The organism is Streptomyces sp. RK62 (assembly GCF_018070255.1).
Taxonomy (GTDB): Bacteria; Actinomycetota; Actinomycetes; order Streptomycetales; family Streptomycetaceae; genus Streptomyces; species Streptomyces nigra.
Genome location: NZ_JAGPYD010000010.1, coordinates 226,534 through 280,632 on the forward strand (window position 1 = coordinate 226,534; position 54,099 = coordinate 280,632).

Below are 54,099 nucleotides of genomic sequence, written 5' to 3' on the forward strand. Positions count from 1 at the left end.
GATGAAGACCAGGTCGCCCCAGTGCTCGCCCATGTTCAGCCGGCGGTCCCAGGACTCGCGGGAGCCGACGCGGCCGGTGATCAGGGCCTCGGCAGCCGGGTTGCCGGCGAAGGCGGCGACCACGAGATCGCCGTCGGGGCGCACCAGGTTGACGCAGGCGAGTTCGTAGCCGAGGCCGTTGACGACGCCGTCGGCGACGGTCTGGAGGGTGTCGGCCAGACTGCGAGCCGTGTTCATGTCAGCCATGACCTGGTGCAGTTGCCGCAGGGTCGCAAGACGGACGTACGGTTCCGACTCGGTCTCCATGCTCGCCCTCCCCCCGAGACCTCGCAGCGCTTCAAGGGTGCTCTTCGGCATATCGTCCTTGCTGGGTTCACCGCCACTGAATCACAGCGCGCTGCCCACTCGGTACACAGGGTCAACAATTAATGGCCCTTGTGACTCAAGTCACAGAAGAACATGAACAATTGAGCGGCGTTTCCGCGTTTTTCCTGTGCGTTCACAGAACGCAAACTTGGCGGCTGTGTGGAGGTGCCGCGAAACGCCCCGGAAGCCCGTACGTCGCGAGTCCTAGGTCCGTTCTCGTCCGCAGGCCCGATGTGCCCGCCGCCGGCCGACATTAGCGTTTCCCCGTGCCGAACTTCACCACTCCCGCGCCGCCCGTCACCGCCGTCCTCCCCGCCTCGCGCGGCCCCCACGGGCATGCTGAGGGAGTGAGCAACGACGAGTTCCGCGCCGCCATGTCGCGGCTGGCCGCGGGTGTGGTGCTGGTGACCGCCCTGGAGCCGCCCCTGGACCCCGACGACCCGCACGCGCCGGCCGGCGAGGACGTCGGGATGACGGCCACCGCCTTTCTGTCCGTGTCCCTGGACCCGCCGTTGGTGCTGGTCAGCCTGCGGGAGGGCTCGCGCATGGACGACCTGCTCGACGAGCAGCCGCTGTGGGCGGTGTCCGTCCTCTCCGAGAGCCAGCGGCACATCGCGGGCCGCTTCGCCATGAAGGGCCGGGTGAGCGACCGGCTGCTCTTCGCCGACATCCCGTACACGCGCGGCGCCGAGACGGGCGCCCCGCTGGTGGGCGGCGCGCTCGCCACGCTGGAGTGCCGCACCGAGCAGCGGGTGACGGCCGGCGACCACACGCTGGTGATCGGCCGCGTCCTGACGGCCTCGCTGCCGAGCCCGGACGGCGGCCCGCTGACGTATTTCCGGGGCCGTTACCGGCAGTTGAGGTGATCTCCGCGCGCGATGAGCGGCCGTCGCGGAGGAAATTCCCGCGCCTGTGGAAGATCGCGCGGCTTACCCTCCCGGGATGACGTCGATCACTTCCTCGCCGCGACTCGAAAAGATCACACCTGGAAATCTCGAGTCCGCCACGGGCATACGGGTCCGCCCCGACCAGGAACACGCGGTGACCCCCGTCGTGGAGTCCCTCGCCGAGGCGTACGTCCACCCCGAGGGGGTGGCCTGGCCGCGGCTGATCATGGACGGCGAGCGCCCGGTCGGCTTCCTGATGGCCTTCCTCGACATCGACTGGTACGGCGACGGCGGCAGCGTGCGCCGCTCGGGGCTGTGGCGGCTGAACATCGACGCGCGCGAGCAGGGCCGGGGCTACGGCCGGTTCGCGGTCGCGAGCGTGGCCGACGAGATCCGCCGCCGCGGCGGCCGAGAGCTGTACGTCACCTGGCACCCGGGCCCGGACGGCCCCGAGGGCTTCTATCTCGGCCTGGGCTTCCGTACGACCGGGGAGACGTCCGGCGACCAGACGGTGGGCGTGCTGGACCTGACGACGGCGAGTCTCTAAGGGCTGTCCCGAGAGCCTTCAGTTCCAGTCCCGGCCGGAGCGGCCGCGCTTGGTCTGGGCGCGCTGCTTCTTCTGCTGCAGCCGCCGCTCGTTGATCCCGCGCGGGACGCGCGTGGGGCGGCGCGGCTTGGGCGGCGGGGCCGTCGCCTCCGCGAGCAGCGAGGCCATCCGTACGGCGGCGGTCTCGCGGTTGCGCCACTGGGAGCGGTGCTCGGAGGACCGTACGGTCAGGACGCCGTCGACCAGCCGGCCGGCCAGCCGCTCCAGCGCGCGTTGCTTCCACACCTCGGGCAGCGCCTCGGTGGCCGCGAGGTCGAAGCGCAGCTCGACCTGCGAGTCACTGGTGTTGACGTGCTGGCCCCCGGGACCGCCCGAGCGCGAGAAACGCCACATGAGCTCGGCCTCCGGGAGGGAGACGGAGCCGCGGATGACATGGGGACCGGACATGTCCTCCATGGTCCCGCGCCTGTCCCGTCCACGTCACGCGAATATCGGCGGCGTACCGGCGGCGGTTGCCCCCTGCGGGCGTTCTTCGGCAAAGAAAGTAAAGACACCTGGAACTGAGCTACCGCTCTCCGCGTTCATAGGGGTAGCTGTAGCTTCTAGCCGTACCGCAACGAGGGAAGGGACTCCCAACAATGGCTGTAAGCCTGTCCAAGGGTGGCAACGTCTCGCTCACCAAGGAGGCTCCGGGCCTGACCGCCGTCACCGTGGGTCTCGGCTGGGACGTCCGCACCACCACCGGCACGGACTTCGACCTCGACGCCTCGGCGATCGCGGTCAACACGCAGGGCAAGGTCTACTCGGACGCCCACTTCGTCTTCTTCAACAACAAGCAGACCCCGGACAGCACGATCGTGCACACCGGTGACAACCGCACGGGCGAGGGCGCCGGCGACGACGAGGCGATCAACGTCAACCTGGCGGGTCTGCCCGCCGACATCGACAAGATCGTGTTCCCGGTCTCCATCTACGACGCGGAGAACCGCTCGCAGAACTTCGGCCAGGTCCGCAACGCGTACATCCGCATCGTGAACCAGGCCGGCGGCGCCGAGATCGCCCGCTACGACCTGTCGGAGGACGCCGCGACCGAGACCGCCATGGTCTTCGGCGAGCTGTACCGCAACGGGGCGGAGTGGAAGTTCCGTGCCGTCGGCCAGGGTTACGCCTCGGGCCTCGTCGGCATCGCGCAGGACTTCGGCGTCAACGTCTGACGGTCCCCCGCACCGACCCGAACCCCCCGGTTCCGCCGGGGGGTTCCGGCGTCGTACGGCCGCGCGGGCGCCCCTCCGATAGGTTGCCCCCGTGATCCTCGACCCCCTGCCGACCACTCCCGACCACGACATCCCGGCCCCGCTCCTGACCGAGCTGACCGCCCTGTACGCCTCCAACCGCGCGTTCCAGGCGCTCAGCGGCGACTTCCCCGACCCCGACGACATCCGGCCGGAGCAGGTGGCGGCGGCCCTGGCCGACGAGCTGGCCGTACCGGGGGCGGAGGTCCTGCTCGCGCGCAGCGCCGGACGGCTGGTCGGCGTCGTGATCACCCTGGCCCGCCACCCCGACCCCGACGATCCTGACCCATGGATCGGGCTGCTGATGGTGGACGCGTCGGCCCAGCGCCAGGGCCACGGCACCCGGCTCGCCGCGCTCGTGGAGGAGCGCCTGTCGGCCGCGGGCCACAGCGGCGTCCGCCTCGCGGTCCTCGACGGCAACGCTCCGGCCCTCGCCTTCTGGGCGTCCCTCGGCTACGAGGCGATCGGGCACGGCAGGGACCGCGAGCACGACCGGCCTTGCACGGTGCTGCGCAAGTCCCTGGCCGTCACCCCGCGCGCGGTGCTCACCGGCGCCCGGGTGGCCGTGCTCGACCCCGAGGGCGCGGTGTTCCTGTTCCGCTACGCCGACGACGAGGCCGGCCCGCACTGGGCCCTGCCCGGCGGCCCCGCCTCGGAGGAGGACCCCCGCGAGACCGCCGTACGCGAACTGCGCGCGGAGACCGGCTGGACGGACGTCGAGCCGGGGCCGCTGCTGTGCACCTGGGACCACGACTTCACCCACCAGGGCATCCCGCTGCGCCGCCGGGAGCACATCTACCTCGCGCTCGGCGCGCGCCGGGAGCCGACGGGCCCTCAGCTCGGCGAGGACGGCGGCGAGATCCTCGGCTGGCACTGGTGGACGGCGGCCGAACTCGTCGCCGCGCCGGAGCCGTTGTGGCCGCCGGACCTGGCCCGGCTGCTGGCCTCGTACACCGAGAGCACCGAGAGCACCGAGAACGGGGATTCCTGAGCCGTCATGGACTGGACGACCCTCGCCGCCACGGCCCTGGGCGCCTTCATCGGCGTCGGCTCGACCCTCGTCGCCGACCGCGTCCGGTGGCGCCGCGACCAGGCCGACCGCACCCGCCAGGAACGCCGCCGGATCTACGTCACCGCCCTCACCACCTACCGGCTGGCCTACGAGGACATGCGCGAGGCCGCCGTGACCGGCGACGGCCGGGAGCGCGCGGCGGCCGTACGCCAGGCGTTCCGCTCCTCGGGCTGCGACGAGGCCCGCGAGAGCGCCCTGCTGTGCGCCCCGCAGGAGATGGCGGACGTCCTGGAGGCCGTGTACGCCACCCTCCGGGATCTGCAGACCGCCTTCGCCACCGGCGATCCCCCGCTCGACTCCGCCGCGATGCAGGAACGCCGGTTGAAGCACGCGGAGGCGGTGTGGGCGGCACGGGCGGCGATACGGGAGGACGTGGAGAAGGCCGAGCCGCGTTAAGGGCGCTCGGGCTTGCCCTTCCCGTACAACCAGTCCCGCCAGATGGGGGTGAAGTCCTCGTCGGGAGCCGTCCGTTCCACGTACGACGTGAAGTCGTCGGTGTCGGCGTTGCCGTGGCGGTGCTTCGCCGCCCAGCCCCGTACAAGCTCCCGGAAGTCCTCGTCCCCGACCGTCTGCCGGATCTTGTGGAGCACCATCGCGCCGCGCGAGTAGACGGGTTCGTCGGAGATGCGGTCGGCGCCGGGGGGCTCGGCGGGCGGGAAGGACCACAGGTCCTCGTGCTCGTCCTCGCCGTGGTCGTGGAGGGCGTCGAAGGTCTCCTGCGCGCTGTCGCCGCCGTGGTCCTCCCGCCACAGCCACTCCGCGTACGTGGCGAAGCCCTCGTTCAGCCACATGTCCCGCCAGCTCTCCGGGGTCACCGAGTTGCCGAACCACTGGTGGGCCAGCTCGTGCACGAGCAGCTCGGTGTCGGGGGCGCCGGGGAAGACGGGACGGTTCTGCGTCTCCAGCGCGTACTCGGCGTCCGACTCGCCCGCGACGATCGCGCCGGTGGAGGCGAACGGGTAGGGGCCGAAGGTGTCCTCGCCCCACCGCACGACCTCCGGCAGCGTCGCCAGCGCCTTCCGGGCGGCCTTCTCCTGGCCGGGGACGACGGCCGCGTACACGGGCATCTCCCGGTCCGCCGCCGTGCGCACGGTGGACCGGTGCACGGTGTAGTCGCCGATGGCGAGGGTGGCCAGATACCCGGCCATCGGTTCGCCCGTACGCCAGCGGAAGGCCGTACGGCCGCCGGTGGTGCGCCGGCCGGCGAGCTCCCCGTTGGACACCACCTCGGTGCCCTCCGGCACGGTCACCGTGACGTCGTAGGTCGCCTTGTCGGACGGGTGGTGGTTGCCGGGGAACCACGCCATCGAGCCGGTCGGCTCCCCCAGCGCGAGCGCCCCGCCCCCGGCGGTGCGCAGCCAGCCCTCCTTGGAGCCGTCGGGGTCGGTGACAGTGCGGGGGCTGCCGGAGTAGCGCACGACGGTCCGGAAGGTCTCGCCCTCGATGAGTTCGTCGCGCGGCCGCACGATCAGCTCCTGGCCGTTGCGGCTGAAGCGGGCGGGGCGCCCCTCCACCTCGACCCGCTCGACGTCCAGGCCGGTCAGGTCCAGGTCGAAGGCGGACAGGTCCTTCTTGGCGCGCGCGGTGATCTCGGCGGTGCCGGCGAGGTGCCGGGTGGCGGGGTCGTAGGAGAGGTCGAGGGCGTAGTGGCCGACGTCGTAGCCGCCGTTGCCGGCCTTGGGGAAGTACGGGTCGCGCACGCCCGGGCCGCCGGGAGTGCCGTCGACCCCGCCGCACGCGGTGAGCGCGAGGGCGAGCAGGGCGCTCAGGGCGGCGGTGGGGACGGCGCTCAGGGCGGCGCCGGGGGCGGCGGGTGCGGTACGGGACACGTCGGTGATCCTATGAGCGGGAGCCGTGACACCATGCCCAGCGTGCTCGACATCGGCTACGCCCTCTCCAACCGCTTCCCCGACCCGCCGCAGACGGACTACCGCCGCGCGGACGTGCGCGCCCTGCGCCACGACCTGTTCTGCGGTGACGTCTACCTCGCCGACACCGAGGCGGACCGGGAGCTGTCCACAGCCTGGGGATGGGTGCCGGTGCTCGACTTCGCGTGGGCGCTCTGCGACATCGTCGAGCGGCTGGACCGGGACCCGGCCGGCTCCCGCGCCTCCCGCCCGCAGCACGCCGAGCTGGACTTCACCGAGTCCACGGACCGCATGCTCTTCGAGCGCCGGTTCGGCTGGGTGGACATCGAGGCGGACTGGATGCCGGCGGAGGAGCCCCCGCTGACCTTCTCGCACGCCGACCTGCGCCGCGAGGCCCGGGACTTCCTGCACGACCTGATCGCCGACCTGGTCGACCTGCACGAGGACCTGGGCGAGAACCCGGCGATCTGGACACTCCAGGCACGGTTTCCCCGGGTGCCGTGACGGGGGCGCTCAGGCCGAGGGTGCTTCCCGGCGGAGCGCCCAGCCCTGGGACGCTCAGTCCGTAGCCGGACAGCCCGGGACCGCTCACCCCTCCACACGCAGCCCCAGCTGCGCCGCCAGCGCCGGGGCCAGGTCCAGCAGCTGCCCCGTACTGATCACCGCCCCCGACAGCCGGTCCAGGCCGCCCGCGATGTCCAGTTCGGTCGCGCCGCGCAGGTCCACGTCCGTCAGGGTCGCGCCGGTGAGGTCGGCCCCGCGCAGTACGCAGTCCACGAACTCCACCCGCTCCAGGCGGGCGCCCCCGAAGTCCGGTTCGACCAGGACACAGTCCTCGAAGACGACGTCCCGGAGCTTCGCCTTGCGCAGATTCAGATAGTCGATCTTGCCGCCCCGGACCACCACCCGCTCCAGCACGGCCCCGTGCGCCTGCGTCCCGCCCAGCCGGGCGTCCAGCACCTCGACGTCCCGCAGCGTCGCCTCCGCGAGGTCGGTGCCGACCCCGCGCGGCGTCGAGAGCACCGAGTCCAGGAGCCGGGCGTACCGCAGCCGTGTCCCGTCCAGCACACAGCCGCGCAAGCGCGCAGTCCAGGAAGCGGGCGCCCCCGCCGTCCTGCTCGGAGAGGTCCGCCTCCGCGAACTCCAGCCCGTCGTAGTCGCCGTCCGGCTCCAGCCCGCCGCCCCCGTGGGGCTCCAGCGGCGGCAGCCGCAGCTCCGGCCGCCGCGCCCCCGGCACGCCCGCGCGCCCCGGACCCCGCGCCGCGCCGGCGCCCGCACCCCTCACTCTTCCCGCCATGCCCCCATGCTGCACCCCGCCACTGACAACGCCCTTCACCCGCGGCGATCCCCGGAGTGTTCGGTGCCCGGGGGCGATGTCACATCCGGGGCGCCCGGGCCGTCGTACCGGCGAAGGAAGGCCCACGGGCGCACCGAGCGCGAGGGAGATCCCCAGCCATGCACCGCATCACCGTCGTCGGCGGCGGCTTCGCCGGACTCGCCGCGGCCATCACCGCCGCCGAGGCGGGCGCCGAGGTCACCGTGTACGAGGCCCACCACACCCTGGGCGGCCGGGCCCGGACCGCGGACGGCCCGTACCGGACGAACGAGGGACCGCACGCCCTCTACAACGGCGGCCCGCACTGGGCGTGGCTCGCCCAGCGGGACCTGATCGGCCCGCTCGCCCCCATCCCCGCCCGGGAGGGGGCCCGTTTCCGGCTCCGGTACCGGGGCGCACTGCGCCGCACCCCGCCCCTCGCCCTGCTGAAGCTGCTGCGGCCCGGTGTGCCGCAGGCGCCCGTCGACCAGGACTTCCGCACCTGGGCGACCGGCGTCGCGGGCGAGGAAGCAGCGCGTGTGGCGGCGCACTACGCGGCGGTCGCGCTGTTCCACCACGACCCCGGCGCTCTGTCCGCCGCGTTCGTGCAGGAGCGGCTGCGCCGGGCCACCCGGCTGCCTCCGGAGGCGCATTACCCGCGCGGCGGCTGGGCGAGCGTCATCGACCGGATGGCGGCGCGCGCCTGGAATCTCGGGGTGCGCGTGGAGACGCTGGCCCGGATCGACACCCTGCCGACGGACACCCCGGTCGTCGTCGCCACCTCGCTGGCCGCCGCCCGGCGGCTGCTCCGGGACGACTCCCTGACCTGGCCGAGCGGCCGGACGGCGCTGATCGACCTCGCCCTGCGCACCCGGCGCGGCGACGCCTTCATCGTCTCCGACCTGGACGCGCCGGGCTGGCTGGAGCGGTTCACCGCCCAGGACCCGTCACTCGCGCCGGCCGGCGAGCAGTTGATCCAGGGGCAGATCCCGATCGCCCCGGACGAGTCCCGCGCGGACGGCGCGGCCCGTGCCGAGCAGCTTCTCGACCTCGGTTTCCCCGGCTGGCGCGAACGGGTCACCTGGCGCCGCGACGCCCTCGCGAGCGGCCGCACCGGTGCCGTGGATCCGCCCGGCACCAGCTGGCGGGACCGGCCGGCCGTGGACCGCGGGAACGGCGTCTATCTGGCGGGCGACCAGGTGGCGGCGCCGGGCGTGCTGTCCGAGGTGTCCTTCACCAGCGCGCTCACGGCCGTGTCCCTGGCCCTCGGCCGGAAGGCGCTTGACCTCGACCAAGCTTGAGGTCGGAGCATCGTCACAACGTCCCCGTCCGCCCGGGCGGGACGCCCGACCGACCCGCACGTCAGCGAGGGGGACCCACGATGCACGCCATCCGCCTGCACACCTTCGGCCCGGCCGAGAACCTCACCTACGAGCGGGTCGACGACCCGCGCCCGGCCCCCGGCCAGGTCCGGATCGCCGTCCGGGCCGCCGGCGTCCATCTGCTCGACACGGCCCTGCGCGAGGGCTTCCAGGGCCCGTCGCCCCAGCCGCCGAGCCTGCCCACGATCCCCGGCCGCGAGGTCGCCGGAGTCGTGGAGTCGCTCGGCGAGGGCGTCGCCGGGCTCTGGCTCGGCAAGCGGGTCGTCGCCCACCTCGGCTTCGCGCCGGGCGGCTACGCCGAACTCGCCGTCACGGACGTCGAGCGGGTCCACGAGATCCCGGAGAACCTGGACTTCGCGCAGGCCGTCGCCATGATCGGCACGGGCCGTACGGCGCTGGGGATCGTCCAGTTCGCCGAGTTCGGGCCGGACGCGGTGGCCGTCGTCCCGGCCGCGGCGGGCGGCCTCGGCACCCTGCTCGTGCAGTACGCGAAGAACGCCGGGGCCGTGGTCGTCGGTCTGGCCGGCGGACCGGAGAAGACCGCGCGGGTCCGGGAGAACGGCGCCGACCTCGCCGTCGACTACACGGACCCGGGCTGGCCGGAGAAGGTGCGCGCCTTCCTCGGCGGACGGCCCGCCACCGTCGTCCTCGACGGCGTCGGCGGCGACGTGGCCCGCGCGAGCGTCGCCCTGCTCGGGCCGGGCGGCCGGCACCTGGTGTTCGGCTGGTCCGCCGAGGGCCTGCGCGGCGGCGGCCCCTTCTTCGTCGACGGGGTGTCCGAACAGGTCCTGGGCCCCGCGATGCTGCGCCGGGCCGGCGGCCCCGACCCGCTGCGGACCCTGGAGCTGCGCGCCCTCACCGAGGCCGCCGCGGGCCGCCTGGTCCCGGCCGTGCAGCGCTTCCCGCTCGCCCGGGCCGCGGACGCCCACCGCGCCCTGGAGACCCGCGCGACCACCGGAAAGGTGGTGCTGGAACCATGACCGCACCGCGGCCGCGACGGCCGTCCTCCCCAGATGCGACGCCTCCCCAACCATGGTCTTCTGGCCAGATGACAGTCACCCGAACGGGTGAAGAAGCCCGGGAAGCAGACCCCCGCCGCTGGTGGGGTCTGGTGGTCATCGCACTCGCGCAGCTCATGGTGGTCCTCGACGCGACCATCGTGAACATCGCGCTCCCCTCCGCCCAGGCGGACCTCGGCATCTCCGACGGCAACCGCCAGTGGGTCATCACGGCGTACACGCTGGCGTTCGGAGGGCTGCTGCTGCTCGGCGGGCGCATAGCCGACCTGGCGGGCCGAAAACGCACCTTCGTCATCGGCCTGATCGGCTTCGCCGCCGCCTCCGCGCTGGGCGGTGCCGCCACCTCCGCCGGGATGCTGTTCGGCGCCCGCGCCCTCCAGGGCGTCTTCGCCGCCGTCCTGGCCCCGTCCGCCCTGTCGCTGCTCACCACGACCTTCACCGACCCCAGGGAGCGCGGAAAGGCGTTCGGCATCTACGGCGCCCTGGCCGGCAGCGGCAGCGCCATCGGCTTCATCGTCGGCGGCGTCCTCACCGAGTACCTGGACTGGCGCTGGTGCCTGTACGTCAACGTGCCGATCGCCGTGATCGCCGTGATCGGCGCCTACGCCCTGCTCCACGACAGCCCCGTCCACGCGGGCGCCCGCCTCGACGTCCCCGGCGTACTGCTGGGCTGCGGCGGCCTGGTGGCCATCGTCTACGGCTTCGCGGAGGCGGAATCCCGAGGCTGGACCGACGCGCTCGTACTCTCCCTGTTCGCGGCGGGTGCGGCCCTGCTGACGGCGTTCGTCACCTGGCAGACCAGAGCCCCGGTCCCCCTGCTGCCACTGCACATCGTCAGGGACCGCAACCGGGCGGGCTGCTTCCTGACCATGGCCCTGGCGGTCATCGGCCTGTTCGGCCTGTTCCTCTTCATGACCTACTACCTGCAGGTCATCCTCGGCTACAGCCCGGTGATGACCGGGCTGGCCTTCCTGCCCCTGACGGCCGCCATCATCATCGGCTCCACGCAGATCGCCGCCCGCCTCCTGGACCATGTGGCGCCCCGCCTGCTGATGGCCCCGGGCGCCCTGCTGGCCGCGACCGGCATGGTGCTCCTGACCCAGCTCACCGTGAACTCCTCGTACGCGGCCCACGTCCTGCCCGCCCTGATCCTCATGGGACTCGGCATGGGCCTGATCTTCATGCCGGTGTTCGCCACGGCGACGGCGGGCGTGGCACCGCAGGACTCCGGCGTCACCTCGGCGACGATCAACACCTCGCAGCAGGTGGGCGGTTCGATCGGCACGGCCCTGCTCAACACGATCGCCACGACCAGCTCCGCCGCCTACATCACGGCCCACCTCACGACCCCGGCCCGCCGCGAACTGGTCACCCAGCAGGGCATCGTGCACGGCTACACGGTGGCCATCTGGTGGGCGGCCGCCATCATGCTCCTGGCCGGCGTCGTAGCGGCCCTGATGGTGACGACAAAACCCCCGAGCCACGGCACACCCCACCCGACACCGGCGGAGGAACCGGTGACCTAGAGCCGGACTGATCAGTGCCGCCCCGCCACCCGATCCGCCACCCTGGCCAGCCGGGACGACTCCGCGCTGTTCGTGTCCCGCTCCCTGCGGTCCGCAGCGCGGTACGCGGCGTACAGGCCGTGGACGCCCAGCCAGCGCAGCGGCTCCGGTTCCCACTTGCGGACCTTGTGGCCGGCCCACGGCAGTTCCGTGAGGTCGGTCCTGCCGCCCTGCCCCGAGTCCTGCTGGACGAGGTCGCGCAGGGTGCGGGCCGCCAGGTTGGCCGTGGCGACGCCGGAGCCGACATAGCCGCCCGCCCAGCCGAGGCCGGTCGAGCGGTCCAGCGTCACCGTCGCGCACCAGTCGCGCGGCACGCCCAGCACCCCCGACCAGGCGTGCTCGACCCGCACCCCGGCCAGCGACGGGAAGAAGGCGACCAGCACCTCCCGCAGCGCCTCGACGGTCTCCGGCCGGGTGCGCCCGTCGTTGTCCGTGCGCGACCCGAAGCGGTACGGCACACCCCGGCCGCCCAGCGCGATCCGCCCGTCGGCCGTGCGCTGCGCGTACATGTAGGCGTGCGCCATGTCGCCGAGCGTCTCGCGCCCCTCCCAGCCCACCGAGGCCCACTGCTCCTCGGTCAGCGGCTCGGTGGCGATCATCGAGGAGTTCATGGGCAGCCAGGTGCGCCGCTGGCCCTTCAGCCCGGCCGTGAAGCCTTCCGTGCAGCGCAGCACATAGGGCGCGCGCACGGTGCCGTACGGGGTGACGGCGTGCTTCGGCCGGATCTCGGTCACCGGTGTCAGCTCGTGGATGGTGACGCCCAGCGCCTCGACGGCCGCCGCGAGCGCCTTCACCAGCTTCACGGGGTGCACGCGCGCACCGTGCGGCGTCCACGTCGAGCCGACCGCGTCGGCCACCCGGATCCGCTCGGCCGTCTCCCGCGCGCCGTACAGCTCCCGGTCCTTCTCGCCGTACGACAGCTCGTGCTCGTGGAACGCCTTCAGCCGCGCCCACTGCGCGGGCGTGCGGGCGACCTCCAGGACGCCGCCCTGGTGGATGCCCGCGTCGAAGCCCTCCTCCCCGGCGACCCGGACGACCTCGGCGACGGTGTCGTTCATGGCCCGCTGGAGCCGTACGGCCGCCTCGTGACCGTGCAGCTTCGCGTACCGGTCGCGGCCCGCGACGCCGTTGTACAGCCAGCCGCCGTTGCGCCCGGACGCGCCGTACCCGCAGAAGCGCTGCTCCAGGACGGTGATCCGCAGGAAGGGGACCGCCTTCTTCAGGTAGTACGCCGTCCACAGCCCCGTGTAGCCGCCGCCCACGATGACCACGTCCGCCGAGGCGTCCCCGGCCAGCGGCTCACGCACCGCGGGCAGGCCGTCGTCGGCGTACCAGAAGGAGATGCCGCCGTTCACCGCACCACTGTCCGATCTGCTCATGCGAGGACGGTAATTCGAAGGAGCCGATTCCGGGAGCCCGGTAGGGTCCCCGGAATGATCGAGGTCCCCGCGGAACTCGCCGCGTCGCAGCAGGAGTACAACGGGGAGGCGGGCCGCGCCTTCGTCGCCGCCCTCCCCACGCTCACGGCCGGCTTCCTCGACCGCTGGGAGCTGACGGCCGACGGACGTCCGATGCACGGGGTCGCCGCGCTGGTCGTCCCGGTGACCCGGCGGGACGGCACCCCCGCCGCGCTGAAGCTCCAGCTCCTCGACGACGAGACCGCCGGCGAGCCGGTCGCCCTGCGCCTCTGGGACGGCGACGGCGCGGTCCGCCTCCTCGACCACGACCCCGCCACCGGCACGATGCTCCTGGAACGCCTCGACTCCACCCGCTCCCTGGCCCACCTGCCCGACGCCCACGAGTCGGTCCTCGTGATCGCCCGACTGCTGGCCCACCTCACGTCGTTCCCCGCTCCCCCGGGCCTGCGCCGCCTCGGCGACATCGCGCACCGCATGCTGGAGCGCACGCCGCGCGCACTGGAGCACATCACCGACCCCCGGGCCCGCCGCCTCCTCACCGACTGCGCCGCCGCCGTACGGGAGGTCGCCGACGAGCCCGGCGACCGCCTGCTCCACTGGGACCTGCACGAGGAGAACGTCCTCGCCTCCACCCGCGCCCCCTGGCTGGCCATCGACCCCAAACCGCTCGCCGGCGACCCCGGCTTCGAGTTGTGGCCCGCCCTGGACAACCGCTTCGACGCCGACGACGTCCTCTGGCGCTTCGACGCCCTCACCGACACCCTCGGCCTGGACCGGCCCCGCGCCCTGGCCTGGACATACGGCCGCCTGCTGCAGAACTGCCTCTGGGACATCGAGGACGGCCGCCCCCTGGACGAGCGCCACTACGAGATCGCGGAGCGGCTGCGCGGGCGGCCCGGATAGCCTCCCCCCATGATTCGCCCCGCCACCCCCGCCGACGTCCCCACCCTGCACACCCTGATCCGTGAGCTCGCCGCGTACGAGAAGGCGCCGCACGAGGCCAGGGCGACCGAGGAGCAGCTGCACGAGGCGCTCTTCGGCGAACGCCCCGCCGTGTACGCGCACATCGCGGCCGACGACGCCACCGGCGAGACCGTCGGCTGCGCGCTGTGGTTCCTGAACTTCTCCACCTGGCGCGGGGTGCACGGCATCTATCTGGAGGACCTCTACGTCCGCCCCGCCGCCCGGGGCGCCGGACACGGCAAGGCGCTGCTCACCGAGCTGGCCCGGCTGTGCGTGGAGCGCGGCTACCAGCGTCTGGAGTGGTCGGTGCTCAACTGGAACGCCCCGTCCATCGCCTTCTACGAGGCCCTGGGCGCCCGCCCGCAGGACGAGTGGACGGTGTACCGGCTGACGGACGGGGCCCTGGCCGCGCTGGGCGGCGCCGGGCGGTCCTGACTCACCGCGCCCGCACCTCGCGCGCCGAGCGGTCCACCGGGGCCTCGCACGCCGCGACCGCCGCCAGCTCCCGGGCCACGGCGCCGCCGATCGCCTCGGCGTCGCCGGTCCGCAGATGGCTGACGACGGTGAGGGTGTAGGTGTCCGCGCAGTGCACCAGGCACAGGTTCGCGGTGCCCGGTGTCGCGAGCTGCGGCAGGGGCACGACCCGGGCCAGGGCGCGCCCGTGCAGCCGGCTCGGGTGGTCCCGCCATTTGAACGCCGTGCACAGGCTGGTCGTCAGCTCGGGGCGGGCCAGGCGCCGGGCCATCACCTGGGCCAGCCAGGGCATGGCCCGCGCGGTGGCGAGCAGCGGCGGCAGGATCGCCCGGTGCGCGTCGCAGCGGTGGTCGAACGCCGCGACCTCCTCCTGGCAGGCGCGCAGCCGCGCGACCGGCGAGTCGAGGTCGACGGGGAGCGGGATGCGCAGCGCGGTGACGCCGTTGCCGAGCCGGTGCGCGTCGTGCCGGCCGCGCAGATCGACGGGGACGGTGCCGAAGAAGGGCGCGGGTCCGGCGGGCCAGGCGCTCAGCGGGCCGTAACGGGCGCGCAGGGCACCGGCGAAGCTGCTGAGCAGCAGTTCGTTGAGCGTGGCGCCCCGGCCGGCCTCGGGTTGCCGGCGCGCTGCGCGCATCACGGGCGCGTCGAGACCTACGACGGCCACCGACGGGGCGTAGTCCTCCGTGGGCGCGGCGGGCAGGGCCCGGCCCCGGGCGCCGATGATCCGCAGCTCCCGGCCCACGCCGGCGGCGCGGACCGGCCGCCGGGCGGACGCCGTACCCGGCACGGGCGGACGGGACGGGCGGGCGTCGTCCATCAGCAGCCGGAACAGCGTCTCCAGCGACCGCCCGTCGAGCAGCGCGTGGTGCGCGAGCAGGACGACGGCGCGCTCACCGCTCTCTCCGGCCCGCTCGGTCACCAGCAGCCGCCACAGCGGCCGGTCCTCGGGCAACGGCCGGCTCACGGCATCGGTCAGCAGGGTGTTCAGGTCCCGGTCGTCCATGGCGATGTGCGCGGCGGGGTCGAACGGCCGGACCGCCCAGCGGTGCCCGGAGAACGCGGCCGGGCCGGCGGGCGGCCGCAGCGTGAGGTTCATCCGCTCCAGGCCGCCCCAGCGCTCCCGGACCCGGGCCCGCAGCCACGCCAGATCGAAGGGCGGCCCGTCCGCTGGGAAGAGCCCCGCGATCCCGATGGTCCCGGGCATCCCGTTGCGCAGGTGCCCTTCCTCGATGGCCGTCAGCCTCATGCCCCGCCGCCTCCCTTCCGCGTTTCCCCCGGTCATGTCCGCCGCCGGTGCTCACAGACGGGGCGAGTCGAGGACGACACAGGCGTTGTGGCCCCCGAAGGCGAAGCTGTTGCTGAGCACCGGCCCGTCCGGGATCTTGCGCGGCTCACCGACGACGACGTCCAGCTCGCAGCGCGGGTCCAGCCGGGTCAGATGGGCCGTGGGCGGCGCGATCCCCTCGCGCACGGACAGCGCGGTGACGACGGCCTCCAGCGCCCCCGCGAGCCCCAGCCCGTGCCCGGTCACGGCCTTGGGCGCGGTCACGGGCACCCGCCGGGGCCCGAACAGGGCGCTGATGGCCCGCGCCTCGGCCAGGTCGTTCAACTCGGTGCCGGTGCCGTGCGCGTTGACATGGGTGACGGCGTCGGCGGTGGTCCCGGCGTCGGCGAGCGCCCGCTCCATACAGGCCCGCGCGCCCGCCCCGTCCGGGTGCGGCGCCGTGAGGTGGAAGGCGTCGGACGTACGGCCGTACCCGGTGAGCGTGGCGTACACGCGCGCCCCGCGCGCCCGGGCCAGGTCGAGCCGCTCCAGCACCAGGAAGGCGGCGCCCTCGGCGAGGACGAAGCCCTGCCGCGCGGCGTCGAACGGGCGTGACGCGGACTCCGGTTCGGCGCAGGAGGTGACCATCGCCCCGGCCCGGCCGAAGGCCAGCGCGGTCGTCGGTGTCAGGGGGCTGTCATGGCCTCCGGCGACGACGACGTCCGCACAGCCCGACCGGATCATCTGCAGCGCCTCGCCCACGGCGTGCGTACCGGAGGAGCAGGCGGTGGAGATGGTCAGGCTGGGCCCGGTGACGTCGACCTTGGCGGTGATCCAGTACGCGCCCGCGTTGTTCATCAGCCGGGGCGCGTAGAGCACGTCGGGCTGGCCGATGCCGTTCTCCTGGCTGGTCACCCCGCCGTACCCGGTGCCGGTGACGACCGCGCGCCGCTCGGGCGCGACATGCAGTCCGCCGGCGTCCGTCACGGCGTCCAGGGCCGCGCACACCGCGAGCTGCACCGAACGGTCCGTGCGCCGCACCTCCTTGGGCGCGAGGTACCCGGCCGGGTCGAAGCCGCGCATCGCCGACGCCGGGTGCACGACGGTGCCGTCGGCGTCGAAGGAGTGCAGCGAGACCGCCGAACGGCCATGCAGCAGGCTGTCCCACAGCTCGTCCGGGGTCGAGCCGGCCGCGCAGCGCACACCGAGGCCGGTGACGGCGACGGCGGGGCGGCCGGTCATCGGCCCACGGGGCTGTGGAGGCCGGGGGCCCCGGCGCGCAGCCGCACGATCAGGTCGGCGACATCACCCACGGTGGACACCCGGGACTTGTCCGTGCCCCGCAGGGACACCCCGAACATCTCCTCGGACGCCACCTCGAGTTCGGTGATGTCCAGGCTGTCGGCGCCGAGGTCGGCGACCAGCCGGGCGTGCGGCACCACCGCCTCCGCCGGCACCGACATCACCCGCGCGCACAGCGGGCGCAGCGCTTCCCATACGTCGCCGTGTTCCGCTTCCATCCAACTGCCTCCCTCTTGTGGTGCCGTCAGGGCACTGACGGCGTCGTCGTCCGGGCCCAGGTGCCGAACTCCGCGACGACCGCGTCGGCGAGCCGTCCCGCGTCGTCCGGGCGCAGATGGGACACGACGGTGAGCGTGACCGCGTCCCCCACCTGGGCCAGGGCGAAGCTGGCGGTGCCCGGCCGCTGCAGGGGCGGGAGCCCCACCGTGCGTACGAGACGCCGCCCGTCGAACGTGTCCGCCGCGCCGGGCCACTTGAGCGCCGTGGTGGCGGTCGCGGCGAAACAGGTGTGCCGCCCGCGGCCGGTGAGCAGCCGGGTCACCCAGGGCCCCGTGCGGCGAACCGCTTCTGCAGCGGGGAAGAGCACGCCGGCGTGGACGGCCGCCCGGTCGGGGACGGTGGCCAGCGCGGCCTGGCAGGCCCGCAGCCGTGCCACGGGGCCGTCCACGTCGACGGGCAACGGCACCCGGACGACCGTGACGGTGTTGCCGAGTTCCGCGGTGGTCGTCCGGGTGCGCAGATCGCAGGGCACCGCCGTGTACACGGGTTCGTCGCGTGCGCTCCAGTCCCGGACGGGTCCGTAGCGGGCGCGCAGCGCACCGGCGACGGCGGCCACCAGCAGTTCGTTGAGCGTCGCGCCCCGCCCGTCGGCGGGCTGCCGGCGGGCCGATCGCACGGTGTCCGCGGCCAGTTCGCGCACCGCGACCGCGGCGCGCGCCTCGCCGGGCGGCCGCAGCGGCACGGACTGCCCGACCGCCGTCATCGTCCTCAGCTCCCGGCCCGCGGCGCGCAGTCCGGTACGGGGCGGCGCGGGCCGGGCCCTGCTCCGCGCGGCGGCGGGCGTGTCCACCAGGGCCCGCATCAGCGTCGCGAGGGACCGCCCGTCCAGCAGGGTGTGCTGGGCCACCAGGGCCAGCGCGAAGTCACCGCCGTACGCCGCGCCGGGGACGATGTACAGCCGCCAGGGCGGGAGTCCGCCGGGCAGCGGCCGGTCCACGCTCGTGGCCCACAGCGCGTCCAACCCGGTCGGGGCCACGGCGACATGGGCGCCGGGATCGAACGGCCCCGGCACGGTCCACCGCGCGCCGCCCGCTCCGCCCGCCGGGAGGTCCAGTACGTGGTGCATCCGCTCCAGGCCGGACCAGCGCTCGGCGACCCGGGCGCGCACCCGGTCCGGCGCGGGCGGCTCACCGGAGAAGACGGCGGCGAGGCCGATGACGCCGGGGCAGCCGTTGACCAGCAGCATCTCGTCGGCGTAGGACAGTCGCATGCGGGGGATCTTCAGCAAGGTCGACTTGCCCAAGGGACCACTCCTCGCCGTCCGTTCCGTCGGGCCTCGTGAGCCGACGCGACCAACCATACACGTAGAGTCACACACGTTCACACAGCGTTGCCGGGGTGGCAGTCCAACGCCCGCCCCGTGACGGAGCGGGCGTGAACCGTGCGCTTCCTGCGGCTACTTGAGGGCGGCGCTGTTGCAGCCCATGTCCGAGCCGAGGTGGCTGGGCTGGGCGCCCGGGGAGCCCTCGCCGTTGAGGGCGTTGGCCAGCGCGCCGTTGAGGGCGCCGAGGTTGCCGAGGACGTCGATGTTCATGTCGTGCGAGCGGCACTCGATGCCCTGCGTGATGTCCACGTCGTGGGCACGGGCCTCACCGTGGGCGAGGGCGGTGCCGGCGCCGAACGAACCGACGCTGCCGAGGACGGCGCCCACGAGGGCCACCTTGTGGAGCTTGCGCATGTTCTCTCCGTTGGTCTTGCGATTGAGGGGGTGTGCGGCGGATCGGTGCGGTGATCAGCCGAGGCGGGGCAGACCCAGCTGGCCCACCGGGGGCGCCGCGACCTGGCCCAGGCCGAGGCCCGGCACCTGCGGCGCGCTCGCCGGCGAGATCAGCGGGTTGATCAGCGGGTTCACCTCAGGGTTGACCTGCGGGTTCACCTGCGGGGCGACCCGCGGCGCCGGCTCCGGGCTGAAGACCTGCGGAGCGGAGACGTGCGGGGCGACCTGCGGCATGACCTGGGGCGCGGCCTGCGGCGTGACCTGCGGCACGACCTGGGGCGCCGCCTGCTGCGGGGCGGCCTGCGGAGCGGCCTGCGGCGTCGAGGCCTGTGCGAAGCCGCCCGAGGTGGCGGCGGCGCTGGCGTACCCGGTGGGCGCCTGCGGGGCGGCCACCGGAGCGGGCGCCGGAGCGGGGGCCGGGGCCGCGTACTGCGGGGCCGGCTGCGGATGGCTGACGGCCGCCGCGCCCTCCGAGCGGGACGTCGCCGCCGCGGCCACCGGCGCGCTCTGCTGCGGAGCGGCCTGGTACTGCGGGGCGGGAGCCGGCGCGTACTGGGGCGCCTGGTACTGGGGAGCGGGCGCCGGGGCGGCGTACTGCTGCGGCGCCTGGTACTGCGGAGCGGGAGCCGCGTACTGCGGCGGCGGCGCCTGGTACTGGGGGGCGGGAGCCGGTGCCGGGGCCGCGTACTGCGGCGCCGGGTAGCCGGGAGCGGGAGCCGGGGCGGCACCGCTGTACCCGACGGGCTGGTCGGCGGCCTCGCTCACGCCGGCACCGATGGCGGTGAGACCGCCTGCCGCCGCTACGACGAGCGCGGCCTTGTGAAGCTTGCGCATGGAAACCCTCGGCCCTTCATTACCTGTGCAGGGAAATCCGTATTAATTCGTGGGGATGTCGCGTGCGCTCAGTCTGATATTCGTACTGCGCCCTTACAGGGGTAATGCCTGAGCTGTCATGTGGACTTCACGCCTTCCTGCTGGGGAACGAAACGGGGGCCGCCAGGTCACGGCGCTCAGAATTCCGTCACTCAAATGCCGCCGGTCGGATAAAAGCATTCCGCGCCAAACGGGTGAGCGTGCATTCCGGGACGTGACCGCGTGCGCCGCCGGGTCGTTCCCCGCATGGGTCGGAGCAATTCCCGTACGTCCATGCAAGGTCAATGAAGGGCCGAGTTCCATGCGCAAGCTTCACCAGGTCGCACTCGTCGTGGCAGCAGCCAGTGGTCTGTCGGCGATCGGCGCGGCCCCCAGCCTCGCCGGGGAGACCCCCGTCGGGTACGGCGGTGGCGTTCCGGCGGCGCCGCAGCAGGACGCCCAGGCCAGCTCGTGGACCGGCTCCCAGGCCAGCGCGCAGTCCTCCAACGTGCCGTCGGCGCAGCGTCAGGCGCCCGCCCCGGCCGCGGCCCCGCAGCGCGGCGCGGAGGTCAGCCCGCAGGTCAGCCCCCAACTGAGCCCGAAGATCAGCCCGCAGGTCAACCCGCAGCCGGCCGCCGCCCCGTCGGGCCCGGTCCAGCAGGCCAACCTCTTCCGCCCGTACCAGGAGTGCAGCCCGCAGAGCCTGCTCAACGCGGCCGTCCCGGTCGCCGTGCTGGCCGCCGCCGAGACCCGCGGCATCGACTGCGACCAGGCCAACAGCCAGGCCAACTCCCTCGCCACCGCGCACGCCACGCGCTGACGACTTTCCGGGTGCTTCCGGAGCGACATCGATCAAGTCGGCGTGCCGCTCCGGACATATCGGATAGTTCCTATTAATCTCCGGTAACTGTACGAAGTCGATCTCTCACGGATCGCACCCCACCTCACTCCACCGGAGATGACATGCACAAGCTTCGCAAGGCCGCCGTCGTGGTCGCCGCCCTCGGCACCGTCGGGTTCCTGGGCGCCGGCACGGCCACCGCGCACGGCGACGAGGGCCACGGCAAGAGCGGCGGCGACAAGTACAGCGTCCTGCAGAGCTCCAACTGCAAGTCGCACGACCTGAACCTGGACGTCCTCGGCGAGGTCGGCATCCTCAACGGCCTGCTGGGCAGCGCGCTCAACGGCGAGGGCAGCCCCGGCGCGCAGGACACCCACCTCGGCTCGACGATGGGCTGCAGCAACAGCGCCTTCTGAGCCACCCCGGGCCGCATCGTCGGCCCGAGCGGGATCAAGTCCCGGCGCCGGACCGCGAGTCCGACGCCGGGACTCCTTTTTGCCCGCAATTCACCGGAGAACCATTCGAATTCATACGCCATCGGCCAACATGGTGAGAGTCTCCCGAATTCGGGCGCGCCGCCCAGGGCCCAGAAATACTTCCTATTAGCCTCCGTGACTGTACGCACGCGGTCCATTACGGACCGCAATCCCCCTCCACTCCACCGGAGATGAACATGCACAAGCTCCACAAGGCCGCCGTCGTGGTCGCCGCGCTCGGCACCGTCGGACTCCTGGGCGCCGGCACCGCCACGGCCGACCAGGGCGGCTGGGGCCAGAAGGGCAGCAGCGTCAGCGTCCTGCAGAGCAGCAACTGCCGTTCGCACGACGCCAACGTCGACATCCTGGGCCAGGTCGGCATCGCCAACGGCCTGGGCGGCAACCTGCTGAACGGCGAGGGCAACCCGGGCGCGCAGGAGACCCACCTCGGCTCCTCCATGGGCTGCAACAACAGCGCCTTCGGCAAGTGAGGTAAGGGAGTTCTCTCCCACAGCACAGCATGAAGAAGCCGGACCCGGAGCAATCCGGGTCCGGCTTCTTCATGCCCCCGAAAGGGACCGGCCGAAAGGGGCCGGCGCGGCGGGTGTCAGAAGTCGAACTTGGGGAGCTTGAACCCCTTGGGCAGCTCCGCCTCGTTGTTGCACTCGACGACGGGACCCGACTCCACAGAGCCTTCGCGTCCCACCCGGCCGTCGGCCGTGATCACACGGGGCCGCTCGGTCGTCGAGCAGTCCTGCTTCTGCTGGAGCACATAGCCGTTGCGCTTGTCCTTGTGGACGACCTCGCTCTTCTTCACACAGACGATGTCGCCCTGCGAGGTGATGGTGCAGACCCCCTTGGAGTCGTCCGCGAACGCGGGTGCGGCGCTGCCGTAGAGGACGGCGAGCGCTCCGATGAGCCCCGATACGGTTGCGATCTTCTGTCGACCGTTCATGTGCTGCGTTCCTCTTGTCCTGGTGTTGGTCGAGTGTCGAAAAACCCGTCGCCGGGCGCCTGTTCGGGAACGTCCGGCGACGGCACCGCCGCAGCCCGGCCGCGCACCCCGAAGGGGTCTGCCGCGCGGCCGGGCTGCGAATTCTGAGGTTTCACCGGCACACCGCGTGCGGCGTACCGGGGGAATCCGATGCGAGGCCCTGAATCTCGTGCACCGGTTCCCGCGGGGAGATGCTTACTTCGCGGCGTACTCGCCGTAGCCGTACTCCGGGGCGGCGGCCTCGGGAGCGGCCTCCGGCGCGGCCTCGGGGGCGGCGGCCTGCTCGGCGGCCGGGGCGGCCTCCGGAGCGGCCTCCGGAGCAGCGACGGGAGCGGCCTCCGGGGCGACCGGCTGAGCGGCCTCGGGGGCGGCCACCGGGGCGGCCTCAGGGGCGGCGGCCACCGGAGCGGCCTCCGGGGCGGCCTTCTCGGCCGCCGGCGTGGCCGTCGTGGCGACGGCGTTGGCCGAGGAGTTCGCCACCGCGGTCACGAACTGCCCCTCCCACTCGTTCTCGTCGGCGAACGCGGTACCGGCACCGATACCGAAGGCGGACAGCCCCGCAACAGCCGCGGCTACCACCGCGACGCGCTGAAACCTGCGCATGGATTGACCCTTTCTTCCCGGGCACGAGGCCCTGGTTGACTACTTAATGTGAGCATATACAGTCAATCCGTAGCAATTTGGGATCTTTCGTCGCGGCCTGAGGCGTGTCGGGTCCGTTTCCTTCCAACGAAAACGACGCCACCCCGGGTCCGGGTCACGGCCCGGAAGCAACCCTCACCCGTTCGCCGAATTACCGGTCCGGGCGCGCGCGCGAAAAAAAGCGACGGCCGGATCAGGTCTCCCTGATTCCGGCCGTCCGCTGCTTTCTTCGTGCTTTTTTCGTACCGCGGTCGCCCGCTCAGCCCAGGAGGCGGGCGATGAGCGGACTCACCTCGTTCTGCTCGCCGCTGTCGGCGGGGACCGCGGGCGCCGGCTCGTTCATGTCGGCGCAGGTGATCTGGGGGCCGATCCGGGTCTGCCCGTTGGACAGGACGCCGGGGGCGGGCAGGGTGAGGGGCTTCGACGGCTGGCAGTTCACGCTGCGCCGCAGGACGAAGTCGTCGCCCTCGGGCGTCTGCCCGGTGACCGTCTGCGTGCAGATGATGTTGCCCTGCGCGTCGAGGGCGCAGGCCGGGGCCGCGGCCTGGGCCGGTCCGGCACCGATGCCGGCCAGGGCGAGGCCGCCGAGCAGCCCCGAGACAGCCACGATCCTCTTGCCGTTGAACATGTGTTGCGTCTCCTTGGTGAGGGTGGGCCCGGACACGCCTTCCCGGTGGCCGCGCAGGAACGGGCCCCCTCGGGGGTGACTCCGAAGGGGCCCGTGGAAGGCATCGCGCACGACCACGCCGCCGGTCGTCAGCGGGTGAAGGCGTTGTTGAACTGTCCGCAGGTGGTGTCGAAGGTCTCGGAGAGGCCGAGCACGGCGACCGGGACGTCGGTGGCGGCCACGGTCTGCGGGCTGCACTCCTGGTACGGGCGGTACATGTCCGTCACGGACGGGGTGGCGTCGTGGGCGACGCTCGTGCCCGCGCCGATCGCGGTGAGCCCGCCGGCGGCGGCAGCGGCGATCATGACCTTGTGAAGCTTGCGCATGGAACCCTCGGATTTCATTACATACATGAGGCTGATTGCCCACTGTGACTGCATGAACACTAGCAGTAGCGATCCTATTCCATGACGGCGCATGTCCCGTGTCCGTGACGGGACATGGGGGTGTGAAAGGGGACGGGAAAAGACGTGCGGGGCGGTCTCTTTCGAGTCACCGCCCCGCAGTTGCGAAGAGCCCCCTGTCGGATTCGAACCGACGACCTGCTGTTTACAAGACAGCCGCTCTGGACCAGCTGAGCTAAGGAGGCGTGCGCGCGCTTCACGCACGCGCCCGTGCAGTGTACCCACCCCGCGGGCGGGCTCCGCCGAGAATTCCCGTGAAGTTCACATGCTCCTGGTACTGACAGACCATACGAACGCCAGGTAGCGTCCAGTGCCAGTCCGCACATGTGGACTACACCAACCACCTTCCTACAACGGATCGTCCGGCACGTTCCTGCCGGTAGAAGGGGGCCCATCACCATGGCCACTGTCTCGTTCGACAAGGCGACCCGGATCTACCCGGGTTCCGACAAGCCCGCCGTCGACGCACTCGACATCGAGATCGCGGACGGCGAGTTCCTCGTCCTGGTCGGTCCGTCCGGCTGCGGCAAGTCCACCTCGCTCCGGATGCTCGCGGGGCTCGAGGACGTGAACGGCGGAGCGATCCGCATCGGTGACCGCGACGTCACGCACCTGCCGCCGAAGGACCGGGACATCGCCATGGTGTTCCAGAACTACGCGCTGTACCCGCACATGACGGTCGCCGACAACATGGGCTTCGCGCTCAAGATCGCCGGTGTCCCGAAGGCGGAGATCCGCCAGAAGGTCGAGGACGCCGCGAAGATCCTCGACCTCACCGAGTACCTGGGCCGCAAGCCCAAGGCGCTCTCCGGCGGTCAGCGCCAGCGTGTGGCGATGGGCCGCGCCATCGTGCGTGAGCCCCAGGTCTTCCTCATGGACGAGCCGCTGTCCAACCTGGACGCCAAGCTCCGTGTCTCCACCCGTACGCAGATCGCGTCGCTCCAGCGCCGTCTCGGCATCACGACCGTCTACGTCACCCACGACCAGGTCGAGGCCATGACGATGGGCGACCGTGTGGCGGTCCTCAAGGACGGTCTGCTCCAGCAGGTCGACACCCCGCGCAACATGTACGACCGTCCGGCCAACCTCTTCGTCGCCGGCTTCATCGGCTCCCCGGCCATGAACCTGGTCGAGGTCCCGATCGCCGACGGCGGCGTGAAGTTCGGCAACTCGGTCGTCCCGGTCGACCGTGACGCGCTCTCCGCGACCACCGACAAGACGGTCACCGTCGGTGTCCGCCCCGAGCACTTCGACGTGGCCGGCCCCGACTCCGACCAGGGTCTCGCCGTCACGGTGAACGTGGTCGAGGAGCTCGGCGCCGACGCCTACGTCTACGGCACCGCCAAGGTCGGCGGCGACGACTCCAAGGACCTCGTGGTCCGCGTCAGCGGCCGCGACGTCCCGGAGAAGGGCAGCACGCTGCACATCGTCCCGCGCTCCGGTGAGACCCACGTCTTCTCGACGTCGACGGGCGAGCGCCTGTCCGACTGAGCCGGTGCCTCGCCCGCCGAGGCACCCGCACGGAACGAGAAGGGCCCCGCAGACTTCTGCGGGGCCCTTTCCGTTGTCGACAAATACCCCGGCATACCGGGCATTTCGAATGGTGTACGTCAACACGCAAGCAGGGAAAGCAGGATGGCCGTCCCTCGAACCGGTGACTAAATGTCGCCATATCCGCACTGAACGCTACCCTCACTCGCGTGAAGCACTCCACCACCCAACAGACTCGACGCGGCCACCGGGGCCCCGCCCGCCAGCTCGGCCGCACTCTCGCCCTCGTCCTGCCCGTCGTCCTGGTGCTCTCCGGGACACTCGCGGTCACCCGCGTCAACTGGTCGGGGAACTCCTCGGACTCGGTGCTCACGGCGACCGACGTCACGAGCGTCGGCGGGGCGAAGAACGCCGCCCCGCGCGCTCCGCAGGAGGTGCTGCGCGACCAGTTGCTGACCGAACTGCAGGAGAAGAACCCCGGGGTCGCCCTGACCCATCTCCAGCAGGCGGTCGACGAGCGTCCGTCGCTCGGCCGGCACTGCGCGTCCATCGCCCGCGCCCTCGGCCGCGCCGCGGTCCGCGCGTACGGTCCGACGCGTGCGCAGTCCTTCTCCCGGCCCGTCTGCGACACCGCGTTCGCCTCGGGGGTGGCGGCCGCCCACCGGTAGCGGCGCCGGCTCATACCCCGATCCCGTGCCTCCGCGGAGGCACGCTCGCGCTTCCGGACGGTAACGGCTGATGGCGGGACGGTTTCCCGCGCATGCCGTGGGCGGGGCGCCGCGTACAGTGCGGTCATGAGTGATCCGAACGCCGCGTCCCGCCCCGTTCAAGCCGTCGTCCTGGCCGGCGGCCAGGGCTCCCGGCTGCGCCCGTACACCGACGACCGGCCCAAGCCGATGGTCGAGATCCCCGGCACGGGGACGCCGATCATCGGCCATCAGCTCGTCTGGCTCGCCGAAGAAGGCGTGACGGACGTCGTGATCAGCTGTGGGCATCTCGCCGAGGTGCTCCAGGACTGGCTGAAGTCGGCCGACCTGCCGGTGCGCGTCACGACCGTCGTCGAGCCCGAGCCCCTCGGCCGCGGCGGCGGCCTGAAGTACGCCGCCGCCCATCTGCCGCACCCCGAACAGCCCTGGTACGCCACCAACGGCGACATCTGGACGCGTTTCTCGCTGCGCGACATGGCCGACTTCCACGCCGAGCGTGACGCCGTCGCCACCCTCGCCCTCGCGCGGCCGCGTATCCCCTGGGGCGCCGTGAAGACGGACGGCTTCGGGCACATCACCGACTTCATCGAGGCCCCGCCGTCGACCTTCGAGATCAACGCGGGCGTCTACGTCTTCTCCCCCGCCTTCGCCGGCCTGCTGCCCGAGCGCGGCGACCACGAGCGCACCACGTTCCCCCATCTCGCCCGCGAGCGGCGCCTGTACGGCTTCCCGCTGCCCCAGGGCGCGTACTGGAGGGCCATCGACACCGCGAAGGACCTCACGGAGGCCGCGAAGGAACTGGCGGCCCAGGGCCGCTGAGCGCCCCGCGGCGGTCGTACGACAGCCGTACGCAGCGAAAAGGGCCCCGGACTCTGGAAGTCCGGGGCCCTTCTGTGGGTGGGGGGGCTAGCCCAGCAGGCCGCCCACCAGGCCGGGTTGGTCCGGCTCGGAGCCGCCGCCCGTGGAGCTGCCACCGGAGGTCGGGCCGCCGGACGTCGGGTCGGTGGTGCCGGGCTCCTGGTCGGTCGGCGAGGACTGCTGGGGCGGCGCCTGACCGGCCGTCCCCTGCGTCTGGCTGGGCGTGCCCACGCCGGTCGAGCCGGTGTCCCGGGTGGCACCCGGGCTGCTCGCGGCGCCGGACGGGGACGTGGTGCCCGATGTGGCGCCCTGCGTCGGCGAGTTGGAGGCCGACGGCGACTTGCTGTGCCGCTTTCCGGGCTTCTCCGGGAGGGGCGAGCCCGGCAGTTCGTTGCGCGGGGCCTCGCCCGGGCCGGGCACGACCACACGGTCGGCGTCCCGGACCGCGCCGCCGAGCAGCGAGCCGACGAGCAGGGTCACCCCGGTGACCAGCGCCGTGATCAAGGCGCCGCGGCGCAGCACATACTGCCGCAGCTCCCAGATGTCGGAGCGGGGGCCGAGCCGGCGCCAGGCCATCCCCGCGAGCCGTCCGTCGATGGAGTAGACGGGCGCCCCGGCGATGATCAGCGGGGACCAGGCGGCGAGGTAGATGATGTCGGGCGCGTCGTAGGCGGGGACGCTCTTCCAGCTGACGGTGACCAGCAGCGCGGCGGACAGCAGCGCGCCGACCACCGCGGCGACCCGCTGCCAGCACCCCAGGACCGTGAGGACACCCACGATGACCTGGAAGAAGGCGATCACCAGGCCGGCGCCGACCGGGTGCGCGAGCGCGAACTGGCGCAGCGGCTCGGCGACTTCCCACGGGTGCAGGGTGTTGAGCCAGGTCACCATGGAGCCGCGCTTGCCGCCGTCGAAGTAGACGGGGTCGCACAGCTTGCCCATGCCGGCGTAGATCGAGATGAAGCCGAGGAAGACGCGCAGCGGGAGCAGGACCACGCCGAGGTTCATCCGGCGGCCGGGGTAGTACGCGTGCCGCGCGGGGTCGTCGCCGGAGCGCCTCGGCGCCGCCTCGGTCCCGTCGTCGTCCGCCCCGTCGAGGTCGTCGTGCGGCCCGAAGTCGTCGGCGCCGTACGCGTACTCCTCGTCGTACGCGCTCTCGACCGTGCGCATATGGGGCAGCAGCCGGGTGTCCAGGGACTCGCCGTGCGTGCGCTGCGCCCCGACGATCGGGGTCTCGACGGTCCGGGTCAGGTCGTCGTCGTAGTCGTCGTAGCCCCCGGCGTAGCCGGTGCCGACGTCGACGCGCGGGATGACCTGGGTGCCGCCGGCGAACGGGGCCGCCTCGTCACCGTGCCGGACGCTGCCGTCCCGGGCGGCCTGGAGGAGGCGGTGGGCGCCGGTGTCGTCGGGCGCCGACATGCCGTTCCAGACGGACACCCGGCGCCGGGCGCCGGACGCCGCGCCCGCGGCGTGGGCGGCGGGCACGCGGGCGGTGTCCTCGGGCGCGCTCAGGTGCCGTGCGATCCGCTGGGACGTGGGGCGCCCGGTGGACGCGCCCAGCAGCACGCGGAAACTCGCGTGATTGACGATGATCTGCGCCGGATCGCTCGGCACCTTCACCATGCTCAGCGCGGGAGCGTCGTCGTATCCCGACGAGCGGTCCCCCGTGGGAGTGCGGGGTGTTCTGGTGTCCACACTCAACTAACCGAGTGACGCGAGGTTAGGACACTGCCTTGACCGGTCCGATGTGTCCGGACCGCGTCAAGGATGCGCAGGTCGCACCACTGTCCCCACAATTAGCCCGCACGGGTGACCCCACGGACAGGTGTTCAGCGGCGTCGGCCGGCCGCCTCGTAGAGCACGATCCCCGCCGCGACACCGGCGTTGAGGGACTCCGCGCCACCGGGCATCGGGATGCGCACCCGGACGTCGCACGTCTCGCCGACCAGGCGGGACAGGCCCTTGCCCTCGCTGCCGACGACGATGACGACCGGGCCGTCCAGGGCTTGGAGGTCACCGACCTCGGCCTCCCCGTCGGCGGCGAGACCGACGACCACGAGGCCCGCCTTCTTGTACGCCTCCAGCGCGCGGGTCAGGTTCGTCGCCCGCGCGACCGGCGTCCGGGCGGCCGTACCGGCGGACGTCTTCCAGGCGCCGGCGGTCATGCCCGCCGCGCGGCGCTCGGGGACGAGGACGCCATGGCCGCCGAACGCCGAGACCGAGCGCACGACGGCGCCCAGGTTGCGCGGGTCGGTCACCCCGTCGAGGGCGACGATCAGCGGGTCCTCGCCGGCGTCGGCGGCGGCGCCCGTCAGGTCCTCGGGGTGCGCGTACTCGTACGGCGGGACCTGCAGGACGAGGCCCTGGTGGTTCAGGCCGTTCGTCATGCGGTCCAGCTCGGGGCGCGGCGCCTCCATGAGGTTGATGCCGCCGCGCTCGGCGGCGAGCTGGAGGGCCTCGCGGACGCGCTCGTCGTTGTCGATGAACTGCTGCACGTAGAGGGTGTTGGCGGGGACGCCGCCGCGCAGCGCCTCGACGACCGGGTTGCGGCCGACGACCAGCTCCGAGGTGCTCTTGCCGCCGCGGCCGCGGGGCGTGGGCCGGCGGACGGCCTGCTTCGCCTTGGCGTTGGCGACGCGGTTCTTCTTGTGGCCCTTGCGCATCTCGGCGGGCGGGGTCGGGCCCCGGCCCTCGAGACCCTTGCGTCGCTGGCCGCCACTGCCGACCTGCGCGCCCTTCTTGCCGGACATGCGGCGGTTGTTCGCGGCCATGACCTACCTGTCTTCGTGAGCGTTCGAATGTACGTACTGTGCAGTGTGCCGCCCGGAGGGCCGGGCGGCACAATCGATCTTCCCGGAGCCGGCCCCGGTCAGCGCGGGCCGAGGCTCCAGCGCGGGCCCTGCGGGCTGTCCTCGATGACGAGACCGGACTGGTTGAGCTGGTCGCGAATGGCGTCCGCGGTCGCCCAGTCCTTGCGGGAGCGGGCCGCCTCGCGCTGGTCGAGGACCATCCGGACGAGGGTGTCCACCACGCCGTGCAGGTCCTCGCCCCGGTCGGTCTCGCCGGCCCAGTGGGCGTCGAGCGGGTCCAGGCCCAGCACACCGAGCATGGCCCGCACCTCGGCGAGGCGCGCCACGGCGGCCTCCTTGTCGTCGGCGGCCAGCGCGCTGTTGCCCTGCCGGACGGTGGTGTGCACGACCGCGAGCGCCTGCGGGACGCCCAGGTCGTCGTCCATCGCCTCGGCGAACGCCGGCGGCACGTCGGCGGAGGGCTCGACGACGCCGGCCTTCTCCACGACGCGCTGCACGAAGCCCTCGATCCGGGCGAACGCCGACTCGGCCTCGCGCAGGGCCTCCTCGCTGTACTCGATGGTCGAGCGGTAGTGCGGGGTGCCCAGGTAGTAGCGCAGGACGATCGGGCGCCACTGCTTGACCATCTCGGACACCAGCACGCTGTTGCCGAGCGACTTCGACATCTTCTCGCCGCTCATGGTGACCCAGGCGTTGTGCACCCAGTACCGGGCGAACTCGTCGCCGTAGGCCTTGGCCTGGGCGATCTCGTTCTCGTGGTGCGGGAAGATCAGGTCGAGTCCGCCGCCGTGGATGTCGAAGGCGGAGCCCAGGTACTTGTGCGCCATCGCCGAGCACTCCAGGTGCCAGCCCGGACGGCCCCGGCCCCACGGCGTCTCCCAGTCCGGCTCACCGGGCTTGGCGGCCTTCCACATCGCGAAGTCGCGCGGGTCCCGCTTGCCGGTGATGCCCTCCTCGGCGGGCTGGCGCATCTCGTCGAGGTCCTGCCGGGACAGCTCCAGATAGGAGGGCCAGGAGCGGACGTCGAAGTAGACGCTGCCCTCCGCCTCGTAGGCGTGCCCGCGCTCGATGAGGCCGCGCATCATCTCGACCATCTCGGTGATGTGGCCGGTGGCGCGCGGCTCGTACGTCGGCGGGAGGCAGCCGAGGGCGGTGTAGCCGTCGGTGAAGGCCCGCTCGTTCTCGTAGCCGATGGACCACCAGGGGCGGCCCTGGTCCACGGACTTGGCGATGATCTTGTCGTCGATGTCCGTGACGTTCCTGATGAACGTCACGTCATAGCCGCGGTACGCGAACCAGCGGCGCATGATGTCGAAGTTGAGACCGGAGCGGATGTGCCCGATGTGCGGCGCGGCCTGCACGGTGGCGCCACAGAGGTAGATCGAGACACAGCCCGGCTTGAGCGGGGTGAAGTCACGGATCTGCCGGGCGCTGGTGTCGTACAGCCGAATAGTCACGACACCTAGGGTAGTGGGCGGATCCCACTGCCCGGTGCCTTGGCGGCGATTCCCCGCCGTCCCGTGCGGCCGCCGCCGTCAGCCGTCCCGGCCGTCCCGTACGACCAGTGCCGTCGCCACCGCCATCAGGCCCTCGTCCCGGCCGGGGAAGCCGAGGCCGTCCGTCGTCGCGCCCGACACGGACACGGGTGCGCCCGCCGCCTCGGAGAGGATCTTCTGGGCCTCGTCGCGGCGCTTGCCGATCTTCGGGCGGGGGCCGACGACCTGCACCGCGATGTTGCCGATCCGGAAGCCGGCCTCGCGCACGATCCGGGCGGCCTCCGTCAGCAGGACGGTCCCCGGCGCCCCCGACCACTCGGGGCGCCCGGTGCCGAAGTGCTGTCCGAGGTCACCGAGCCCGGCCGCCGAGAACAGGGCGTTGCAGGCGGCGTGGGCGACGACGTCCGCGTCGGAGTGGCCCGCGAGTCCGGGGCCCTCGCCGTCCCACTTCAGGCCGGCGCACCACAGCTCGCGGCCCTCCTCGAAGGCGTGGATGTCGGTGCCGATGCCCACCTGGGGCAGCGGGTACGCCTCAGAAGCCATCGTTGAGCCTCCTGCGGGCCAGGACCGCCTCGGCGAGGACGAGGTCCAGGGGGCGGGTGACCTTGAAGGCCTCCTCATGACCGGGTACGACCACGACGGTCGGGCCGAGCTGCTCGACCATGCTCGCGTCGTCGGTGACGTCCCCGGTGACCGTCTCGTGGGCGCGCACCAGCGTGGCGCGGTCGAAGCCCTGCGGGGTCTGCACGGCGCGCAGCCGGGCGCGGGCCGGGGTGGCCACGACCGGTTCGGGGGTGCCGGGCTCCTCGGCGGGCTCGACCTCCTTCACCGTGTCGGCGAGCGGCAGGGCCGGTACGACGGCCGGCGCGCCGTCGCGGACGGCCTCGATGACCGCGTCGACGGTGTCGACGGGGACCAGCGGGCGGGCGGCGTCGTGCACCAGGACGATGTCGTGGTCCGGCGGCAGCGCCTCGAGGCCCAGCCGGACGGACTCCTGCCGGGACTCGCCGCCGGGGACGACCAGGAAGTCGGTCCTCTCGGGCAGCGCGTGCGCGTCGAGCAGGCTCTTGACCTCGGCCGCGCCGTCGGGCGGGGCCACGACCACCACCAGGGAGACCCACCGGGACGCCGCCATCGCGCGGACGGCGTGGATGAGCATGGGCGTGCCGTTCAGCGCGCGGAGCGCCTTGGGGGCGCCAGGACCGAGGCGCACACCTCGTCCGGCGGCCGGGATCACGACGGCCGTGCGGGTGCCGGCGCGCTCTTGCGGGGGCGAGGGACGCGATTCGTCGGACATCGGTTCCTGTCAGGTTTGTGTGCTCGGCCCAGGTGGGTATGGCCTGGGCGTGCCCCCTGCTCGAGCGTGAGCCTGAGCTGGGGGGAGTGCCGGGCGCGACACCTTGACCGGACCCTTCCGTGACAGTCGGTCGAGCCAGCTGCCCGGGCCCGGCACGTCCAGTATCGGGGGCGCCCCCGAGATCAGACGTCAGCGCGATGCGAACATGCCGCAGCGCCCGGCGACTGCAGGGTCATCGGGCACCGCGGCACTTTTTTTCGATCACACAGCACTGGTGCTGAGCTGAGGCGGATGCGTTCCGCGTCAGGACGCGAGGACCTCGTCGAGCAGGGCCTCGGCCTTGTCCTCGTTCGTGTTCTCCGCGAGGGCGAGCTCGCTCACCAGGATCTGCCGGGCCTTGGCGAGCATGCGCTTCTCACCGGCGGACAGTCCGCGCTCGCGCTCACGACGCCACAGGTCACGCACGACTTCCGCGACCTTGATGACATCGCCGGAGGCGAGCTTCTCCAGATTTGCCTTGTAACGACGCGACCAGTTCGTGGGCTCCTCGGCGTACGGCGCGCGCAGCACCTCGAAGACCCGGTCCAGCCCGTCCTGACCGACCACATCACGTACGCCGACGAACTCCGCATTGTCCGCTGGCACACGTACCGTCAGGTCACCCTGGGCGACCTTCAGCACCAAGTAGGTCTTGTCCACGCCTTTGATCTGACGAGTTTCGATAGCCTCGATCAGCGCGGCCCCGTGATGGGGATAGACCACGGTGTCGCCAACCTTGAACGTCATGTGACAGGTACCCCTTCCGTGGCTATCCAGGGTAACACGGAAACGGGCGGTTCTGAATGGCGTTTTCGCAGGTCAGGGCATATCTCAGGGCTTGACAACTCCAACAGGAACGTGCTGCGCGGGCCGAACGGAAGCAGGTATTCGCAGGTCGGAGGGGCTCTGCGGGCGGGCCGAAACGCGCTCGTCACACGCCCCCGAGCCTGCCCACGAGAGACCTAACGTACACAAATGTCCGGTTCCATGCGTGCGACTTCCGCTACTCCGTTCGGTGTCCCGACGCCCGGTCCCGGCCGAATCCGGAATTGATCACTACCCGGTCGGCGGTACGGCCGGTGATCAATTCCGGGGTGCCCGCGCATTCCTTCACAAAAATGCCGCGAGCGGTCGTGCGGCCCTCCTTATGTGAATGACGGACCTGCTCACGGGCAATCCGGTGACCGGATCACTTGTGGGTGAAGGGACCAGTGGTGGAAGAGGGACTTCGTCGGCACTTGGCCGCTCAGGGGAGGGTCGGGTGCGGCGGCGCGGGAACGGCTCGGTAACCTGAGGCCGCTGACAGACACTTAGGGCGGCTTTACGCGCCCGCCCCGTTCGAGTCAAGGAGTTGCCGCCGCCGTGAGCAGCAGCCTTCGACGCGGCGTCCTCGCCGCTGCCGCCCTCGCGTTCTCGATGACCTCGCTCGCCGCGTGCGCCGCCGGCAACAACGCGCAGACACTGGAGATCAAGCCGGACAACGCGGCCACCAGCGTCGGAGACATCAAGATCCAGAACGCCATCGTCGTCACCCAGCCCGAGCTGGAGTCCACCGGCCCCGCCGCGGTCTCCGCGACCCTGTTCAACTCCGGCGACACCGCCCAGACGCTGGACTCGGTCAAGGTGAAGGACTCCGGCGAGGAGGCCGAGCTCAAGCCCGCCAAGGGCGGCAGCCTGACCATCCCGGCCGGCGGCTCGCTCATCCTCGGCGGCAAGGGCAACGCCTCCGCCGTGCTGCCCAAGGGCCGCGAGGCCCTCAAGGACGGCGACGCCCAGGCGATCACCTTCACCTTCAGCAAGACCGGTGACGTGAGCCTGCGCGCCCTCGTCGTCCCGGCCGAGGGCTACTACGAGAGCTGGGGCCCGAGCGCCGTCCCGGCCGCCCCCGAGGCCGGCGCGAAGCCGTCCGGCACCCCGACGGGCACCCCGGCCGCCGGTGCCTCAGCGAGCGCCGGCGCCTCCGCGGGCGCCACGGGCTCGACGGACTCCACCGCGGGCGCCGGCACCGAGGCGGGCACGGAGGAGACCGGCACCGCCGTCCTCCCCTCCGACAGCGCCTCGCAGTCGGCCGCCGGGCACTGAGCGCCGTAGACACGCCGAAGGGCGGGACCCCCACACACGGGGTCCCGCCCTTCGGCGTACCGGCGGGGTCCGGGCCGGCCTACGGCTCGAACTTGTAGCCGAGGCCGCGCACGGTCACCAGATACCGGGGCGCGCCCGGGTCCGGCTCGATCTTGGCGCGCAGCCGCTTGACGTGGACGTCGAGCGTCTTGGTGTCCCCGACGTAGTCGGCGCCCCACACGCGGTCGATCAGCTGCATCCGGGTGAGGACCCGGCCCGCGTTGCGCAGGAGCATCTCCAGCAGGTCGAACTCCTTCAGCGGGAGGTCGATCTTGGAGCCGGAGACCGTGACCACGTGCCGGTCGACGTCCATCCGGACCGGGCCCGCTTCCAGGGCGGCCGGGGTCACCTCCTCCGGCTCGCCGCGGCGGCGCAGGACGGCCCGGATACGGGCGACCAGCTCGCGCGAGGAGAACGGCTTGGTGACGTAGTCGTCGGCCCCTATCTCCAGGCCGACGACCTTGTCGATCTCGCTGTCCTTGGCGGTCACCATGATCACCGGGACGTTGGAGCGGCCGCGCAGCTGGCGGCACACCTCCGTGCCGGGCAGCCCCGGCAGCATCAGGTCGAGGAGGACGAGGTCGGCTCCGTTGCGGTCGAACTCATCGAGTCCGTCGGGCCCGGTGGTCGCGACCGCGACCTCGAAGCCCTCCTTGCGGAGCATGTACGACAGGGCGTCGGAGAAGGACTCCTCGTCCTCGACGACGAGCACTCGGGTCACGGATGGACCTCCGGGGCGGAAAGCGTTTCGTACGCGGCTGACTCGGGGGTGGTGCGGGAATGCGTGGGGGCTGCGGGCCCGTCGTCGTCGTCGGGTCCGGGCTGCTGCCGGCCGCGGTCACGGGCAGCGCCCGCCTCCGGCAGCCGCAGGGTGAAGGTGGAGCCCTGTCCCTCGGAGCTCCACACCGTGACCTCCCCGCCGTGCGAGGCGGCCACATGCTTGACGATCGCGAGACCGAGACCGGTTCCCCCCGTGGCGCGGGAGCGGGCCGGGTCGACGCGGTAGAAGCGCTCGAAGATGCGCTCCTTGTCCTTGTCGGAGATGCCGATGCCCTGGTCGGTCACGGCGATCTCGACGAGGTCGCCGCCCGGCGAGGTGATCCTGCGGGCGGCGATGCCGACGCGGGTGCGGGCGGGCGAGTAGTTGACGGCGTTCTCCACGAGGTTGCCGAGCGCGGCGGCGAGCTGGCCGCGGTTGCCCCAGATCCGCAGGTCGGCGGTGCCGTCCTGATCGGGTTCCCCGGGCGCCGCGACACTCGCGGCCATGGTGATCTGCTTGGTCCCGGCGGCGTGCCGGCAGCGGTCCATGGCCTCGGCGACCAGCTCGTCCACACGGACCGGCTCGGCGTCCTCCAGCGGGTCGTCGTTCTGCACCCGGGAGAGGTCGATGAGCTCCTGCACCAGGTTGGTGAGCCGGGTCGCCTCGATCTGCATACGTCCGGCGAACCGCTCGACGGCCTCGGGGTCGTCCGCGGCGTCCATGACGGCCTCGGACAGCAGCGAGAGCGCGCCGACCGGTGTCTTCAGCTCATGGCTGACGTTGGCGACGAAGTCCCGGCGGACCGCCTCGATACGCCGGGCCTCGGTGAGGTCCTCGACCAGCAGGAGGACCAGCCGGGAGCCGAGGGGCGCGACCCGCGCGGACACCGCGAGGGCCTCGCCGCGCCCGGTGCCGCGCCGCGGCAGGTCCAGCTCGACCTGTCGTATCTCGCCGTCGCGCCGGGTGTCGCGGGCCATCTGGAGCATGGGCTCCACGGACAGCCGGCCGCCGCGGACCAGGCCGAGGGCGTACGCCGCCGAGCTGGCCTTGACCACGGCGTCCCCCTCGTCGAGGACGACGGCGGAGGAGCGCAGCACCGACAGGACCGTGTCCACGCCGGGCGGCAGGACCGGGTCGGTGTGCAGGGAGGTCCGGGTGGGGCGTTTCAGGTCGCGCTCGCTCCAGCGGAACGCCAGCACGGCGATGACACCGGTGAGGAGCCCGGCGATCGCAGCCGCTGCGGCGACCGCCGCGTTCACGTCCATGCGTCCAGGTTAGGCATGGCCCAGGTCATGCCCACAGCGTGCGGAGTGCGACCTCCGACACTCGTCGCCCAGAGTTCACCTGGGGGACGGGGCCGGTTCACTCGGGGTGGCGGAAACGGACGCGTGGCGATCGCATCGTGGGATCGTCGGGAGCGGGACGGCGGCTCGGCGGCCGGGTACGGCCGGGCGGGGCGGCGTGACGATCGCATGGGCGGCTCTTCGGAGCGTCGGACTGTCGGAGGGTCGTCCTGTCGGACTGTGGGTCTGGCTGATCGTGATCCTGTCGGATCGTGCGTCAGGCTGATCGTGGGTCTGTCGGACCGTGATCCTTTCGGACCGTGATTTCTCCCGACCGTACGACTGACGACGGTCCTACTGTCGTAGGGCACGACCGTAGGACCGTCGGACATCCGGCAAAGCGGCTTTTCCGGTGAGACGACGGCCGCCGGGTCCACCCCCGGAGGCAGATGTGAGAGAGGGACCCTGATGCGGGACGCGTACCACGAGGAACTGGACTCGATCGGCGACGGCCTGGTCGAGATGGCCCGGCTGGCCGGGTCGGCGATCGGGCGCGCCACGACGGCCATCCTCGACTCCGACCTGAAGCTGGCCGAGAGCGTGATCGAGGCGGACCAGAAGGTCGACGACCTGCAGCACGATCTGGAGGCCCGGGCCATCGCGCTGCTCGCCCGCCAGCAGCCGGTGGCGACGGACCTGCGGATCGTGGTGACCTCCCTGCGCATGTCGGCGGACCTGGAGCGGGCGGGCGACCTGGCCCAGCACGTGGCCAAGCTGACCCGGCTGCGCTACCCGGAGCGGGCGATCCCGCAGGACCTGCACGCCACCATCCTGGAGATGGGGCAGCTGGCGCAGCGTCTGATGGCCAAGGCGGCGGAGGTGATCGTCACCAAGGACGTCGACCTCGCGCTCCAGCTGGAGCAGGACGACGACGAGATGGACCTGCTGCACCGCACGCTCTTCCAGCACCTGATGGACGAGCGCTGGAAGCACGGCATCGAGACGGCGGTCGACGTGACGCTGCTGGGCCGCTACTACGAGCGGTACGCCGACCACGCGGTGGCGGTCGCGAAGCGGGTCGTCTACCTGGTCACCGGGGAGCACGCCGACGAGCTGCAGGCCGACGTACAGCCCGGGATCCAGCCGGCGCCGGGGGCGGACGGGGCGTAGAGCGCGTGGGCGCCGCGGTGGTTCGCGCGGGCTCGCGGGGGCCGGTCCGGGCGCGTACGAGCCTCCGTGCGCCGTTGATGCGCCCAGCGGGGCGGGCATCCAATGGGCACAGGCACCAGCCTTCTAGGAGGGACCATGGCCGAATCCCCCAGCACGTCCGAGATCACGCCCGACCCGACCCGGGAACGCCCGACCGAGCAGCCCGCCGACGTCCGGAGCCTCCCGCTGTTCGGGGCCTGCGGCTGCGGTTCGGGCTGTGGCTGCGGGTGCCAGTCCGGGAACCCCTGCCAGTGCGGGTGAGGACGTAGCCGCTGTTCAGGGCGTGCCCACGGCGCCCGGCAGCGCCTGCTCGGCCCAGATGACCTTGCCCTGTGAGGTGTACCGGGTGCCCCAGCGCTCGGTCGTCTGGGCGACCAGGAAGAGACCGCGGCCGCCCTCGTCGGTCGTCGCGGCGTACCGCAGATGCGGTGAGGTGCTGCTGGAGTCGGAGACCTCGCAGGTCAGCACCCGGTCGCGGATCAGCCGTACCTGGATGGGCTCGCCGCCGTAGCGGATGGCGTTGGTGACCAGCTCGCTCAGGACGAGTTCGGTGACGAAGTCCAGCTCCTCCAGACCCCACTCCGCCAGCTTGCCGGAGACGGCCTCGCGCACCCGCCCCACGGCGGACGGGTCGGGCGGCACGTCCCAGGTGGCCACGTGGTCGGGCGGCAGCGCTTTGGTACGCGCGATCAGCAGGGCCACGTCGTCCTTGGGGCCGGCCGGCAGCAGCGCGTCCACGACCGCGCGGCAGCTGTCCTCCGGTGCGCGCTCCGGGTGGCCGGTCAGGGCCCGGCGCAGCAGTTCCTGGCCGACGTCGAGATCGCGTTCGCGGTCCTCGATGAGGCCGTCGGTGTAGAGGACGAGCTGGGTGCCGTCGTCGAGGTCGAACTCCGCCGTACGGAACGGCATGCCGCCGAGGCCGAGCGGCGGTCCGCCCGGCAGGTCGGGGTAGCTGACCTCGCCGTCGGGGCGGACGAGGGCGGGCGCCGGGTGGCCGGCCCGCGCCATGGCGCAGCGGCGCGTGACGGGGTCGTAGATCGCGTACAGGCAGGTGGCGCCGACGACGGCGGCGCGGTCGGCGCAGGCCTCGTCCTGGTCGATGCGGCCGACGAGGTCGTCGAGGTGGCTGAGCAGTTCGTCGGGGGGCAGGTCGAGGGTGGAGAAGTTGTGCACGGCGGTGCGCAGCCGGCCCATGGTGGCGGCGGCGTGCAGGCCGTGGCCGACCACGTCGCCGACGACCATGGCGACCCGGCTCCCCGGCAGCGGGATGACGTCGAACCAGTCGCCGCTCACCCCGGACTGGGCCGGTATGTAGCGGGAGCCGACGTCCAGGGCGCTCTGCTCGGGCAGCTCCCTCGGCAGCAGGCTGCGCTGGAGGGTGACGGCCATGGTGTGCTCGCGGGTGAAGCGGCGGGCGTTGTCGATGCTGACCGCGGCGCGCGCCACCAGTTCCTCGGCCAGTGACAGCTCCTCCGCGTCGAACGCCTCGTGCTCCTTGCCGCGGTAGAAGTTGACCAGGCCGAGGACCGCGCCGCGGGCCCGGATCGGCGCGGCGATCAGGGAATGGATGCCGTAGTCGAGGATCTCCCGGGTGCGCTCCTGGTCCTGGGCCTGCCAGTCGGCGGCGTTCGCCAGGTCGGCGACGAGGACGGAGCGGCCGGTGCCGTAGCCGCGGGCCTGCGGGGTGGTCGGCAGGAAGTCGATGAGCCGGTCCACCTCGTAGAGGGGGTGGTCGTCGCGGATGCCGTGCGCGGCGACCCGCCGCATGTCCGTCGCCGTGAGGGTCGGCTCGTCGCCCTGTACGACGCCGTCGGCCAGGTCGACGGTGACGAAGTCGGCGAAGCGGGGGACGGCGATCCGCGCCAGTTCCCCGGCGGTGCCGATCACGTCGAGGGTGGTGCCGACGCCGAGGCCCGCGTCGTACAGCAGCTTGAGGCGTTCCCGGGCGACCTCGGCGCGGCCGGAGACGGCCTGCAGTTCGGTGGTGTCGCGGAGCGTGACCACCGTGCCGTGCGGGCCGGCCCGGTCTGTGTGCCGCTGGTTGATGGCCAGCAGGCGGTCGCCCGCGAAGTGCACCTCGTCGGTGGCCTCGCGGCCGGAGGCGAGCAGGTCCACGGTCTCCGGGTCGAGCCCGGACAGCTCCGCCACATGCCGGCCCTCGGCGTCCGGGGACAGTTCCAGCAGGCGCCTGGCCTCGTCGTTGGCGAGCAGCAGCCGGCCGTCGTCGATGATCAGCACGCCCTCGCGCACCGAGTGCAGTACGGCGTCGTGGTGCTCGTAGATGCGGTTCATCTCGTCGGCGGCGAGGGCGTGGGTCTGGCGCCGCAGCCGGCGGCTCACCAGGGCGGTGCCGCCCGCCGTCACGGCGAGCGCGCCGGCGCCCGCGCCCAGGATGATCGGGAGCTGCCGGTACGCCTCACCCGTCACGCTCTTGACCTTGAGCCCGGCGGAGACCAGCGCGATGACCTTGCCGTTGCCGTCGTCGATCGGGACGGTCGCCTGGACCTCCTTGCCGAGCGGCCCGTTCACGCTCTCCGTGTACACCTGGCCCGCGAGGGACGGCTCGATGGTGCCGACGAACCGCTTGCCGATGCGGTCGGGGAGGGGGTGGGTGTAGCGGATGCCGTCGGTGTCCATGACGACGATGAAGTCGACGCCGGCGGCGCCGCGCCCCGCCTCCGTCAGCGGCTGGAGCACCTTCGAGGGGTCCTCCGTCCGCAGCGCCGCGAGGACGCCGGGCGAGTGCGCGAAGGTCTGCGCGACGGCGATCGAGCGGCGCTTCGCCTCGGTCTGGGTGTCGCGGCTCGACTGGAGGATGAGGGCGACGACGGCACAGACCACGAGCAGCAGGACGAGCGCCACCTGGAGCACGAACACCTGACCGGCAACGCTTCGGGGGCTCCTACCGACCAGCGAGCGCCATCGTCCCCGCGCCCACCGGTCGTGTCGGTCCGACATGTCGCTATTTGTACCATCGCCCTTTTCTGCTGGCTACGGCGTGTCCACGCTAGGAACATCCGGTGGGGCCGGCGAGGGCACGCCAGGGACAGGGGGCCGGGGGCGGCACGGGCACGCCGGAAACAGGGGCCGGGGGCGCCGAGGGCCGGCACCGGGCCCCCCTCAGGTGCGCGGGACGACACCCAGGAGCATCGCGGTGAAGGCGACCCGCAGGGTCTCGGGCATCTCCAGATTCAGCGCGGCGAGGGCGGGCTCCTCGGCATAGGCGGCGAGGACGCTGGGCGGCGGGGGGACGTAGGCCGAGAGGGCGCCGGACGAGGCGAGGCACATCAGGCAGAACAGCTGGGCGCCCTCGCCCAGTTCGGGCACATGGCGGCGCAGGAGCGCGGTCATGGCGTCGAGCCGGGCCAGGGAGGCGCGCTTGTGCCGCTTGACGACCTCGACGGAGACATTGCGCTCGAGGACGCCGCCCTGGGCGCCGAAGAGATCGCAGAGCACCGTACGGTCCGCCAGTGACCGGCTGAGGACGTCCGCGAGCTGGGCCGCCCGCACCTCGGCCGTGGCGCCCGCCTCGATCCCCTCGGCCAGCTCGCCCTCCAGTTCGACGAGCCAGCGCCCGAGGAAGTCGTCGAGGAGTTCGAGCAGGACGGCCTCGCGGGACTCGAAGTAACGCAGGACGTTCGACTTGGCCAGACCCACGCGCCGGCTGAGCTCGTTCAGGCTCAGTTCGGCCACCGGCATCTCGTCGAGCATCGCCGCCGCCGTGTCGAGGATGGCCCGGCGGCGGGCCTCTCGCTGTTCCTCGCTTCGCGCCCGCTGAAAAGTCACGTCTCAGCCTAACTTACAGACCGTTGGTCTCTTGCTATCAGACCACCGGTCCCTTACGCTCGGGATGTAACAGACCGGCGGTTCGTTACAGCTGCCGAAGGCGACCCGAGGAGCAGGCGATGACCGAGAAGTGGACCGAACAGCAGATCCCCGACCAGCGCGGACGGGTGGCGATCGTGACCGGCGCCAACACCGGGCTCGGCTTCGAGACCGCCCGGATGCTGGCGGAACACGGGGCGACGGTGGTCCTGGCCGTGCGGGACGTGGAGAAGGGGGCGCGGGCGGCGGCCCGTATCCGCGGTGACGTCACCGTCCAGGCCCTGGACCTGACGTCCCTGGCCTCCGTCCGGGCAGCGGCGGCGGACCTGCGCACCGCACACCCGCGCATCGACCTGCTGATCAACAACGCCGGCGTGATGTACACGCCGAAGCAGACCACCGCCGACGGCTTCGAGATGCAGTTCGGCACGAACCACCTGGGCCACTTCGCCCTCACCGGCCTGCTCCTCGACCGGCTGCTGCCGGTCCCCGGCTCCCGTGTCGTGAGCGTCAGCAGCGTCGGGCACCGCATCCGGGCCGCGATCCACTTCGACGACCTGCAGTGGGAGCGGTCGTACAGCCGCGTCGGCGCCTACGGCCAGTCCAAGCTCGCCAACCTGCTGTTCACGTACGAACTGCAGCGCCGGCTCGCCCCGCACGGCACGACGGTCGCGGCGGCGGCGCACCCGGGCGTCTCCAACACCGAACTGCTCCGCCACCTCCCGGCCCCGCTCCGGGTCCCGGCCGGCCGGATCACCCCCCTGCTCACCCAGGACCCGTCGATGGGCGCCCTCCCCACTCTGCGCGCGGCCACCGACCCGGCCGTGACGGGCAGCCAGTACTACGGCCCCGGCGGCCGGGGCGAGATCCGCGGCTACCCGAAGCTGGTCACGTCCAGCCCCGCCTCCCACGACGAGACGGTCATGCACCGCCTGTGGGCGGTGTCGGAGGAACTGACGGGAGTGACGTTCCCGGTGGAGCGGGTCGCGACGGCGTCCTGAGCGCCGGCCGGTCCAGCACCTCGACGTACACGATGCGACCGTCGACGACGTCGAGGCAGAGCATGCCCCGCGCGGGCACGAGGGGAACGCACCGATGCCCGGGCCCGTACGGCTCCCCCGGCGGATGAGGCGCGGTCCGAAAACTCTGACAGAAGCCGTCCCCGCACCCACACGCCTCGACGAGCCGAAGGTCCCGTGCGGAGAGGGCCAACTCCCGTTCCCCCTCACCCTCCAGAAGGGCGGTCAGCTCGGCGACGAGGCCGGGGTAGAGGTCACGGACGAGGGGGTGCTGCTGCTCCATGGCGGGAGGGTAGCCGGGGCGGGGCGGGGCCGTACGCTGAGGGCGGCGATGTACAGGGGGACTCATGACAGCATCCCCACCGCTGCCTGCGAAGGTGGGGCGCATGGGCAACTCACAGGCGTACCCCGTCTTCCGAACCACTGACGCCATGGAGGCGTGGACACAGGCACTGCGCCTGAAAATGCCTCCCATCCGCGCCGTCTGCGCAGGTGGGAGGCATGATCACTGGGGTTACTTCTTCTTGCCCTGGTTCTTGACCGCCTCGATCGCCGCCGCCGCGGCGTCCGGGTCGAGGTAGCGGCCGCCCGGGGTGAGCGGCTTGAAGTCGGCGTCCAGGTCGTAGGCGAGCGGGATGCCCGTCGGGATGTTCAGGCCCGCGATGTCGGCGTCCGAAATGCCGTCCAGGTGCTTGACCAGGGCGCGCAGCGAGTTGCCGTGGGCCGCGACCAGGACCGTGCGGCCGGTCAGCAGGTCGGGGACGATCGCGTCGAACCAGTACGGGAGCATGCGGACGACGACGTCCTTGAGGCACTCCGTGCGCGGGCGGAGCTCCGGCGGGAGGGTCGCGTAGCGCGGGTCGGAGAACTGGGAGTACTCGGCGTCGTCGGCGAGCGGGGGCGGCGGGGTGTCGTAGGAGCGGCGCCAGAGCATGAACTGCTCCTCGCCGAACTCGGCGAGGGTCTGCGCCTTGTCCTTGCCCTGCAGGGCGCCGTAGTGGCGCTCGTTCAGGCGCCACGAGCGGTGGACCGGGATCCAGTGGCGGTCGGCCGCTTCCAGCGCCAGCTGGGCCGTGCGGATCGCGCGCTTCTGGAGGGACGTGTGGACCACGTCGGGCAGGAGTCCGGCGTCCTTCAGGAGCTCGCCACCGCGGACCGCCTCCTTCTCGCCCTTCTCGTTGAGGTTGACGTCCACCCAGCCGGTGAACAGGTTCTTCGCGTTCCACTCGCTCTCGCCGTGGCGGAGGAGGATCAGCTTGTACGGTGCGTCGGCCATGCCTCAGAGCGTAATCCACGGATTCGCGCCCCCGGCGGCCCCGCCCAGCAGGCGGACGGTTGACGGGATCTGTTAATCGAGTGGCTTCCCCGCGGTGCGGATTTGTAAGGTTCGGTTGCCTCTTCTGCTCATTACTTCCGCTGCCGTTCCCGGCTGCCATCCGTGGGGGACCCGCTATGTCACTCGCCGCCGTCAGACGCGCCACCAGGGAGACCGTCTCCGGGCTCCCCCGTGAGTTCTGGTGGCTGTGGACGAGCACCCTGGTGAACCGGCTCGGCGCCTTCGTCGCCACCTTCATGGCGCTGTACCTCACGCTCGAGCGCGGCCAGTCCGCCACCTACGCCGGTCTGGTCGCCTCGCTCCACGGCCTCGGCGGGGTCGTCTCCTCGCTCGGCGGCGGGGTGATGGCCGACCGGCTCGGCCGCCGGCCCACCCTGCTGATCGCGCAGTCCGCGACAGCGGTCTCGGTGGCGGTGCTCGCCTTCGTGCAGCACCCGGTCGCCATCGCCGCCGTCGCCTTCGCCGTCGGCGCCGCCTCCAACGCCTCCCGGCCCGCCGTGCAGGCGATGATGGCGGACATCGTCCGGCCCGAGGACCGGGTCAGGGCCTTCTCGCTCAACTACTGGGCGATCAACCTCGGGTTCGCCGTCTCCTCCATGGCCGCCGGGTTCATCGCCGAGGTCAGCTACCGGGCCGGGTTCCTGCTGGAGGCCGGGATGACGGCCGTCTGCGCGGTCGTGGTCTTCATGAAGATCCCCGAGTCGCGGCCCGAGAAGGCGGACACCGGCAGGCCCGGCGAGGAGATCGGGCTGGGGACCGTGCTGCGCGACCGGCGCTTCATGGGCGTCGTCGGGCTGTGCTTCCTCGTCGCCCTCGTCTTCCAGCAGGGCGCGGTCGGGCTGCCCGTCGCCATGGGCGCGGCCGGGTTCTCCCCGGCCGACTACGGCCTCGCGATCGGCGTCAACGGCGTCCTGATCGTCGCGCTGCAGATCCCGGTCACCCGGTTCATCGAACGCCGGGACGCCGGCCGCATCCTCGTCGTGTCGTCCCTGCTGGCGGGTTACGGCTTCGGGCTCACCGCGTTCGCCGGGTCGGTCGGCGTCTTCGCGCTGACGGTGTGCGTGTGGACGCTCGGCGAGATGCTCAACGCGCCCACCCAGACGGGTCTCGTCGTACGGCTGTCCCCCGCGCACGGACGCGGCCGCTACCAGGGCGTCTACACCCTGTCCTGGTCGGTGGCGGCGCTCGTCGCCCCGCTGATGTCGGGCCTGGTCATCGACCGCCTCGGCGCCGCGTGGCTGTGGGCGCTGTGCGCGGCCGTCGGGACGGCGGCCGCGGTCGGGTACGGCGCGCTGACGCGCCGGCCGCCCGCCGACGCGCCCGGCGCCACCATCCCCGTCGTCGCGTCCAAGCCGGAGACCAGCGCGGCCTGACCCCATGGGCAGAGGCGCTCAGGGGTGCATCCGTGCCCCCTTCAGCACCTTGTCCACCGCGTTCCTCGGCCCGTACACCGCGAGCCCCACCAGGTCCAGGGCATCCGTGCCCACGGCCCGGACCGCCGCCCGGTTGGCGCCGTCGTGGCCGGTGGCGAAGAGGTCGGAGGTGAACAGCGCGCGCGGCAGGGCGCGGGACAGCGCGCGGGAGTGGGCCGCCGTCAGGGTCTCCTTGGTGCCCTCGAAGACCAGCACCGGCTGGCGGAACATCGGCAGATAGGGGACGCCGTCCGCGTCCTCGTACGGCTCCCCGATCACCTCGGGGAGCTGCGACCCGAGGCCGCTGACCAGGAACGCGGTGACGTTCAGCCGCTGCCAGGTCTCCAGGTCCTCGCGCAGCAGCACGGCGATCTTGGTGTCGAAACGGACGGGGGCGTCGGCCGCCCCGTCGTGCACGGGTGCTTCAGCGTTCATACGGCGAGACTCGCCGACGCCGTACGGTCCGGTCTTGTACGTTCTTTGCATGGGCACGCGCGAGGAGGTCACCGCGTGGCGTCCCCGCGTCCCGGGCGTCACCGAGGTCTTCCACGCCCACTTCACCGACTACGCGTACCCGATGCACGTCCACGAGGCGTGGACGCTGCTGATCGTCGACGACGGCGCCGTCCGCTACGACCTGGACCGGCACGAGCACGGCACCCCGCACGACACGGTGACCCTGCTGCCGCCGCACGTCCCGCACAACGGCTCCCCCGCCACCCCGCACGGCTTCCGCAAACGCGTCCTGTACCTGGACGGCACCCGGCTCGGCGACGACCTGATCGGCCCGGCCGTCGACTCGCCCGATCTGCGCGACCCGGTGCTGCGGCGGCGCGTCGGACAGCTGCACGCGGCGCTCGCCCAGCCCGGTGACGAGCTGGAGGCCGACAGCCGGCTGACCCTCATCGGCGACCGGCTGCGCGCCTGCCTGCGGCCGAGGACGGCGACCGAGGCCGACCGCCGCGACCCCGAGCTGGCCCGCCGGCTGCGTGAACTGCTCGACGAGCGGGTGGTGCCGGGCATCGCCCTGGACGAGGCGGCGGTGCTGGTGCGGGCCCATCCCGCCCATCTGGTGCGGTCGTTCAGCGCCGCGTACGGCATCGCCCCGCACCAGTACCTGATGTCCCGCCGGGTCGACCGGGCCCGTGGGCTGCTGCTGGAGGGCCGGGCGCCGGCCGAGGTGGCCGCCGCGACCGGCTTCTACGACCAGTCCCATCTCACCCGGCACTTCCGCCGCCTGGTGGGCGTCACCCCGGGCCGCTACCGCGGCAGCGCGCGCTGAGCGTCGTACAGATTGCGGGGCCGTACGGCGTCGGTGGTGCCGTACAGCTCCAGGCGGGCGTGCAGGTCGCCGGTGAAGTCGGGTACGTCGATCTGGCCGAACTCGCTGACCTCGTTGAGGCCGACGGTCGCCGAGTAGGGTGCGAGGCCGTCGAGGCGGACCATACCGGCGCGGCCGTTGGTCACCCGGATGTTCCAGTGGGTGAAGCGCGCCCCGAACAGCGGCCCGGCGCTCGCGTCGCCGCCGTGCCGTCCGTCGTTGACGACGGTGATGTCGGTGCGGACGTTGGCGAAGGGCAGGCCGCGGTGGCTGTCGAAGGTGCCCATGCGCATGTCGCCGCGCGACCAGACGTTGTGGGAGGACAGGCCCTCGACGTTGATGCCGTGCAGCTGGGTGTTGGCGGGGGCCGGGGTGGTGCGGGCCTCGATCGTGAAGTCCTCGACGAGGTTGTCGTGCGAGCCCTCCCGGCAGAAGTACGGGTGGTGCACCCCGCGACCCGCCACGCGCGTGTGCGTGAGCGTGCAGGCGGAGGCGGCCACCAGACCGAAGCCGTTGTCGACGTGGCGGACCGTCACGTCGTGCACCCAGCAGTCGTAGGCGCACTGCAGGACGACACCGTTGTGGCCCTTGTCGAGGAGGTGCGGCTGCTGCGGGGTCTCCACCGCCTCCAGGGTGAGGCCCTCCACGCCCGCGCCGGTCAACTCCTCGACGTGCGTGGTCAGTCGGGGGTCCCACTCGGGGCGTACGTCGAGCGGCAGGGGGCGTTCCAGGGTGACCTCGCGGCCGCGGACCCGGGTGACGCGCACCGGCCACTCGTAGGGGACGTACGAGGTCAGCTTGGTCTTGTCGTCCCAGGTGTACGCCTCGGCGCCGGGTCCGCCGCCGCTCATGTGCTCGAGGAGCGTGTGCTCGGCGTCGTCGGCGAGGCGGAGCAGGACGAGGGCGCCGGGGCGCAGCGCCGACGGGTCGGCCACCCGGACCGTCCAGGAGCCGCGGCGGGCGGGGGCGACGGTGGTGAGGGTGCGCCACTCGTCGCGCCGGTTGCCGGTCCAGCCCTCGAACGGCCAGTCGCGGGCCCGGATCGCGTCGACCAGGGTGTTCCAGCGGGCCTCGGGGGCCAGCCAGATCAGGCCGCCCGCCCAGGACCAGGACGACTTGTCGCCTCCGTAGCGGGAGCCGTAGACGCCGATCAGCTCGGTGAGGTTCTTCGTGGCGAGCAGGGTCGTACGGCCGCTGCCGGCGCCGCGCAGGACGACGTTCGAGTGGCCGACGCGGATGACGTCGTCGATGCGGAAGGTGCCGGGCGGGATGGTGACCGTGCCACCGCCGGCCCTTCCGGCGGCGGCGATGGCACGGTTGATCGCGGGGGCGCAGTCGGTGGTGCCGTCCGCCACGGCGCCGAAGGCGCGGACGTCGGCGACGACCCGGGGGCGGGGGCGCCGGCGGTCTCCGCCGTGCCGGCCGGCCCGGCCCACGTAGGGGATCTGCGGATGGGTGAAGGGGGTGCGGGTGAACTCGTGCCAGAGAGCGGGGACCTGTGGGGTGCCGGGGCCCGGGGCTGGGGCCTGAGGGGCGCCGGGGCCCGGGGCGGGCGGGGCGTCCGCCCGGGCCGTGGTGCCGGTCGTCGCGGCGAGCGCCACGGCCGTGGCCCCGCCGAGCAGGGCCCGTCTGGTGAGATGCGCGTTGCCCATGTCCGTACGCCCTCCACGCCGCATGCTCTTCATGGATGTTTTTCATGGATGTGAACAATGTTCAGAAGTGCGTCGGAGGGTGAGCATGCCACGGGACCCCTGCGGCGGGAAGAGGGCGTGCAGGGGTTAGGTGCGTAGGGGGACGCGGGTCGGCGTCAGTCCTGTGACTTCTGGGTCAGATGGCTGAACGCGTCCAGGTTGCGCGTCGACTCGCCGCGTGCGAGCCGCCACGCGTACTCCTTGCGGATCGCGGTGGCGAACCCGAGCTCCAGGAGGGTGTTGAAGGCGCCGTCGGCCGCCTCCAGGACCTGGCCGAGGATGCGGTCGATCTCGTCGGCGGTGATCGCGGCGAGCGGGAGGCGGGCGGTGACGTAGACGTCGCCGAGCCGGTCGACGGCGTAACTGACGCCGTACAGCTTGAGGTTGCGCTCCAGGAGCCAGCGGTGGACCCCGGACTCGTTCTCGTCGGGGTGGCGGATGACGAACGCGTTCAGGGAGAGGGAGTGGCGGCCGACGATCAGGGAGACGGTCGTGGACAGCTTCCGCGTGCCGGGGAGCTTGACGACGTAGGTGCCCGGCTCGGGGCTCTCCCACTCCAGTTCGGCGTCCTTCAGTGCTCCCTCGACGACCTGCGCCGCCTTCTGTGCGTCAGCCATGGTGGGAGCGTACGCGACGGCGGTGGGCCTGGGCGGCGGCCGTGTAGACCTCCGCCGTGGCGCCGGCCGCGGTGTCCCAGCCGAACGACTGGGCGTGCCGCGCCGCCGCCTCGCCCATCCGGGGACACAGCTGCGGGTCGTCGGCGAAGGCGCGCAGCACGCGCGCGTAGGCGGCGGGGTTGTGGCCCTCGACCAGGAAGCCCGTACGGCCGTCCCGCACGGCCACCGGCAGCCCGCCGACCGCCGCCGCCAGCACCGGGGTGCCGGCCGCCTGCGCCTCGATGGCGACCAGCCCGAAGGACTCGCTGTACGACGGCATGACCAGCACCGAGGCGGCCCGGAACCAGTCCGCGAGCTGATCCTGCCCGACCGGCGGACGGAACCGTACGACGTCCGCGATGCCGAGGCGGGCGGCGAGCTTCTGCAGCCCCTCCGGCTTCGCCATGCCGCTGCCGCTCGGGCCGCCGACGACCGGCACCAGGATGCGGGAGCGCAGCTCGGGTCGCTCGTCGAGGAGGACGGCGACCGCGCGCAGCAGGATGTCCGGCGCCTTCAGCGGCTGGATGCGGCCCGCGAAGAGCGGGATCAGGGCGTCCTGCGGCAGGCCGAGGCGGGCGCGGGCGGCGGCCCGGCCGTCGGCCGGCGAGAAGCGGGAGAGGTTCACGCCGGGGTGCACGACGGCGACCTTGGCCGGGTCGGCGGCGTAGTGCCGTACCAGCTCGTCGGCCTCCTCCTCGGTGTTGGCGATGAGGCGGTCGGCGGCGTCGACGATCTGCGTCTCGCCGATCACGCGGGCGGCCGGTTCGGGCGTGTCGCCGTCGGCCAGGTTGGCGTTCTTGACCTTGGCCATGGTGTGCATGGCGTGCACCAGGGGGACGCCCCAGCGCTGGGCGGCGAGCCAGCCGACATGGCCGGAGAGCCAGTAGTGCGAGTGGACGAGGTCGTAGTAGCCGGGGCGGTGTCCGGCCCAGGCCTGCATGACGCCGTGCGTGAAGGCGCACAGCTGGGCGGGGAGGTCCTCCTTGTTCAGGCCCTCGTAGGGGCCCGCGTCGACGTGCCGGACGAGGACGCCGGGGGCCAGCTCGACGACCGGGGGGAGGTCCGTGGCGGTCGTGCGCGTGAAGATCTCGACCTCGATGTTGATCGCGGCGAGGCACTGGGCGAGTTCGACGATGTAGACGTTCATGCCGCCGGCGTCGCCGGTGCCGGGCTGGTGCAGCGGTGAGGTGTGCACGGAGAGCATGGCGACGCGACGGGGGCGGCGGTGCAGCCTGAGCCGCGACGGGGCCACCGCGGAGCGACGCCCGAGCCTGCTGACGTACTGGCTCACGTGGCGTTCCTCCTTGGCCTGCGGGCATGCCGGACAGAGGGCCGGATGCGCCCTCCAAGGCGGTGCAACGCCGGAGGGCGGGGTTCCCATTCCTGGCGGGGTGGTTTTTGCCGAGGCGTTACCGGGTGTCGCTCAACCGTTCGACGTCGGGCTGCGTCACCGGGACCGGGTTCCCCGCGCGCGGGGGGGCCATGCGGCGGCGCGCCCGCGCCTTACCCTCGTATCCATGACAGCCCGCGCAGCCCACCGCCCCGTGGGATCGGTGACGCGCGGCACGACCAACCCCAACCGGCTGCGGCGCATGGACCGCTGGATCGCCCAGGCGCACGGGGCCGAGCTGCGCCGGGCGCCCGACCCCGTGGCGGTCGACCTCGGGTACGGCGCCGCCCCCTGGACCGCCGTGGAACTGCTCGGCCGGCTGCGCGCCGTCGCACCGCGCGTGCGGGTCGTCGGCGTCGAGATCGAACCGGCCCGGGTCGCCGCCGCGAAACCGTACGAACGCGACGGGCTCGTCTTCCGGCACGGCGGCTTCGAGATCCCGCTCCCCCAGCGTCCGCACCTCGTCCGCGCCGCGAACGTGCTGCGCCAGTACGACGAGGAGCAGGTCGCCGAGGTGTGGGAGCGGCTGTGCGCCCGGCTCGCCCCGGCCGACGCGGCGACCGGCTCGCGGGGCGGGCTGCTGGTCGAGGGGACCTGCGACGAGATCGGGCGCCGGCATGTGTGGGTGGCGCTCGGCCCGGAGGGGCCGCGCACGGTCACCTTCGCGACCCGGCTGGGCTCGCTGGAGCGGCCGTCGGACCTCGCCGAACGGCTCCCGAAGGCGCTGATCCACCGCAATGTCCCCGGCGAGCCGGTGCACGCCTTCCTGCGCGACTTCGACCGCGCCTGGGCGGCCGCCGCGCCCTACGCCTCGTACGGGGCGCGCCAGCGCTGGATCCGGACCGTGCGTCAGCTGGCCGCGGACTGGCCGGTGACGGATGGTCCGGTGCGCTGGCGGCAGGGCGAAGTCACCCTGGACTGGGCGGCGTTGGCGCCCCGGAGCTGAGCCCTCCGTCATGCGAGGCGCCCCGGCACTGCCCCCTCCGGTCACATCGGCCGACCCGCGCCCCTCCCTCACCCCCCTGACCTGCGGGGAACGATCTCCCTGAGTCGTTCGTCACAAAGGCGGGGTGATCGTCATGACCGGGAGGGGACGGGGGAAAGCAGACCTCTGTCACTTTGCGCGCCGACATGGCACGATCCCCCGGACGCCTGAAGTTACTGACGGGACATCAGTTTGGGGGCACAGGTATGGCCACGGGCAAGCGCGGCCTGATCACGGTGGCCGTGACCGTCGTCTGCGCGGTCACCGTACTGGCGGCACCGGGTACGGCCTTCGCGGCACCGACCCCGTCCCCCTCCCCCAGCGCCTCGGCCTCCGCCGCCCCGACGCCGGTGTCCAATGAGGAACTGGAAGCGGTCCGCGCCCAGCTGGAGAAGCTGTACCACGAGGCGTCCGTCGCCACCGACGAGTACAACGCCGCCGAGGAGGCCGCCGAGAAGCAGTCGGCGGAGATCGTCGAGCTGGCGAAGAAGATCGTCAAGGGCAAGGAGAAGCTGGCCGAGCTGAAGGAGCGCGCCGGCGCCGCGGCCGCCGCCCAGTACCGCTCCGGCGGACTGCCGGACGAGGCGCACCTGATGCTCAGCGACAACCCGCAGCATTTCCTCGACAACACCCGCCGGGTGCTCCAGGGCCAGCGCGCCACGAAGGGCCTCCTGGCCGAACTGACGCGCACTCAGCAGGACTTGGAGCAGTACGCGAAGGACGCCTCCGCCCAGTGGCGGAAGCTGGAGGCGGGCCGCAAGGCCAAGGCGGCCGCCCAGAAGAAGATCGAGAAGCAGATCAAGGCGGCCGAGAAGCTGGAGTCACAGCTCGAGAAGGAGGAGCGGGAGCGCCTCGCCGAGCTGGAGGCGGCGGCCGCGCGCAAGGCGCAGACCGCCTGGCTGGACTCCGGCATCCTCGAGGACCTGAGGACGAAGGCGTCCGAGCAGGGCAGCAAGGCCGTGGCGTACGCCACCGACCAGCTCGGAAAGCCGTACGAGTGGGGCGCCGAGGGCCCGAAGACGTACGACTGCTCGGGGCTGACCTCCCAGGCGTGGGCGAGCGCGGGGCGCCCGATCCCCCGGACGTCCCAGGAGCAGTGGAAGCGGCTCGAGCACATCGCGGTCGAGGACATGCGCCCCGGCGACCTCATCATCTACAACGCCGACGCCAGCCATGTGGCGATGTACGTCGGCGACGGCGCCATCATCCACGCCCCGCGGCCGGGCCGGACGGTGACGGTGGCGGGGGCCGGTTCGATGCGGATCCTCGGGGTGGTCCGTCCCGATGCGTGAGGTTTCAGGGCGTCTTGTGACACGCCTCGCGCCATGCCCACCCGGCACTTTGTGACGTTTCCGTGGTGACCGCCACCACGTGACCCACTCCACGTCACATTTCCCACGGCCCCACCACAGACGTGACGTTCGTCATCCCCGGGCCCCCGTCGGCCTGTCCAACTGCGGTAGCAATCGCGGCATATGACAGCGGCGAGGGTCCGCCGGACGTGCTCCGCGCCATTCCGCTGCGGCGCCGACACCCGCTATGGTCCCCGTCGGTGGATCGAGGACCCTCGGTCGACCATGCCCTCGGGGGGAGGGAAGGAACTCACGACAATGCCCGTACCCGTACCGCGGCAGAGAGCGATCCCGGCCGTGGAGACAGGTCAGGCGCAGGCCGCGACCCCAGGCGGCGGCACCTTCACGGATGAGGCCCCGCGTAAGGATCAGACGGTCGAGAACACCCCGCACACCAATCTGACGCTGCTGCTGATCGAGGACGATCCCGGCTCGACGATCGTGCCGGAGATGTTCGACCCGGCCGGCAAGCCCATCCGGGTGCGCACGGCCCGCAACCTCACCGAGGCCGCGCGGCTGCTCACCGACGACGTCCACTGCATCCTGCTGGACCTGGCGCTGCCCGCCCCCGGCCGGACCGGCGACGAGGACGAGCTCGGCGTGCTCAAGCACGTCCTGGAGCTCGCGCCCCGGCACGCCGTCCTGGCCCTCACCGCGTCCGGCGACGCCGAGCGCGGCGCCGAGGCCGTGCGCGTCGGGGCGCAGGACTACCTCTTCCGGGACGAGCTGGACGGCCGGCTGCTGAGCCGGGCGATCCGCTATGCCGTGGAGAGGAAACGTTCCGACACGGCCGAGCGACGGCTGGCCGAGGGCCGGCTGCGGGCGCAGGAGAACCGGCGCCTGGAGCGCGGCCTGCTGCCGACGCCGCTGCTGGAGGGCTCCTCGCTGCGGTTCGCCGCGCGCTACCGCCCGGGCCGCTCGCGCGCCCTGCTGGGCGGTGACTTCTACGACGTCGTCCGCACCGCCGACGGCACCGTGCACGCCATGATCGGCGATGTGTGCGGGCACGGGCCCGACGAGGCCGCGCTCGGCGTGGAGCTGCGGATCGCCTGGCGGGCGCTGACGCTGGCCGGGCTCTGCGGCGACGAACTGCTGAACACGCTCCAGCAGGTGCTGGAGCACGAGCGCGGCGACGACGAGATCTTCGCCACGCTGTGCACGGTCGACATAGCGCCGGACGGGCGCCGCGCCGGGCTGTGCCTGGCCGGGCATCCGTCCCCGCTGCTGGCCCGCCCGGGCCGGGCGGCCCGGCTGCTGCCGTACGACAACAACGGTCCGGCGCTCGGGCTGGTGCCCGGCGCGCGCTGGCCGCGGATGCAGGTGGAGCTGGGGGCCGAGTGGAGCCTGATGCTCTACACCGACGGCCTGATCGAGGGCCGCGTCGGCGAGGGCCGGGAGCGGCTGGGGCAGGACGGCATGGTCGACATGGTCCGGC

Annotated in this window: 54 protein-coding genes, 1 tRNA gene and 1 pseudogene (2 of these 56 cut by a window edge); 25 read left to right on the top strand and 31 right to left on the bottom strand. The window is 72.5% G+C overall.

What is annotated here, in order from left to right; translation table 11 throughout:
- A protein-coding gene (gene cdgB, locus KBY32_RS20925) for a diguanylate cyclase CdgB (protein WP_210981161.1) crosses the window boundary here: on the bottom strand, positions 1 to 306 show its 5' end (the start). 1,350 nt of this gene lie to the left of the window's left edge; only the first 306 of its 1,656 coding nucleotides appear in the window; it begins with the start codon at positions 304 to 306; its stop codon lies beyond the left edge, outside the window.
- 326 nt (positions 307 to 632) lie between these two features.
- Between cdgB and KBY32_RS20930 the strand changes: the two genes are divergently transcribed.
- Positions 633 to 1,232: a flavin reductase family protein gene (locus KBY32_RS20930; RefSeq protein ID WP_079033910.1), complete on the top strand. Its 600-nt coding sequence runs from the start codon at positions 633 to 635 to the stop codon at positions 1,230 to 1,232.
- A 76-nt stretch (positions 1,233 to 1,308) separates the two neighbouring features.
- Complete coding sequence (locus tag KBY32_RS20935; RefSeq protein WP_199835488.1) at positions 1,309 to 1,800, top strand: GNAT family N-acetyltransferase; 492 nt, start codon at positions 1,309 to 1,311, stop codon at positions 1,798 to 1,800.
- Positions 1,801 to 1,818: 18 nt separating this feature from the next.
- Here KBY32_RS20935 and arfB read toward each other — a convergent pair whose 3' ends face one another.
- Positions 1,819 to 2,256, bottom strand: a complete 438-nt coding sequence (gene arfB / locus KBY32_RS20940) for an alternative ribosome rescue aminoacyl-tRNA hydrolase ArfB (RefSeq protein WP_055625125.1) — start codon at positions 2,254 to 2,256, stop codon at positions 1,819 to 1,821.
- Positions 2,257 to 2,438: 182 nt separating this feature from the next.
- Here arfB and KBY32_RS20945 point away from each other — a divergent pair, with 182 nt between their 5' ends.
- The 3 genes from KBY32_RS20945 to KBY32_RS20955 all read left to right on the top strand — a co-directional run bounded on the left by KBY32_RS20945 (position 2,439) and on the right by KBY32_RS20955 (position 4,560).
- Positions 2,439 to 3,014, top strand: coding sequence for a TerD family protein (locus KBY32_RS20945; RefSeq protein WP_037709701.1), 576 nt, complete (start codon positions 2,439 to 2,441; stop codon positions 3,012 to 3,014).
- Positions 3,015 to 3,105: 91 nt separating this feature from the next.
- On the top strand, positions 3,106 to 4,083 hold the full coding sequence (locus KBY32_RS20950; protein ID WP_210981162.1) for a bifunctional GNAT family N-acetyltransferase/NUDIX hydrolase: 978 nt from the start codon (positions 3,106 to 3,108) through the stop codon (positions 4,081 to 4,083).
- 6 nt (positions 4,084 to 4,089) lie between these two features.
- Positions 4,090 to 4,560 (top strand): hypothetical protein, encoded by a 471-nt coding sequence (locus KBY32_RS20955; RefSeq protein WP_210981163.1) that lies wholly within the window; start codon positions 4,090 to 4,092, stop codon positions 4,558 to 4,560.
- Here KBY32_RS20955 and KBY32_RS20960 read toward each other — a convergent pair.
- A complete protein-coding gene (locus KBY32_RS20960; RefSeq protein ID WP_210981164.1) occupies positions 4,557 to 5,993 on the bottom strand; it encodes a M1 family metallopeptidase in 1,437 nt (478 codons plus the stop codon). The genes KBY32_RS20955 and KBY32_RS20960 overlap by 4 nt on opposite strands.
- A gap of 42 nt (positions 5,994 to 6,035) precedes the next feature.
- On the opposite strand from KBY32_RS20960, the gene KBY32_RS20965 reads away from it, so the two are divergent.
- The gene (locus KBY32_RS20965; RefSeq protein ID WP_055625147.1) at positions 6,036 to 6,536 is read left to right on the top strand and encodes a hypothetical protein; all 501 of its coding nucleotides are present in this window, start codon (positions 6,036 to 6,038) and stop codon (positions 6,534 to 6,536) included.
- Positions 6,537 to 6,620: 84 nt separating this feature from the next.
- Here the strand turns inward: KBY32_RS20965 and KBY32_RS20970 are convergent.
- Positions 6,621 to 7,329 (bottom strand): annotated as a pseudogene (locus KBY32_RS20970) (pentapeptide repeat-containing protein).
- A 158-nt stretch (positions 7,330 to 7,487) separates the two neighbouring features.
- On the opposite strand from KBY32_RS20970, the gene KBY32_RS20975 reads away from it, so the two are divergent.
- From KBY32_RS20975 to KBY32_RS20985, 3 genes are all read left to right on the top strand, one after another.
- Entirely contained in the window at positions 7,488 to 8,648 is a 1,161-nt protein-coding gene (locus KBY32_RS20975; protein WP_210981165.1) for an NAD(P)-binding protein, read from the top strand.
- An 80-nt stretch (positions 8,649 to 8,728) separates the two neighbouring features.
- A complete protein-coding gene (locus KBY32_RS20980; RefSeq protein WP_210981166.1) occupies positions 8,729 to 9,709 on the top strand; it encodes a zinc-binding dehydrogenase in 981 nt (326 codons plus the stop codon).
- Positions 9,710 to 9,777: 68 nt separating this feature from the next.
- On the top strand, positions 9,778 to 11,274 hold the full coding sequence (locus KBY32_RS20985; RefSeq protein WP_210981167.1) for an MFS transporter: 1,497 nt from the start codon (positions 9,778 to 9,780) through the stop codon (positions 11,272 to 11,274).
- An 11-nt stretch (positions 11,275 to 11,285) separates the two neighbouring features.
- Here the strand turns inward: KBY32_RS20985 and KBY32_RS20990 are convergent, their stop codons facing one another.
- Positions 11,286 to 12,692, bottom strand: a complete 1,407-nt coding sequence (locus KBY32_RS20990; protein ID WP_210981168.1) for an FAD-binding oxidoreductase — start codon at positions 12,690 to 12,692, stop codon at positions 11,286 to 11,288.
- A gap of 54 nt (positions 12,693 to 12,746) precedes the next feature.
- Here KBY32_RS20990 and KBY32_RS20995 point away from each other — a divergent pair, with 54 nt between their 5' ends.
- The gene (locus KBY32_RS20995; RefSeq protein ID WP_210981169.1) at positions 12,747 to 13,634 is read left to right on the top strand and encodes an aminoglycoside phosphotransferase family protein; all 888 of its coding nucleotides are present in this window, start codon (positions 12,747 to 12,749) and stop codon (positions 13,632 to 13,634) included.
- 9 nt (positions 13,635 to 13,643) lie between these two features.
- Positions 13,644 to 14,129: a GNAT family N-acetyltransferase gene (locus KBY32_RS21000; protein WP_210981170.1), complete on the top strand. Its 486-nt coding sequence runs from the start codon at positions 13,644 to 13,646 to the stop codon at positions 14,127 to 14,129.
- Position 14,130: 1 nt separating this feature from the next.
- Here KBY32_RS21000 and KBY32_RS21005 read toward each other — a convergent pair whose 3' ends face one another.
- The 6 genes from KBY32_RS21005 to KBY32_RS21030 form a co-directional block, all read right to left on the bottom strand.
- A complete protein-coding gene (locus KBY32_RS21005) occupies positions 14,131 to 15,414 on the bottom strand; it encodes a wax ester/triacylglycerol synthase domain-containing protein (RefSeq protein WP_210981171.1) in 1,284 nt (427 codons plus the stop codon).
- A 51-nt stretch (positions 15,415 to 15,465) separates the two neighbouring features.
- Positions 15,466 to 16,674 (bottom strand): beta-ketoacyl synthase, encoded by a 1,209-nt coding sequence (locus KBY32_RS21010; RefSeq protein ID WP_210981172.1) that lies wholly within the window; start codon positions 16,672 to 16,674, stop codon positions 15,466 to 15,468.
- Positions 16,671 to 16,952, bottom strand: coding sequence for an acyl carrier protein (locus KBY32_RS21015; protein WP_055625138.1), 282 nt, complete (start codon positions 16,950 to 16,952; stop codon positions 16,671 to 16,673). Before KBY32_RS21015 ends, KBY32_RS21010 begins: the two co-directional genes overlap by 4 nt.
- A 26-nt stretch (positions 16,953 to 16,978) precedes the next feature.
- Complete coding sequence (locus KBY32_RS21020) at positions 16,979 to 18,256, bottom strand: wax ester/triacylglycerol synthase domain-containing protein (protein WP_247689754.1); 1,278 nt, start codon at positions 18,254 to 18,256, stop codon at positions 16,979 to 16,981.
- A 153-nt stretch (positions 18,257 to 18,409) separates the two neighbouring features.
- Positions 18,410 to 18,691 carry a hypothetical protein gene (locus tag KBY32_RS21025; protein ID WP_055625140.1) on the bottom strand — a complete coding sequence of 94 codons (282 nt, stop codon included), beginning with the start codon at positions 18,689 to 18,691 and terminating at the stop codon, positions 18,410 to 18,412.
- A gap of 54 nt (positions 18,692 to 18,745) precedes the next feature.
- Positions 18,746 to 19,564, bottom strand: a complete 819-nt coding sequence (locus KBY32_RS21030; RefSeq protein WP_210981173.1) for a hypothetical protein — start codon at positions 19,562 to 19,564, stop codon at positions 18,746 to 18,748.
- A 340-nt stretch (positions 19,565 to 19,904) separates the two neighbouring features.
- Between KBY32_RS21030 and KBY32_RS21035 the strand changes: the two genes are divergently transcribed.
- The 3 genes from KBY32_RS21035 to KBY32_RS21045 all read left to right on the top strand — a co-directional run bounded on the left by KBY32_RS21035 (position 19,905) and on the right by KBY32_RS21045 (position 21,390).
- Positions 19,905 to 20,402 (top strand): hypothetical protein, encoded by a 498-nt coding sequence (locus KBY32_RS21035; RefSeq protein WP_055625142.1) that lies wholly within the window; start codon positions 19,905 to 19,907, stop codon positions 20,400 to 20,402.
- 143 nt (positions 20,403 to 20,545) lie between these two features.
- Complete coding sequence (locus tag KBY32_RS21040) at positions 20,546 to 20,839, top strand: hypothetical protein (protein ID WP_055625143.1); 294 nt, start codon at positions 20,546 to 20,548, stop codon at positions 20,837 to 20,839.
- 257 nt (positions 20,840 to 21,096) lie between these two features.
- Positions 21,097 to 21,390, top strand: coding sequence for a hypothetical protein (locus tag KBY32_RS21045; RefSeq protein ID WP_055625148.1), 294 nt, complete (start codon positions 21,097 to 21,099; stop codon positions 21,388 to 21,390).
- A gap of 116 nt (positions 21,391 to 21,506) precedes the next feature.
- Here the strand turns inward: KBY32_RS21045 and KBY32_RS21050 are convergent, their stop codons facing one another.
- The 5 genes from KBY32_RS21050 to KBY32_RS21070 all read right to left on the bottom strand — a co-directional run bounded on the left by KBY32_RS21050 (position 21,507) and on the right by KBY32_RS21070 (position 23,791).
- On the bottom strand, positions 21,507 to 21,854 hold the full coding sequence (locus KBY32_RS21050; RefSeq protein ID WP_063885516.1) for a hypothetical protein: 348 nt from the start codon (positions 21,852 to 21,854) through the stop codon (positions 21,507 to 21,509).
- Between the two features lie 234 nt (positions 21,855 to 22,088).
- A complete protein-coding gene (locus KBY32_RS21055) occupies positions 22,089 to 22,496 on the bottom strand; it encodes a hypothetical protein (RefSeq protein WP_181890452.1) in 408 nt (135 codons plus the stop codon).
- Positions 22,497 to 22,794: 298 nt separating this feature from the next.
- Complete coding sequence (locus KBY32_RS21060; RefSeq protein WP_055625316.1) at positions 22,795 to 23,163, bottom strand: hypothetical protein; 369 nt, start codon at positions 23,161 to 23,163, stop codon at positions 22,795 to 22,797.
- A 128-nt stretch (positions 23,164 to 23,291) separates the two neighbouring features.
- Positions 23,292 to 23,528: a hypothetical protein gene (locus tag KBY32_RS21065; RefSeq protein WP_055625317.1), complete on the bottom strand. Its 237-nt coding sequence runs from the start codon at positions 23,526 to 23,528 to the stop codon at positions 23,292 to 23,294.
- 188 nt (positions 23,529 to 23,716) lie between these two features.
- Positions 23,717 to 23,791 (bottom strand) — tRNA-Thr (locus KBY32_RS21070).
- A 214-nt stretch (positions 23,792 to 24,005) separates the two neighbouring features.
- Between KBY32_RS21070 and KBY32_RS21075 the strand changes: the two genes are divergently transcribed.
- The 3 genes from KBY32_RS21075 (at position 24,006) to KBY32_RS21085 (ending at position 26,623) form a co-directional block, all read left to right on the top strand.
- Entirely contained in the window at positions 24,006 to 25,097 is a 1,092-nt protein-coding gene (locus KBY32_RS21075; RefSeq protein ID WP_055625318.1) for an ABC transporter ATP-binding protein, read from the top strand.
- A 209-nt stretch (positions 25,098 to 25,306) separates the two neighbouring features.
- Complete coding sequence (locus tag KBY32_RS21080) at positions 25,307 to 25,765, top strand: hypothetical protein (protein WP_055625319.1); 459 nt, start codon at positions 25,307 to 25,309, stop codon at positions 25,763 to 25,765.
- A 126-nt stretch (positions 25,766 to 25,891) separates the two neighbouring features.
- Positions 25,892 to 26,623, top strand: coding sequence for a nucleotidyltransferase family protein (locus tag KBY32_RS21085; RefSeq protein WP_055625320.1), 732 nt, complete (start codon positions 25,892 to 25,894; stop codon positions 26,621 to 26,623).
- Positions 26,624 to 26,710: 87 nt separating this feature from the next.
- Here KBY32_RS21085 and KBY32_RS21090 read toward each other — a convergent pair whose 3' ends face one another.
- From KBY32_RS21090 to KBY32_RS21115, 6 genes are all read right to left on the bottom strand, one after another.
- Entirely contained in the window at positions 26,711 to 28,357 is a 1,647-nt protein-coding gene (locus KBY32_RS21090; RefSeq protein WP_210981174.1) for a DoxX family protein, read from the bottom strand.
- 134 nt (positions 28,358 to 28,491) lie between these two features.
- Positions 28,492 to 29,433 carry a 23S rRNA (guanosine(2251)-2'-O)-methyltransferase RlmB gene (gene rlmB / locus KBY32_RS21095; protein ID WP_210981175.1) on the bottom strand — a complete coding sequence of 314 codons (942 nt, stop codon included), beginning with the start codon at positions 29,431 to 29,433 and terminating at the stop codon, positions 28,492 to 28,494.
- Positions 29,434 to 29,531: 98 nt separating this feature from the next.
- Complete coding sequence (cysS, locus tag KBY32_RS21100) at positions 29,532 to 30,929, bottom strand: cysteine--tRNA ligase (protein WP_055625323.1); 1,398 nt, start codon at positions 30,927 to 30,929, stop codon at positions 29,532 to 29,534.
- 78 nt (positions 30,930 to 31,007) lie between these two features.
- Complete coding sequence (ispF, locus tag KBY32_RS21105) at positions 31,008 to 31,511, bottom strand: 2-C-methyl-D-erythritol 2,4-cyclodiphosphate synthase (protein WP_210981176.1); 504 nt, start codon at positions 31,509 to 31,511, stop codon at positions 31,008 to 31,010.
- Complete coding sequence (gene ispD, locus KBY32_RS21110; RefSeq protein WP_210981177.1) at positions 31,501 to 32,265, bottom strand: 2-C-methyl-D-erythritol 4-phosphate cytidylyltransferase; 765 nt, start codon at positions 32,263 to 32,265, stop codon at positions 31,501 to 31,503. Before ispD ends, ispF begins: the two co-directional genes overlap by 11 nt.
- Before the next feature lie 303 nt (positions 32,266 to 32,568).
- Positions 32,569 to 33,051 carry a CarD family transcriptional regulator gene (locus KBY32_RS21115; RefSeq protein ID WP_003953493.1) on the bottom strand — a complete coding sequence of 161 codons (483 nt, stop codon included), beginning with the start codon at positions 33,049 to 33,051 and terminating at the stop codon, positions 32,569 to 32,571.
- Positions 33,052 to 33,666: 615 nt separating this feature from the next.
- Here KBY32_RS21115 and KBY32_RS21120 point away from each other — a divergent pair.
- Complete coding sequence (locus tag KBY32_RS21120) at positions 33,667 to 34,386, top strand: DUF461 domain-containing protein (protein WP_210981178.1); 720 nt, start codon at positions 33,667 to 33,669, stop codon at positions 34,384 to 34,386.
- Positions 34,387 to 34,465: 79 nt separating this feature from the next.
- On the opposite strand, the gene KBY32_RS21125 is transcribed toward KBY32_RS21120, so the two are convergent.
- Both KBY32_RS21125 and KBY32_RS21130 read right to left on the bottom strand, forming a co-directional pair.
- Positions 34,466 to 35,146 (bottom strand): response regulator transcription factor, encoded by a 681-nt coding sequence (locus KBY32_RS21125; protein ID WP_055625327.1) that lies wholly within the window; start codon positions 35,144 to 35,146, stop codon positions 34,466 to 34,468.
- Positions 35,143 to 36,450, bottom strand: a complete 1,308-nt coding sequence (locus KBY32_RS21130; RefSeq protein ID WP_055625328.1) for a cell wall metabolism sensor histidine kinase WalK — start codon at positions 36,448 to 36,450, stop codon at positions 35,143 to 35,145. Before KBY32_RS21130 ends, KBY32_RS21125 begins: the two co-directional genes overlap by 4 nt.
- 486 nt (positions 36,451 to 36,936) lie before the next feature.
- Here KBY32_RS21130 and phoU point away from each other — a divergent pair, with 486 nt between their 5' ends.
- Positions 36,937 to 37,638, top strand: a complete 702-nt coding sequence (gene phoU, locus KBY32_RS21135) for a phosphate signaling complex protein PhoU (RefSeq protein ID WP_055625329.1) — start codon at positions 36,937 to 36,939, stop codon at positions 37,636 to 37,638.
- A gap of 315 nt (positions 37,639 to 37,953) precedes the next feature.
- On the opposite strand, the gene KBY32_RS21140 is transcribed toward phoU, so the two are convergent.
- Together KBY32_RS21140 and KBY32_RS21145 are read right to left on the bottom strand one after the other, a co-directional pair.
- On the bottom strand, positions 37,954 to 40,635 hold the full coding sequence (locus tag KBY32_RS21140) for a SpoIIE family protein phosphatase/ATP-binding protein (RefSeq protein WP_210981179.1): 2,682 nt from the start codon (positions 40,633 to 40,635) through the stop codon (positions 37,954 to 37,956).
- 162 nt (positions 40,636 to 40,797) lie between these two features.
- The gene (locus tag KBY32_RS21145) at positions 40,798 to 41,463 is read right to left on the bottom strand and encodes a TetR/AcrR family transcriptional regulator (protein WP_055625330.1); all 666 of its coding nucleotides are present in this window, start codon (positions 41,461 to 41,463) and stop codon (positions 40,798 to 40,800) included.
- A 119-nt stretch (positions 41,464 to 41,582) separates the two neighbouring features.
- Here KBY32_RS21145 and KBY32_RS21150 point away from each other — a divergent pair, with 119 nt between their 5' ends.
- Positions 41,583 to 42,503: an SDR family NAD(P)-dependent oxidoreductase gene (locus tag KBY32_RS21150; RefSeq protein ID WP_210981180.1), complete on the top strand. Its 921-nt coding sequence runs from the start codon at positions 41,583 to 41,585 to the stop codon at positions 42,501 to 42,503.
- 532 nt (positions 42,504 to 43,035) lie between these two features.
- Here the strand turns inward: KBY32_RS21150 and KBY32_RS21155 are convergent.
- The gene (locus KBY32_RS21155) at positions 43,036 to 43,797 is read right to left on the bottom strand and encodes a phosphoglyceromutase (RefSeq protein WP_055624752.1); all 762 of its coding nucleotides are present in this window, start codon (positions 43,795 to 43,797) and stop codon (positions 43,036 to 43,038) included.
- A 176-nt stretch (positions 43,798 to 43,973) separates the two neighbouring features.
- Here KBY32_RS21155 and KBY32_RS21160 point away from each other — a divergent pair, with 176 nt between their 5' ends.
- Positions 43,974 to 45,230 carry an MFS transporter gene (locus KBY32_RS21160; protein WP_210981181.1) on the top strand — a complete coding sequence of 419 codons (1,257 nt, stop codon included), beginning with the start codon at positions 43,974 to 43,976 and terminating at the stop codon, positions 45,228 to 45,230.
- Between the two features lie 18 nt (positions 45,231 to 45,248).
- Here the strand turns inward: KBY32_RS21160 and KBY32_RS21165 are convergent, their stop codons facing one another.
- Entirely contained in the window at positions 45,249 to 45,704 is a 456-nt protein-coding gene (locus tag KBY32_RS21165) for a DUF2000 domain-containing protein (RefSeq protein ID WP_055624754.1), read from the bottom strand.
- Between the two features lie 49 nt (positions 45,705 to 45,753).
- Between KBY32_RS21165 and KBY32_RS21170 the strand changes: the two genes are divergently transcribed.
- Positions 45,754 to 46,551, top strand: a complete 798-nt coding sequence (locus tag KBY32_RS21170) for an AraC family transcriptional regulator (RefSeq protein WP_210981182.1) — start codon at positions 45,754 to 45,756, stop codon at positions 46,549 to 46,551.
- On the opposite strand, the gene KBY32_RS21175 is transcribed toward KBY32_RS21170, so the two are convergent.
- The 3 genes from KBY32_RS21175 to mshA form a co-directional block, all read right to left on the bottom strand.
- Positions 46,530 to 48,242 (bottom strand): glycosyl hydrolase family 28-related protein, encoded by a 1,713-nt coding sequence (locus KBY32_RS21175; RefSeq protein ID WP_210981183.1) that lies wholly within the window; start codon positions 48,240 to 48,242, stop codon positions 46,530 to 46,532. The two genes, KBY32_RS21170 and KBY32_RS21175, sit on opposite strands and share 22 nt — an antisense overlap.
- Before the next feature lie 155 nt (positions 48,243 to 48,397).
- The gene (locus KBY32_RS21180) at positions 48,398 to 48,898 is read right to left on the bottom strand and encodes a YbjN domain-containing protein (protein ID WP_055624756.1); all 501 of its coding nucleotides are present in this window, start codon (positions 48,896 to 48,898) and stop codon (positions 48,398 to 48,400) included.
- Positions 48,891 to 50,228 (bottom strand): D-inositol-3-phosphate glycosyltransferase, encoded by a 1,338-nt coding sequence (gene mshA, locus KBY32_RS21185; protein WP_210981184.1) that lies wholly within the window; start codon positions 50,226 to 50,228, stop codon positions 48,891 to 48,893. The genes KBY32_RS21180 and mshA overlap by 8 nt, the downstream gene beginning before the upstream one ends.
- 226 nt (positions 50,229 to 50,454) lie before the next feature.
- On the opposite strand from mshA, the gene KBY32_RS21190 reads away from it, so the two are divergent.
- From KBY32_RS21190 to KBY32_RS21200, 3 genes are all read left to right on the top strand, one after another.
- Positions 50,455 to 51,273: a class I SAM-dependent methyltransferase gene (locus KBY32_RS21190; RefSeq protein ID WP_181890454.1), complete on the top strand. Its 819-nt coding sequence runs from the start codon at positions 50,455 to 50,457 to the stop codon at positions 51,271 to 51,273.
- Between the two features lie 245 nt (positions 51,274 to 51,518).
- A complete protein-coding gene (locus KBY32_RS21195; RefSeq protein ID WP_210981185.1) occupies positions 51,519 to 52,604 on the top strand; it encodes a C40 family peptidase in 1,086 nt (361 codons plus the stop codon).
- 318 nt (positions 52,605 to 52,922) lie between these two features.
- Positions 52,923 to 54,099 carry the 5' portion of a PP2C family protein-serine/threonine phosphatase gene (locus KBY32_RS21200; protein WP_055624760.1) on the top strand. It continues 125 nt past the right edge of the window, so only the first 1,177 of its 1,302 coding nucleotides appear in the window; the start codon lies at positions 52,923 to 52,925; the stop codon falls past the right edge of the window.

Bases quoted from the DNA above. Each gene is read 5' to 3' on its own strand.
- KBY32_RS20935 (WP_199835488.1), top strand. From the start codon at position 1,309: ATGACGTCGATCACTTCCTCGCCGCGACTCGAAAAGATCACACCTGGA.
- arfB (WP_055625125.1), bottom strand. From the start codon at position 2,256: ATGGAGGACATGTCCGGTCCCCATGTCATCCGCGGCTCCGTCTCCCTC.
- KBY32_RS20945 (WP_037709701.1), top strand. From the start codon at position 2,439: ATGGCTGTAAGCCTGTCCAAGGGTGGCAACGTCTCGCTCACCAAGGAG.
- KBY32_RS20955 (WP_210981163.1), top strand. From the start codon at position 4,090: ATGGACTGGACGACCCTCGCCGCCACGGCCCTGGGCGCCTTCATCGGC.
- KBY32_RS20975 (WP_210981165.1), top strand. From the start codon at position 7,488: ATGCACCGCATCACCGTCGTCGGCGGCGGCTTCGCCGGACTCGCCGCG.
- KBY32_RS20980 (WP_210981166.1), top strand. From the start codon at position 8,729: ATGCACGCCATCCGCCTGCACACCTTCGGCCCGGCCGAGAACCTCACC.
- KBY32_RS20985 (WP_210981167.1), top strand. From the start codon at position 9,778: ATGACAGTCACCCGAACGGGTGAAGAAGCCCGGGAAGCAGACCCCCGC.
- KBY32_RS20990 (WP_210981168.1), bottom strand. From the start codon at position 12,692: ATGAGCAGATCGGACAGTGGTGCGGTGAACGGCGGCATCTCCTTCTGG.
- KBY32_RS20995 (WP_210981169.1), top strand. From the start codon at position 12,747: ATGATCGAGGTCCCCGCGGAACTCGCCGCGTCGCAGCAGGAGTACAAC.
- KBY32_RS21000 (WP_210981170.1), top strand. From the start codon at position 13,644: ATGATTCGCCCCGCCACCCCCGCCGACGTCCCCACCCTGCACACCCTG.
- KBY32_RS21005 (WP_210981171.1), bottom strand. From the start codon at position 15,414: ATGAGGCTGACGGCCATCGAGGAAGGGCACCTGCGCAACGGGATGCCC.
- KBY32_RS21010 (WP_210981172.1), bottom strand. From the start codon at position 16,674: ATGACCGGCCGCCCCGCCGTCGCCGTCACCGGCCTCGGTGTGCGCTGC.
- KBY32_RS21015 (WP_055625138.1), bottom strand. From the start codon at position 16,952: ATGGAAGCGGAACACGGCGACGTATGGGAAGCGCTGCGCCCGCTGTGC.
- KBY32_RS21025 (WP_055625140.1), bottom strand. From the start codon at position 18,691: ATGCGCAAGCTCCACAAGGTGGCCCTCGTGGGCGCCGTCCTCGGCAGC.
- KBY32_RS21030 (WP_210981173.1), bottom strand. From the start codon at position 19,564: ATGCGCAAGCTTCACAAGGCCGCGCTCGTCGTAGCGGCGGCAGGCGGT.
- KBY32_RS21035 (WP_055625142.1), top strand. From the start codon at position 19,905: ATGCGCAAGCTTCACCAGGTCGCACTCGTCGTGGCAGCAGCCAGTGGT.
- KBY32_RS21040 (WP_055625143.1), top strand. From the start codon at position 20,546: ATGCACAAGCTTCGCAAGGCCGCCGTCGTGGTCGCCGCCCTCGGCACC.
- KBY32_RS21045 (WP_055625148.1), top strand. From the start codon at position 21,097: ATGCACAAGCTCCACAAGGCCGCCGTCGTGGTCGCCGCGCTCGGCACC.
- KBY32_RS21050 (WP_063885516.1), bottom strand. From the start codon at position 21,854: ATGAACGGTCGACAGAAGATCGCAACCGTATCGGGGCTCATCGGAGCG.
- KBY32_RS21055 (WP_181890452.1), bottom strand. From the start codon at position 22,496: ATGCGCAGGTTTCAGCGCGTCGCGGTGGTAGCCGCGGCTGTTGCGGGG.
- KBY32_RS21060 (WP_055625316.1), bottom strand. From the start codon at position 23,163: ATGTTCAACGGCAAGAGGATCGTGGCTGTCTCGGGGCTGCTCGGCGGC.
- KBY32_RS21065 (WP_055625317.1), bottom strand. From the start codon at position 23,528: ATGCGCAAGCTTCACAAGGTCATGATCGCCGCTGCCGCCGCCGGCGGG.
- KBY32_RS21075 (WP_055625318.1), top strand. From the start codon at position 24,006: ATGGCCACTGTCTCGTTCGACAAGGCGACCCGGATCTACCCGGGTTCC.
- KBY32_RS21085 (WP_055625320.1), top strand. From the start codon at position 25,892: ATGAGTGATCCGAACGCCGCGTCCCGCCCCGTTCAAGCCGTCGTCCTG.
- rlmB (WP_210981175.1), bottom strand. From the start codon at position 29,433: ATGGCCGCGAACAACCGCCGCATGTCCGGCAAGAAGGGCGCGCAGGTC.
- ispF (WP_210981176.1), bottom strand. From the start codon at position 31,511: ATGGCTTCTGAGGCGTACCCGCTGCCCCAGGTGGGCATCGGCACCGAC.
- ispD (WP_210981177.1), bottom strand. From the start codon at position 32,265: ATGTCCGACGAATCGCGTCCCTCGCCCCCGCAAGAGCGCGCCGGCACC.
- KBY32_RS21115 (WP_003953493.1), bottom strand. From the start codon at position 33,051: ATGACGTTCAAGGTTGGCGACACCGTGGTCTATCCCCATCACGGGGCC.
- KBY32_RS21130 (WP_055625328.1), bottom strand. From the start codon at position 36,450: ATGGACGTGAACGCGGCGGTCGCCGCAGCGGCTGCGATCGCCGGGCTC.
- phoU (WP_055625329.1), top strand. From the start codon at position 36,937: ATGCGGGACGCGTACCACGAGGAACTGGACTCGATCGGCGACGGCCTG.
- KBY32_RS21140 (WP_210981179.1), bottom strand. From the start codon at position 40,635: ATGTCGGACCGACACGACCGGTGGGCGCGGGGACGATGGCGCTCGCTG.
- KBY32_RS21150 (WP_210981180.1), top strand. From the start codon at position 41,583: ATGACCGAGAAGTGGACCGAACAGCAGATCCCCGACCAGCGCGGACGG.
- KBY32_RS21155 (WP_055624752.1), bottom strand. From the start codon at position 43,797: ATGGCCGACGCACCGTACAAGCTGATCCTCCTCCGCCACGGCGAGAGC.
- KBY32_RS21160 (WP_210981181.1), top strand. From the start codon at position 43,974: ATGTCACTCGCCGCCGTCAGACGCGCCACCAGGGAGACCGTCTCCGGG.
- KBY32_RS21165 (WP_055624754.1), bottom strand. From the start codon at position 45,704: ATGAACGCTGAAGCACCCGTGCACGACGGGGCGGCCGACGCCCCCGTC.
- KBY32_RS21170 (WP_210981182.1), top strand. From the start codon at position 45,754: ATGGGCACGCGCGAGGAGGTCACCGCGTGGCGTCCCCGCGTCCCGGGC.
- KBY32_RS21175 (WP_210981183.1), bottom strand. From the start codon at position 48,242: ATGGGCAACGCGCATCTCACCAGACGGGCCCTGCTCGGCGGGGCCACG.
- KBY32_RS21180 (WP_055624756.1), bottom strand. From the start codon at position 48,898: ATGGCTGACGCACAGAAGGCGGCGCAGGTCGTCGAGGGAGCACTGAAG.
- KBY32_RS21190 (WP_181890454.1), top strand. From the start codon at position 50,455: ATGACAGCCCGCGCAGCCCACCGCCCCGTGGGATCGGTGACGCGCGGC.
- KBY32_RS21195 (WP_210981185.1), top strand. From the start codon at position 51,519: ATGGCCACGGGCAAGCGCGGCCTGATCACGGTGGCCGTGACCGTCGTC.